Consider the following 40,911-nt stretch of genomic DNA (forward strand, 5'->3'; position numbering starts at 1 on the left):
CATTAACCCACCTAAAAATTGAGGCTGAATAATACTTTCTTCTGGGATTGAGAAGGATTGAGTCTGTAGGCTATTAATGGGTGCAGGAGCATCTTTAAAGATAACAACACTATTTCCAGGATTGCCTTCCAGAGTAATATTTACCACGCTTAAAGACTCCCGTGGAGCATATCCCATAAAATAAGTCCCACTACCCCAAATTCCCGTAAACGGTGGCGAACTTGTGCGAGCATAGCCATCACTCCCCACAATACCTTTCTCTAACTGCAACCATACAGGTTGTTCATTGCCATTCTCATCGGGAACAGTACTAGCACGGAAGAAATATACTTCTGCCCCTACTGCTAAACTAGAATCCACAGGAATTGCTAACTGAATTGGTTGATTGAGAGTCTTATTGCCTAAATTCAACTCAAAGGCTTTTAAGGCTTGGAAGGGTTCGGGAATCAAGTAGGGTAAGCTATCGACCCCAATCGCGTTAATACTTACAGTAACTCCTTCAGCAATCGTTTCCGGTCCGATACTAATCAGAGAACCATCCGCACCTTGAACGACTCCTCCCTCATTGCTAATCACAACTGGACCACTAAGAGGATTAGTTACTTTAACGGGAATTAACGCTTCAGAACCACCATTAATCACCGTAATCGTCGTTAAACCTGGATTTTTGGCTGTTACCAACCCATCAGCACTAACAGATACAACATCAGAATTACCGACATAGTAGCGCGTTCCTTGCTCTGCCTTAGTTAAATCAATCTGTCCGGCGACATCAATTTTTAACTGTCTTGTTCCTACTTGACTCGGTAAAGCTAGGGTTTCGGGATATTTACCCAACCCTAACACCAAAATTGCCTGCTCGATCGCTTCTGTCGGAATCCCCACATTAAACGCTGTTACTGCTTGAATCCCATTGCGAGAAACAGAAATAACCCCATTTCCCTCTGCTAATCCCAACACTTGACCGCTAGGATTAATCGTCGCGGCGGTGGGATTACTAGAAGCTAAAGTAAGGTAGTTACTGGGGAGAATAACATCTTTTTGGTCAGCAAAGTCACCAATAAAGATGAGTTGAGTTCTTTCCCCTTTGTCTAATAAAGGATTGCGATTCTGAATATCTAAATCAATCAAAGCTGCATCACTGACATTGACTGTCACCGTCACCGGTTGACTGCTACTAAAACCATCATCGGCGATTAACTCAAAACTCGCTGTACCTGTATAGTCTGCACTGGGAGTAAAAATTGCTCCCTTACCATTGGGGGTCATTCCTACCGTACCATTAACCGGATTGAGAACCCGATAGAAGACCTCATCTCCTTCTAAATCTTCCGCTAGATTGATTAAAGGAACAGTCACCTGTAAATCCTCATGGGTTAACAGGGAAGTTGTCTGGACAACGGGGGACTGATTGGCTTTAAATCCGAAATTGCTCCCCAAAATCTGCACATCGGTGGCGTTAATTGTCCCATCGCGGTTGACATCCAGATTGAGAGAATAGCCAGCTTCTCCCACTTTACGCCCTAATCCTACCATCAGCAACTGACCATCAACCCCATCTACTAAACCATCTTGGTTGACATCCCCAGCGACAAAGACTTGCAGGGAATAGTTACCCGTATTCCCTTGAATTTCTAGTAAATTTAGGCTTTCTTGGTCAACTGCAAATAAACTAAAGGCACTATTGCTGTTTAATTGGCTAGATAGCGGCGTTAAGCCTTGAATTAGAGGTAAATTAGGGTCAATGTTATTACCTTTCACCTCAACTCCTAATAAGACAATTCCCGTCGCGGTAGAATTGACTTCCGATTGACGCACACTGAAACTGTAACGCTGAATTTCCCCTGTCTTAAACTGTCCTTGAGTTACAGTTGGGTTAAATTGGAAAGCACTCCCTAAATTGCCAGTTAAAGTTATAACTTGCGGTTGTGGGGTATTGTAGCTAATAGTAGCACCTGGTTGATTAGCCGCAGCCACTAGGGTTAAACGATTATCCTCAGAGTAACTGTAATAATTAGATTGGGCTAGGGCTAAATTACGGACATTAACCAGATTACCTTGAGCATCGTACTTATAAGTAATAATTCTGCCGTCTGGTGCGCTAATTTGGCTTAAACGTCCCTCAGCATCCTCGATAAAGCCAACCGACTCCCCACTCGGACTGATGATTCCACTGTCACTGTAGGTCAATTTAACCCCATTGGGGGTGATTTGTGCTTGTACCTTCCCTATTGCATCTAAATGATAAATCGTTCCATCTGGTGCGGTTAGGGTAAAGCTTGGGCTTGGGTGCAAGGCTTGCGCTCTTACGGTGGTAGGATTATAGGGTTGTCCTGTTTTCAGTTCATAGAGACGTTCTCCCGCGAGGGATAATAAGGCATTTTGGGATTGTAAGGTGTAGTTAACTCCAGTATCAGCAACCCAAGCAGGAGTGTAATAGACTAACCCCGGAATTTCCTGGCGTTGAGGTTGGAAAGTAAAGCCGACTCGTTCTCCATTCGGTAAGGTTAAATAGAGTCTTGTTCCGACTCGGAAAGGATTATAAACCCCTAAGTTTTCTCGTCCACTGGAGGGGACATTAGTTTGAATTTGAGTATCTGTATTCGTTAATCGCCAACCCTGACCAAAGGTTGCTGATTGACTACTATTTAAGGAATCATAGGCGCGAATTAAGTCTAAATTGACTCCATCTAAGGTGACAGTTAAATCTGTTTCACTACGTTGGTACTGACTGGATTTTTGGGAAGTGTTAATCTCAATGATTGCTGTGGTTAAACTGGTGCGACCACTGATATCTGTTGCATTTAATTTGAGTTGATAGAAACCATTGCTGAGGGTAGTCGGCTCTAATTGGGTTAACGGTGCAGTGGCGATCGCTTGATTTCCATCTGCTAGTTTAACATAGTGGTTACTTCCCAAGGTGGCTAATTCTAGTGACCATTCATCTAGGTTTAGATCCGCTACTGTCCCAACAATGGAGGTGACATTAGTGATTTTTTCTCCTTCTAAATTATTCAAGAAAGCAACTACAGGGGGAAGATTATCCTGGGGATTACGAACTTTAATAATACTGGTTGTTTGTCCTGCAAATCCATCCACATCTGTAGCTTTGGCTGTGACTAAATACTGTCCAGGAGTATTGGGGGTAAACTCACCCCGTCCCTGACTATCTAGGGTTAAAGGTTGTCCATTGACGCTTAAATTAATCGTGGCAATATCCGCCAGACTGGTAGCGATTGCATGAATTAAGACTTTTTGTTCTGGAATAGCAGGGAAACTGGGAGTTAATTCAATAGTAACAGGTAAGGGTTCGGGAGCGATCGCCCCATGAATTAAGACTCGTTCTGTGACACTACTTTCCCCATCGGATACCCCAAAGGTAAGGGGATAATCTCCCACTTGTCCGGGGTTGGGTAGCCAACGAAATTCTCCTGTTTTGGGGTTAAAAGTTGCTCCTTCGGGAAGGTCTGTGACACTGTACGTTAGGGTTGTATTTAAGTCAGGATCACTACCAATTAAGTTGAATTTCAGTTCTTTTCCTAAAACAGCATTGTGATTCGATACTTTCAAGCTGGGTGAACGATTGACATTATCGACTTTAAGAGTAACATCGATGGTATCGCTTGCTCCTTGGGGATCGAAAACGGCAAATCTGACTTTATATTCTCCCGCTTGTTCGTAACCAGGAGTCCAACGGAATTGTTGAGTTCTAGTATCGAAGAATGCACCATCAGGAAGTTTGGTTACCGCGGAATAACTCAGAGAATCGCCATCTGCATCATTCCCAGAGAGGAAAAATTGAATCGCCGATTTTTCCCTTCCAGCTTGGATGGGAACGGGGATTAAAACGGGTTTTTGATTAACATTATTTGCCTGAATTGTCAAGAGTTGAGTGCTAGATTTATTGCCATCGGTCGCAGTAATTGCAATATCTTTGTAAGTTCCTGCATCAGCATATTTAGGAGTCCAGGTTAAGCTACCTGTGACAGGATCTAGGATTGCTCCTTGGGGTAAATTGGTCGCAGTATAAGTCAGGGAATCTCCCTCTGAATCGGTGGCGCTGACGGTTAATTGTCAGGTTTTTCCTTCATCTATAGTTTGGCTAGTAATCGGCGCTAAAACAGGATTTTGATTACTGTTTCTGACAACTAAATTAAAGGCTTTCTGGTCACTTAAAATCTTATTACTATCGCCGTTACCACTATCAGTAACTTTAATAGTAATCGGATATGAACCTAAACTAGATGCCGTTGGAGTCCAGCTAAATTCCGCTTTTCCATAAATATTACTAGAAGTTAAAGTTGCGCCAGTGGGTAATCCGATTGCGCTAAAGCTGAGACTATCTTGATTCTTGTCGTTAGCTTCGATTTCAAATTGTAAAGGAGTCCCAACGACGGCAACTTTATCACTAATCCTGCTTAATCTTGGTGAGTCATTTTGGGCTGCAACACTGACAATAAAAGTATATTCTTGAGATTGAACTGCACTCTTACCCCCATCCCCATCATCACTGACTTTTAGGGTAATCGTATAATCCCCACTGTCATCAGCTATACTAGGCGCGAATCTTAACAAACCTGTGCCATCTTTATTATCGGTGAAAGTAGCAAAGCTGGGAATACCAAATCCTGGTAAACCTTGAGCAGTAATTACGATAGGATTACCATCAGGATCAGTTACTTGAATAGGAATCTCCAAAACCTCACCCTGTTGCAGAGTTTTATTACCAATAGGAGTGATTTCTGGAATGCGATTGGTATTTTCTACCCGAATCGGAATATTAATACTAGCCGAGGCTTTATTTCCTGTTCCGTTACCGTCATCTGTTGCGGTTACAGTAATCGTATAATTGCCAACCGAGGTAAAATTGGGAGTCCATTTTAAAGTGGCTGTATCTGTATCAAAAGTTCCCCCATTGGGAAGGGTAGAAACCGTATAAGTAACTGAGGCTTCACTTCCTTCTAAGGGGGTTAAACTACCATCCGGTAAGCGGAAGGGTAAGGCAAAACTGGGGTTATCTGGGTCAAAAGCAAAGGCTTGAATATACAGTAATTGTCCTTCTTTAATTTGCCAAGTTCCCATTTCGTCAAAAACCGGAACAGCATTGGCATTAAATACGGTAATCTTGACATTTTGTTTTGTTGTCTTTTCCCCATCGCTGACGCTGAAAGGAATCTCAAATTCTCCTGCTTGGAAATAAGCCGGAGTCCATTCAAATAATCCTGTCTTGGGATCTAATTTTGCTCCTCCAGGTAAGAGATTACTGGAATATTTTAACTCTGCTTTTTCGGGATCATTGGCCGTCAGTTGCAGACGAACTTTATCCCCTTCTCTAACTATTCTGTCGCTGGGACGAATTAAAGTGGGTGCTTGGTTAATCGGTGCAATGCGAATTTGAGTACTTTGGCTGACTGTTTCTAACCCATCACTGACGAAGAAAGTCACATTCTCATAAATTCCTGCTGCTTCATAATCAGGAGTCCAAGTTAATAAACCCTTAGTCCCATCAAAAACGGCTCCACCAGGTAAATTATCAGCCCAGAAAATGAGAGGATTGTTGTCTTCATCAATCGCTGCAATTCCAATCTGTAAGCTTTCCCCTTCTTGACCTTCAATTTGAGTCGGCAAAGGCTGTAAAATCGGTTTATGGTTGCCTCCTTCTACCTTAATCTTAAAGGATTGTGTGCCATAGCCACCGCGAGAATCATACACCCGCAGGGTGACAGGAGTTTCCACCGCACTTGTAGCAGTGGGAGTCCAATTAATCACCCCGGTTGTAGCATTTAGGGTCATTCCCTGCGGTCCATCATATAATAAGTAAGCGAGGGCGACTCCATCGGGATCTTGGGCTTTTACTTGGTAACTATAGGGTTGACCAGCAGTCCCATTGATCACCGGACTAGAAGTAAAATTAGGGGCTAGATTGGGATAAGGTAAGGCATAAAGTCCAGGGGTGAAATCAACCCGTAAGTTGTCAGGATTTTTGACAGTAATTACTTTTCCCGTAATCGATTGTCCAGGTTTTAAACGGCCATTGGGTAAACTATCACTGAGATGGATTAAATACGCTCCCTCTTCATTTTTTCCAGTTGCGCCTAAAGGTTGTCCAGTAAATTGACGGGAGGGATCTAAAAGGAGAACTAGAGGTAAAAGTAAATCCGAGTCTCCCTTACTGGTAATAGTAACGTCGTAGGAAACTGTTTGATTAGCGCGATCAGAACGGGGCGTATTAAACTGGAAGTTAACAAAGGGTAAAAAGTCAGAAATTGCGGTAAATTTACTGATATAATCTTCTGGCATTGCTAAACCAGCCTTACTTCTCAGACTATTTTCTACCCGTAATTCGTATTGATCAGGAATTAATGTCTCAAAATTCAACAATGCTGACCTTGTAGCAGGATCGTAAATAACACTAAGTGGCGTTAAATTCCCCACCGTTTGACCCGCTAATTGATAATTAGCCGGATTGAGAATTGATGCTGCATCCGTCGCTGTTCCCACCAACATATCTTGGTCAAAGACAACGGTTATGGTATTTTCTGGTAGCGTTAGATTAGCATTGGGCGCAGGATTGGTATAAGCAACCCTCGGCGCAACTAAAGGACTAATCACATCAATTTGATGGGATTGACTCAATAATATTCTGCCATCTGCGGTTGTCTTGATAATATCTCCCCGACTTCCCCCTTTGGCTAGAGAAACCTGACGCAAAGTAGCCACATCTACCATGATTAACTGACTATCCGTATTCGGTTTCACCCCACTGTTGTTAGAAATAAACAGCAATCCTTCTAACTTTGTTCCCGCCTTACCAAAGGATAGAGAATCCACTGGATTGTTAAACTCTAACATTTTTTGCGCTTTACCCCGCTTATCAAAGCGGATAATATCCCCTCTGTTTGGCCAGGTTGCTCCCCATAAGTTACCCTGATTATCGAAGGCTAAATTTCCTACCCGAATGTCACTAAAATGGCTGAAGGATTCTTTAGTCGGATCGAAGATTTCTACTCCATTAGCCGCAGAAACATAAATTGTTCCCGTTGCTGCATCAATTGCCAAAGTTTGGGTAATACTTTCGCCATAATTCTTGACAATTGCGCCTGTTTCTGCATTTAGTTTCAATAAACCATTACCACCTGTGGTCGCCCAGAGATTTCCTTGTGGATCGAAAGCCAGATCAAAAATCGGATAGGGTAATACCTGTAGGGGCGCAAGGCTTGCGCCCAAATTTCCTCCTGCATTTCCGGCTAAACCTTCAGGGGGAATTAAATAGATTTCATTGCGTCCAGAACCGCCACTGATTAAGGCCGAACCGTCTGGCTTAACAGCGATCGCCATTGGACCAATATTCCCATGACTCTGACGGATTCCTGTGACAAAAGCTTGGCTAGTGAAGGGTTGTAAAATTGATTCAAATTCCGACTGACGACTGGTAGGAACAACGGAGGGAATGAGTTTTTCCGCTTCGGTGAAAAGGGGATTAGTAGAAGGTTGGGGAGTCGGAGAGGGAGGTTTTCCTAAATCTGGAGTAGAAGTGCGATCAAAGTTAGGTAAAGTTCCCAAATTCACTGATGATCCATCATCGGGAGGTTGAATCCCCAATCGGGGTTGTTCTCGATTGCCAGCGCTATCGGTAGCTAGGGCGATAAATTCGTAGTTATGTCCCGCTTCCCCTTGATAAATGGCTGAGGTTTCTGTGGTTTGACGTTGCCAAATTTCCAAGTTACCGCCATCTTTAGCTACATAGACAGTAACGTGTTTAATTCCTGAACCATTGTTATCGTCGATCGCCTTCCAAGTTACCTGATAGTCGGAACTACCTTGACTTAAAGGTTGAACCGTAACCGTTGTAGTGGGGGCTTGTGCATCAAGAAGATAGGATAGAGTTTGAGTATCAAAAGGTGCAGCCGTATTAAAGATTACCCGCGCTTGAGAGGTAATTTCAGTACGAGTATTTACATCAGTTTTCGGTTGAACTGTATAAGCAACAAAACCCTGTCCGATTCCACTAGCATTATTGGGGGAAAGTAAGCCTAAATTGGGATTTTGGACTAATTCGCCTGTGTCAGGATCGATCGCCTGTAATAACCAGGTGGCTGTATTGGAGAGGGGATCTAATCCGCCACTAACTCTTAAAATAAAGCCTTTTGAACGAATAAAATCAAAATCTCCATCAAAACTACCTCTTCCGTTAGGAATATTAACCTGAATATCTCCAATTTTTAAGTCGCCTAGTTGGAAAGTCCGGGGTTCTAAATCGCTATCTAATTGGGTGACAATCCGAATTTCCCCGACTTTTGCAGAAGCAGTGGCCGCATTTTCAAATTGGATGGTATAGGGTAAGGGTTGATTTTGGGGTAGGAAATTTTGCTTGCTGTCACTAACAGGACCTAATAAAATCGCCTGTTGGCTGACAGTTCCGGGCCTATTTAGGAAACCAGTAAAACTTGGTGGGGGAACTGCAACAAATGGAGGTAAATCTAGACGTGCTGATCCTACTTTATTACTAAAAGGAACATAGATATTAAAGGCTTCAAAATGGGTATCTTGAGTGAGTCCTAAATCGTAATCTTGGGGATTAGGAGGTAACTGTTGTCCGATTTTGGTTGAGTTATGTCCATACCACTTGCGGACTTGTTCAAAGAAACTAACTAAATCGCCATTAGTCGTAATGCGATCGCCTTCTGGTCCTGCTAAAATTCCTGTAGCAAGGGTCGCCATTAAACTAATCACTAGGGGATCTTGACGTACAGGTGGGGACTGATTTTCAGGACGTAGTAACCCAGAGGTTTCTAAAGCTGCTAAATAGGCTTTTACCCAAGTATCTGCATTGGCGGCTAAGATAACTAATCCTTGCGATGCACTAGCATCATTTAAAATAGCATTCCTGAGTTTTAAGGCTTCTGCGGTTTGCTGATCGATAAATTCTTGACGGGTTAAAGCAGTTGCACTCGCCAGGATCGAGAATTGGAAAGCTACATCGAAAGGATCTTCTTCACTGAGAGGGTTGTACTGCTTAATATCCCTATAAGTTTGATACAAACCGGGAACAGCTTTATCGAGATCCTCTGGTTTTTCAATTTGTCCTTTGAGATTAGGATACTGTTCTTCTAATGCTAGGCGTAAACCCAGGAAATCTTGGGCTAATAATGCGGAAAGTCCGGGGTAAGTTTGAGCATTAAAAGTTTGACCAATAAAGCCACCTGTCGGTAAATCTAATACATAACCAGGGGCTAAATTTTCCCCCGTGGTATTAATATCAGAAATTAACCTAGCCCAAGGGACATCTTCTAGGTTTTGATTTTCTGGTTGACCCCTGAGATTAGAGTAAAAATTTAGATAGGGGAAATTAAAGACAGTACCATTTTTACCTAACTCTGGAACACCAAATTTGAAGTGAACATAGGGAGTATCAATGTTAGTTAAACTCTTGACAGATACGCCATAAGTTCCCTTATCTCCCGGTGCTAACACGCGAGGACCACCTAACCCAATATCGATGTCAGGTTCAATCGCTCTTTCTATTAAATACCGATAGGGAACAATCGCCTGTTGTCCGTCGGGATTGATAACTTTTACATCATATAAACCATGAAATGCACTGGTCAGATCGAAAATCGCTCTGATTTCGGTACTATCTAATACTTCATAGCGCACAGGTTCATATTCAGCAAATCCGGGACGCACTAACTTAACAATCGCTTTCGGATTAAATTGTGCGCCTTTAATTGTTGTTGTCACATAACGGCTATCCCCTCCCCTGTCTGTTTCTATGTCGGTAATACTGAAGGGAATAGTATCAGCAAATAAGGTGACAGGAGTATTATTTTGTGGTTCTGATTGTCCCCGCACTAAAACATAGTAAGTTCCTGGTTTAGTCGTAGGAATTACTGCTTCTTGATTGGGAATCAATTGTCCCGAATAAGACGCATCATAAACAATTCCAGTGGGTGCATTGTCAAAGCGAACAAATAACTCATTAGCTGCTTCTGTTGCGGTTGAGGTAAGATTGACCTGTAGCGTTTGTCCGAGTCCTACATTGACTCTAAATAATCGTTCTTGTCCCGTATTGAGGGTCGTTTGTAGGGGAACACCTAATTGCAATTCAGGAACCGTTACCGTTATAGTACCTGGGGATGTGGTGCGGTTATTGGCTTCATTTGTTCCTTCATAAACTTGATTAAAAATATCAGGACGGACGATAATTCGATATTGTCCTAATGGTGCAGGTGGTAGGATAGATTGCAGTTTAGAAGTATAGGATTGATTAGAGTTTAATAATCCTTTAAAGCTGCTGCGACCAATTAAAGTGTCGTTGATATCCCAAGTTTCATCCGCAGATAAATAGACCGCATCTGTCCATTCTCCCTCTGCTTTGTATTCTCCTTTATTATTAACCGTCCATTCAATGGTAATCGGTTCGCCACTTTGCTCCAGACTAGGTAAGGTAATATTTTCTACTTGTAAATCTGAGGGGGGAGGTAACTGGAGAATTAGCGGTTGGGTGCTAGGAGTAGCGTTATTACCTTCCTGATTTCCCTCAAAAACTTTACCTCTGATATTATCTCTGGGTGAATCAGTGACAACAAAGACAGAAAAAGGTCCAGTTAGATCACTCGGTGCGCGGAAAGTTTTAGTAACACTGTAGCTATTTCCTGCTGTTAATCCTCCTGTACGATCTTCATATCCTAAATAGCGATCGCTTTGTAAATCTAGGAACGGATCGCGAGATAGATAAATTAAATCTGTCCAATTTGACTGTCTTAGTGGAGTATCCCCTTCTCCTTTATTACTGACAGTATAAGTCACATTAAAGGATTGTCCTGTAATCACTCTTTCGGGGATATTGATAGTAGTAACTTGCAAGTCGGGTGGGACTGCTAGATTAATTGGTAAGGGAACAGCAGTGATATTATTCCCTTCATCTCTAAATTCGGGGACTCTGGCTAATTCTCGATAGGGACTGTAGTCAAAGTCTATACCTGATCGCCAATCGTATTCAAAGTTGTAAGGTGCGGAACTTGAGTTATCAATATTAGAATCACTGAAGACTAAAATATAGAAATTTCCTTCAACTCCATCAGGTAAAGTAACATTTAAGCTTCCCTGATAGGAATCTCCTGCTGCTAATTTACTACCGCGCCAATATTCTCCTAAATTGCGATCGCTTCCATCAAGAGAAGGATCGGAGGAAAGATAGACGCGATCAATCCATTGTGCTTGTCGAGTATCCCGATTTCCTAAGTTAGTAACTGTCCATTTAATGGGGATAGTTTGACCTGATTTGGGTGTTTCACTGGGGACGATAACTTTGGTAACTTGTAAGTCCGGTTCGCGGTAAATTATAGGACTGAGAAGAAAACCTATATTATTCGCAGGATTTTCATATACTTGATCTCTAAAATCCTCGCGATCATTATCATTATCCCAATAAGACCAAACTTTATCGCGTCCCTGTGGATTTGTCACCACATAGAAGTAATACTTTCCACCCACTCCCGGTGGTAAAGTAACTTCTTGAGTTTGAGTGTAACTTTCTCCTGATTTTAAAGGTTGGATAGGACGATAAGCAAAACTTCCCAATTTTAGCGGAGTTACAGGATTATTATAAAAACTGAGAGGTTGATTTCCTCCTGATCTCAAAACATTCGGATTGGTGATATTGGGATCGCTGGATATATAAACATCATCCAACCAATATCTTGTCCCATCCCACACGGTCGCACCCTGATTAGTAACCGTCCATTTAATCGTTGTTTTTTCGCCAGAGAAGTTATCTCCTAAAACTTCAATCTTTGTTACTTGTAAATCTGCGGGACTAGCAGTTACATTAGTCGTCTGAGAACGATTGTTATTGCTTCCGTAAGGACCTTCCCAGATATTATCATAAACATCTGTTGTCACGATAATATGATTACCCGTCGCGGGAGGGGTTAAATCAAAAGTATATTCTCCGGTATAAATTTCCCCTTTCCCTAATTTCCCATTATGCTTAATATTACCCAATTCAAGCAATTGGGAACTCGAACTGATAGTAGGAGTATTGGATAAATAAACTCTATCAGTCCATTCATTTTTATCTGTTTCTCCTGCGCCTTCATTCTTCACTGTCCATTTAACAGTAAAGGGTTTTCCTCCCAATCCTTCAGAGGGTGCAATTACCGAAGTTACCACTAAATCAGGAGGAGGTGTCAATAAAACGGTAATAGGTCTTGCTTTGTAATTATTATTGTCTAATTCATTGGGATCATCGGGGTTAATATTAGTGTCTCTGGTGTCTTCTAAAATGACATCATAAGCGTCACTCCAAGGGGTGATATACCATTCTCCAGTCACTTGAGAAGGTAAAGTAACTCTGACAACCTGTTCGTAACGCGGAGTTAAACTAACGTTAACTGGCGCAGAAATTCGACGGTTATTATCATTGTAGATAAATTCAAAAACTCCTCCTGTATTCCTATTAACCACCAGATAATAATTTCCCTGCAATCCATTGGGAAGTGTAACATTAGCAGTTCTGGTATAATTTCCTCCTAATGCTAGTATTCCACTATGATCAAAATTGCCTAAATTTGCAATAATATTTTTACCTTCAGGATCACTTGCTAAACTAACTGTATCTGTCCAAGAACTGCTATTTGTCGGTCCGATTCCATTCCCTCCATTGGTAGAACTTAGATTAGTAACAACCCAAGATAAACTTAAAGTTTGTCCACTGCTTCCTGTAGTTTGAGGGGTTACTGAAGAGACAACTAAATCAGCATAGGGAATGGTGACAACATCAAAGAAGTTAGGTGCAGACGCAGCATTATTGGCCTTTAAATTGTTCTCAAAAATTGTATTTTTAGCATCAGTTTGGACAAATAATCGATAATGTCCTTGGAAGTTAACGGGTAAGGTAATCGTTTCACTGCGGAAATAGCTTTCTCCCACCCCTAACAATCCAGTGCGAGTGAATTCTTTTAAGATCTTGTCATCCCCATTCCCAACAACATTATCCTCAGAAGCAACAATGCGATCTACCCAATTATTAACTGTTCCTGTTCCTGTTCCAATATTATCGACTTTCCAGTCTATGGTTACTTCTACAGGATTTCCCACACTTAAGGAAGGTGCAGTGACATCAAAAACTCTTAAATCTGCATAGGGAGCGAGTTGAACTTGTAATAATGCAGTGGTAATATTATTACTTTCAGAACTAGGTTCAGTAACTTGATTCGTCCCATCTGTTACCAGGATTAAATAGCGATCGCCACTCACTTCAATAGGTAAATTTAGATTTAGTTGTCCCCTATAACTTTCATTGGTGGTGAGAGAACCGCTGTGACTGAATTCTCCGAGCAACAAATCGCCATTATCCCAGTTATTGTCTCTGGATAGATAAACCCGATCTTTCCAATTTTCTGGAGTCTTAAATAATCCTTGGTTTTTAACTGTCCATTGGAAGGGAATTGTGGTTCCTGAGATAGCGTTACTGGGAGCACCAGTAATACTTGGAATTAGATCGGGGTATCCTAGAGTGATGGGAAGTGCTTGAGCATTATTATTGTCATTGGTTTCTGATTGATTGCGACTTCCATCAGCGACAAAAAGCAAATAACGCTCCCCAGCCAAAGCAATATTATTCGGTAAGGTAATATTACGAGTAATTGTATAGCTTCCGTCTGCGGCTAAGGGAGTTTGACTGTCAATATATTCTCCAGTTATGTAGGTGTCTGATACCATTTTTCAAAAGTAATGACAGAGATGGTTATGCCTGGTGCATCTCAATTTTGTCGAAATATCCAGATGACATTTTGGGCGCACGCGGTGCGCCCCTACCATTGGCGAAATAATATTATTGTAGGGGCGAATTGCATTCGCCCTCTTTGAACAACTTCTGCTGCTCACCTTAAGTGAGAGAAAATCACCAATAGGATACCATTTTTCTTTATTCGCGTCACAACGAATGCAGGCTTGGCAAGCATTCGAGCGTGGATGTCTGTCATGGATTTAGAAATTTGGTATGAGTTATCTAAACTTGCGTCATTAGAAACATAAATATAATCGTACCAATTCCCATTGGCCGCACCGTTTCCTTGATTCTTGACTGTCCAGGAAACGTTAATATTACTCCCAACTACTGCTGTATTGGGTGCGGTGACATTGGTAATTGTTAAATCTGAGGCTGAAAAATTGATGGGGATAATCAAACGATTATTACCTTCACTCGTCTCTGGTTGATTTTGATTGCCGTCGGTTACAAAAATTAAATAGCGATCGCCAACTAAAGCTGCATTATTCGGTAAGGTGATATTGCGAGTGGCTGTATAACTTCCGTCTGCTGCTAGGGGAGTTTGACTGTCGATATATTCAGAGACGATAGAAATATCAGAACTATCAACTACTTGATCGCTAGAAACATAGACATAATCATACCAGTTTGCATTAGCAGGTGTTGTCCCTTGATTTTTAACTGTCCAAGAGAGAGTGATCGTTTCTCCTGCTGAGGCTCGTTGCGGTGCGGTAGCATTGGTAATCGTTAAATCGGGAATGCCAATACTAATGGGAACTGCTTTAACATTGTTATTATTATTAGTTTCTCCTTGCTTATCGTTTCTATCAGTAGCAAATAGTAGATAATAATTTCCTGAAGGACGATTAGGTAAGGTAATATTTTTATTGATTGTGTAACTTCCACCTGCTGCTAGAGGTGTTTGAGTAGCAATGGATTCAGAAGTAACTAAAGTATCAGAATAATCTAAGTTCTGATCGTCTGACAGATAAACGTAATCTTGCCAATCTGCGGGTGCTTCAACGTTTCCTTGATTGGTGACTTTCCAAGAAACATCCATCATTCCCCCAGATGATGCTTGCGTGGGAGCAGTTACGTCGCTGACAATTAAATCAGGAGCAGTTAAAGTAATGGGAATCGCTTTAACATTATTGTTTTCATTGGTTTCTCCTTGATTACTAGAACCATCTGTCACCAATAAAAGATAGCGATTACCAGTCGCGGTACTAGGAAGAAAAATATCTTTATTAATGGTATAACTTCCATTAGCAGCTAGGGGAGTTTGACTGTAAATTAACTCCTCTGTCACTAAGGTATCTGTCCCTCCTAATATCTGATCATCAGAAATATAAATTTTGTCGTACCAGTCTGCTTTTGCTGATACATTACCTTGATTTTTTACTGTCCAAGCAACATTAACAGTGCTGCCTAAAATTGCCGTATTAGGAGCAGTAAAACTAGCAACTGTTAAATCAGGAACTCCCAGGGTAATGGCAACAGCTTTAACATTATTATTTTCATTGGTTTCTGCTTGCTGATATTGACCATAATAATTATAATAATTGTAGCCATAGTCAGTAACAAATAATAAATATCCATCTCCAGAAAAAGAGCTAGAACTGGGTAAAGTTAAATTGCGATTGATCGTATAACTTCCATCTGCTGCTAGAGGAGTTTGAGTAGAAATATATTCTTGATTAAGATAAGTGTCATTCCCTAACTGATTGTCTTGAGAAAGAAGAACTGTATCATACCAATCTGCATTAGCTGGAACAGTTCCTTGATTTTTCACTGTCCAGGATACACTGATTGTGCTACCATTATCTGCTTGAATTGGTGCGGTTGCATCTGTTACCAACAAATCGGGTTTTTGGAGCGTTATCGGGACAACTTTCAGGTTATTATTCTCATTAGTTTCTCCTTGCTGACTTCCTCGATCAGTAGCAAAAATCAAATAACTATTTTCCAGTAGATTGTTATAATAAATACCTGTATTGGGCAAGGTAAAAGTTTTAGTGATAGAATAGCTACCGTTGGGAGCTAATGGGGTTTGAGTTGTAATTGATTCACGACCCAAAAAAATATCATCACTATAATAATAATAAGAATAATTTAACCATTGATCGCTAGAAAGATAAACATCATCGTACCAATCTGTAGGAGCATCAACAGTTCCTTGATTTGTCACCTTCCAAGTTACCTGAATTTGTCCACCTACAATTCCTGTCTGAGGTGCAGTTACCTCACTGATAATTAAATCAGGAGCATCTAAAGTAATGGGAACTACAAAGGTATTATTACTTTCATCGGTTTCACCCTGATTGTTATTCCGATCTGCATAGAAAATCAAATAACGATTTCCTGTTGCTGCATTGGTAGGAATTGTAATATTTTTGCTAATATTATAAGTTCCATCAGCAGCTAAGGGAGTCTGACTATCAATGTATTGTGAACCATCGCCAACTTGTAAATCATAAGTATCCCATTTGTCATCATTGGAAACATACACATAATCATACCAGTTAGCAGGAGCGTTAACAGTTCCGCTATTTTTCACCGTCCAGGAAACGTTAATATTCTGGTTTAAAATTGCTGTACTTGGTGCAGTTGCAGAAACAATTTTTAAATCCGGCGCACTCAGTTTAATTGGGACTGCTTTAACATTATTATTATCATCGGTTTCACCTTGAGATTTATCCCTATCAGTGACGAAAAGTAAATAGCGATCACCTATTCCTGAATTGGCGGGGAGAGTAATTGTTTGGTTTTGGCTATAGCTCAAATTAGCTGTTAAAGAATTGTTCCGGTAAAAGCTATTAACATAAATATCTGAACTATCATATAGGGGATTGCTGGAAACATAAATATGATCACTCCAACCTGCATTAGCTGAGATAGTACCCTGATTAGTAACTGTCCAGGAAACATTGATATTACTACTTAAAACTGCTGAATCAGGAGCCGTTGCTGCGGACAATATTAAATCAGGTCCCGCAATGGTGATAGGTACAGCTAGAATATTATTGGTTTCACTGGTTTCAAGTTGATAGTTATCTCTATCCGTAGCAAAAATTAAGTAAAGTTGTCCGGCGGGTAGGCTGTTAGATAAAGTAAGGCTACGATTAATTGTATAAGTTCCCTCAACTGCTAGAGGCGTTTGAGTTGAAATATATTGAGAAGTAACCTGAGAATCTGAACTATCTAAAAGTGCATCTCTCGATAGATAAACTCTATCATACCAATCCGCAGTAGCAATAGCTTTTCCTTGATTTTTGACTGTCCAAGATAAATCAATGGTACTCCCTAAACTGGTTTGACTGGGAGCCGAATAAGCAGAGACTATTAAATCCGCTCCATTAATCGTAATGGGAACCGCTAAAACATTGTTAGTTTCATCTATCTCACCTTGATAATTATTCTGATCAGCAATGAAAAGTAAATAGCGATCGCCAACTACATTAGAAGGAAGAGTAACACTGCGGTTAATCGTGTAAGTTCCATTAGCAGCTAGGGGAGTTTGACTGTCGATATACTGGTCAGTCAGATAGTAATCTGAACTATCGTAAGTCGCATCATTAGATAGATAAACATTATCGTACCAATCCGCAGTAGCAATAGCTTTTCCTTGATTTTTGACTGTCCAAGATAAATCAATGGTACTCCCTAAACTGGTTTGACTGGGAGCCGAATAAGCAGAGACTATTAAATCCGCTCCATTAATCGTAATGGGAACCGCTAAAACATTGTTAGTTTCATCTATCTCACCTTGATAATTATTCTGATCAGCAATGAAAAGTAAATAGCGATCGCCAACTACATTAGAAGGAAGAGTAACACTGCGGTTAATCGTGTAAGTTCCATTAGCAGCTAGGGGAGTTTGACTGTCGATATACTGGTCAGTCAGATAGTAATCTGAACTATCGTAAGTCGCATCATTAGATAGATAAACATTATCGTACCAATTGGCATTTGCTGCTACTGTTCCCTGATTTTTGACAGTCCAAGAAACTTGAAAACTACTTCCCGCATTAACGGTACGCGGCGTTTCGGTTGCGGAGATCGCGAGATCGGGACGATCGTTGGTAATGGATATCGGTCGGGCCAGAGTGTTATTATTTTCGTCGCTCTCTCTTTCTAGGTTATAATCGTCCGCCGATGCGATTAGAAAGTAGTTACCCGAAAGATCGTCAGGAAGATTTACCGTTGCTCCCGTGCCATACTCCAACCCCGGTGCCAGAGGCGGTTGATTACTAATGTATAGGCTTTCTAGAAGGCGATCGGAGTCATCTAAAATATGATCGCTAGAGAGATAAACATTATCCCACCAATAGTTCAGTCCATCGTAATAGTAATAGTCGGGACTACCGATCGCCGTTCCCGTTCCCTGATTTTGCACGACCCAAGAAACATCGATCGTGTCGCCAATATTAGCCTGATCGGGTGCGGTAATCGACGCGACGATTAGATCCGATCGCTCTCTAGAAATTAAGGGAATCGCTTTTGTATTATTGTTATTATTGTTTTCCGATTGGCTGTTCTCTAAATCGGTGGCAACAATTAAATAATAATCTGATAAATCTCCTAAATCGTTCGGAAGATATACCGTTTGTTGTGTTGAATAACTACCGTTAGAAGCTAGAGCGGTTTGCGAATCGATAAATGCGTCCGTGAGGTATTGATCCTGATCATCGTATACCTCGTCTCGGGAGAGGTATACGGAATCCCACCAGCCTCCCGTGGCAATTTCTGTTCCCTGATTCGTCACCGTCCAAGAAATGCCTACGAAACCACCAGAATCCGGTGGCTCCGTTATATAAATATCGGAAACGACTAAATCTGTATTTGCGGGGGGAAGAATCTCGATCGGAACCGGCGCGCTAACGTTATTCGTCTCCTCGGATTCCCCCTGAACGTTGTCGAGCTCGCCGTACCATCTATCTACGGCGAGAAATAAATAATATTTTCCCGGTGTTAGACCGTACAGATCAACTTTTAGCCCGCTCCAAGTGTAACTTTCACCCGCTCCTAGAGATTTTTGCCGGTAATAGCCGATGGGACTGGTATCGCTATCTGGGCTAAAAACGGCATCGGTGGAGAGATAGAAACCGTCGATCCACTCCCTCGAAGTTGTTGCACCGGTTCCCTGATTCGCTATCGTCCACGACACTGGGAAAATGTTCGTGTCCGCCCGACGGACGGGGGGAGCGCTCAAATCAGTCACGACGAGATCTGGTAATGGGACGGTCGCGAGAGACATTGCGCTCAATAGCGGATCTTCGTCGGACATTCCCACCGTTGGCTCTTGTCCGGTCAGGGACAAGGAAGATAATTCCGAGGAGGGAAGGGAGAGCGCCTGGATCGGATCGGTAGCATCCCTGTCGTCGATCCGATCCACGGGGGGGGGAGAGTGACGACGGGATGATCGAAACCCTACCGAAGATATCCAGCGGGGAAATGATCCCCGGTACCGTGACCGAAGATAATCCCTCTAGTTGTATTTCCTCGAAAGCGGCCATCGATTTCACCTTTTCCCTTTTAGTATCGAATAGCGGAGTACCTTCAGAATTTTCTCGGGAATTTCGTAAAATCTACGGTCATGGTAGATAGCTTGCCCAAAATTTCCGAGATGAGTACCGGCCATCCATCATAACTGGATCATCTCATTCACGCAAGCGAGTAATTATACCTGGACTTCCCCCATACAGAAATACTAAAAAACTAACAAAACCCTTATGGAGCTTCTCAGAAAACATTCACAAGCCACCACTGGGTACATTTTCCCCTTGAAAATGGCTGTACCGTTAGAGCGATTCTGTAGAGTTGGCTGTATAGTGATCGCTAATCTTATGATCACAGATGGGGTCATTAATCTCTAGAGTCAGCGATTCCCTCTGTAGCCATGCTTTTGATGGTTTTCTGCCCCGAAACAAGCTATAATGGTGTAAAGTCCAAATTTGAAAATTTTTGCCGCAAACCCTATCTGCGTAAGGACTTCAGGATTTTGTGTCCAGTAGTCCATTGGTATTATATGGCTTTAACTCAGGCTCCGCAAGACTTTTAGCCATAGCTAGTATATTTGTACAAAAAAGTTCAGTTATGAAAGCTGCGTTACGTTTACTAACCGTCTTCAGTTGCTATTTGCTCGGCCCTGGAGCTGCGGGGGCGATCGATTTAAAATTTATCCCCTCGTCCGGCTCGGTCGCGCTCGGTAACTCGATCGACGTGGCGATTGCGGTATCGGGTTTAGGGGTGAACTCTGCTCCCTCACTGGGTGCTTTCAGCTTTGACGTTGCCTTCGCTGACTCTCTCGTCAAATACAAAAATACTACCTTCGGCGGTCAACTCGCTTTAAACGGAGTCACTCCCGTGTTACGATCGGCCACCGATAACAAAACTTCGGTTTTTCTAGAGGAGAGTTCCAACAATACCATCACCGAACTCAATGCCCTGCAAGCTGCGGAATTCACTTTAGCGGTCCTAACCTTTCAAGCGATCGCCCTCGGCAACAGCCCTTTAAACTTTGAGAACGTTACTCTGGGCGACGCAAACGGAGACCCGTTGACGGCCAATCTGTTCAACGGTTCGATCGGGATAATTCCCAACCCGTCTGCTCTGATTCCCGAACCCTCGCTCGTTCCCGCGGTTCTGGTTCTGGCGGGGATAGGTGTCTTAGTAGAGTACAAACGGCGAGCGCATCGCTAGGACTCGTTCGCTCTGGAGAAATTATAGCCATTTCAATTTTCAATGATGGAAAAAGTCTCAAAAACACTTGAGAGAATCCTAACAATGCTCAACAAAATTTTCTGATGTTTGTCTCATTGTTTAGTCAAGAAAGTGGATTGGTATTACACTTAGGCGTTGCTGATTTAGGGTATGATTAAGGGAGAAGGCGAGCTACCAAAAATAACCCTTATCAAGCGCAGAAATTATGCAATGTCCTGAATGTCAATCCGATCATATCAATAAAAATGGTCATAAAAAAGGAAAACAGAACTATATTTGTGTGAACTGCGGAAGACAATTTATAGAGGTTTATGAACCCCAGAGAGGTTATTCAGAAGAAATGAAACGGGAATGTCTGAAAATGTATGTTAATGGTCTGGGTTTTCGAGCCATTGAAAGAGTAAAAAATGTCCACCATACGACGATTATTAATTGGGTTAAACAAGTCGGAGAACTCTTGCCTGATTATTATGATCCACAGACAATTCCTGATGTGGGAGAATTAGATGAATTAGAAACATTTGTCGGCTCAAAAAAAACAAAATCTGGTTATGGACAGCGGTAGACCACTTTAAAACAGGGATTTTAGGATGGGTTTTAGGCGGTCTCCCAAGGCGAGTGCCTTCGGCAACATAGTGCTAAAACTTTTGCGGACTTATGGGAAGTTGTTACCCACATTCCGCACCCTCAACTGTCACATAAGCTGTTCCCCTCCAGAGACTTGAGTAAAAATACTTAGCTGGTGAAAATATTTATAAAAATGTAGCTTAGAATACAGTTGTGGGGGGGGGAATATGTATCATTCCGCTATCTGCTATTACGGTTTTGTTGGGCTGTTGCTTGACCTGGCTGCTAGGGAGAGATCATATCAACTGGTTAGGAAAAGCGAAAATGACAGCGAAACCTAAATACTCAATTCAAGATTATATGCCAATGATTAAAGTTATTTCTACAAAATGGGCAATCAGTGCTGCCAGCACTGCTATTACGGCTAGTGTTGTTACGATTATTGGAGGCTTTTCTCTTCCAAGTTTTGCTTTTACCATTGTTGGTCCTACAGGTGATAATTATAGAGATTCTGTAAATTTAACGAAGTTAGTCCCTCCATTTCCAGCAGGAACAGTAGGAACAGTGAAGTTAAATCCTACTCAAGATCCTAAGTTACCAAAACCTTGGGATAATATTTATCTAGCCCCTCCAGCTAATAACGCCGATATTTTTGATGTTTTCGATGCTGATGCGGCAACTCAATTTGCTGGCTGGACAGCAAAACCGGGTGATGCTTTAGGGGGAACTCTAACAATCAATACTTACAAAGCCAGAGACTATGGAAATGCAGCGGAAGCTGTTCCAGGGGATGTGATTCCAGGTGGAGGGGCAAACATGATAGCAATTTATGCGAGAGGAGCAGCAGATCCTGCTATTAAAGACTTACGGTTTATTAGCTTATTTACCGATAATAGAGGAGAAAATGGAGCATTAGTTAGTCACATCGATCCATTTTACAATAATGACGATCTTCCCTGGTATTACACAGAAGAACTAACAAAAAAAAGTTGGGGACCACCAGATGCGAACCCTCCTACCGCGATGCTGTTTCAAGATTTCCCTGGCGACACAATAACAGAAATTCCATTTAGTCGGGTTGTTCGCTTTGAAACTTACTTAGCTACCTTTGATTTAGCCACTAAAGACGCTACTATCCACGATGGTTGGAAATGGGGGTATGATATAACCGCCCTATGTCCTGCACCTCAAAAAGCACCCAAGATAAAATCATTAGATATCTTAGCTACCGCTCAATCATCTGACGGTTGTGCGGACTTTGGTGACGCTCCTGATAGCTACTCTACATTGCTAAATTCAGACGGCCCATTTTATCGAGAAGGTGATTTACAAAGACTTGGAAATCTCTGGGAGACAGAGCCAGATGGTCAACCCACAGGGCAAGCAGATGGTCTTTATAGTCGCTTCCGTCTTACTTGGGACCCGTTAGATTTGGACGTGAAACCGTTTGGTGAATATTACTCTAAAGCAGACTGTAACACCACTGATGCAGCAGCAGGAAACTGTGTCTCTCACGGTGAAGTAGAAGACTACGTTCATGTTCCCGAACCCAGTTCTATCTTTGGACTTCTGGCCTTTACAGGACTCGGATTAATGGGACTTCGCAAGAAACGTTAATCCAATAGTTAGGGTTTGCCGAAAGAAGCTAGATACAATTAATTACACATATCTAATACTAAATCCGTTGAGTAACGCACAGAAAACGGGTTTCTCGGAGAAACCCGTTTTCTACTCAAAAGGCAAAAAGGGGAATAAATAATCAGTCTTTAATAACCAGATTTAGTACAACTACCTCTTGCATGAGTTCCTATCCTCAGCCAGAAATTGATTTTGTCCGATTTTACTGTCTGGAGTCTGTAGGGTTGATTCATGAATCAACCCTACCCCACCAGAAATTGATTTTGTCCGATTCTACTGTGCAGGGGGAATAACTTCTAAAGGAATACTTTCAGTTTCTCCCTCTTTAGATGGATTGACATCCGGACTTTTTTCTGCATCTGGAGTTTTTTCCACCGCTTTGGTTTCTGAGGTGGGGGGATTTTCGGGGGTTACTTCTGGACTGGGGTTATTTTCCGGGATGGGAGTGAATTCCACTGGGGTTTCGCTTTCAGGAGACGGGGAAACTTCGGGGGAAACTTCGATATTACGGGTAGTTTCTGGGGGAGTTTCTTCTATCTGGGGGGATTCTGGGGTAGTTGCGGGGGGAGATTCCGGGGTAGTTGCGGGGGTGTCTTCGCTGGTTTTTTCTTCTTCCCGGGGACAGGCTGCCGATTCTAAACCGAGATGACATCGGACTTCTTCCCGTCCCAAAGATACGGCAATTCCCGACACCGACATTAATAAAGCTAGGATGGGTAAGATATTCTTCATAAAATTAGACTTGATTCTACTCCTCGACATCACATTGTCTATTTTAGATAGGATCGAACTGATATTGAGAACCCTTTGGCCCTTCATTGCCGCGATTAGCGCGCACCAGGGGAACTTGATTAAAAATGTTAAAATCCGTGGTGCTTCCCTGCAAGGTGATTCCTTGATTTAAAGTTTCGACTACAGTAGCACGGTCAGAACTTTTAGCGATCGCTTCTCCTAATACTTTCATGGTATCGTAGGCGGTAGCAGTACGCCAACTGACGCGACCGCGCCAACTTTTCAGCGCATCTTTAGCAAAAGGATCCGTTGCTTGGAAACTCCAAGGTACTGCTAGAATTAATCCGTCAATGCTATCTGCTCCTTGAATAAGAATATCGGGTGTATAAAGTTCATTTCCGCCTAATAAGAGCATTCCTGACGATTCTTGGGCAATAGCCACGGCTTGATTTGTGCGATCGCCATCTTTACTCAGGGCCAAAAATACCACCCTAGCACCGGCTTGTTTTGCCTGATCTATGGCAGTTTTAGCGTTAAAATTGGCTTTAGTTGTGTCTATTTCCTTAACTATCTTGCCTCTAGGTTCTTTTATCGCTTTAGCAAAGGAATCCTTTAATTTTTGACTATAGGGACTATCGGAATTATAAAAAAGAACCACTGACGGAGAATTTTCTTGCTTACTAGCATAATTAGCCAAAGTTTTGGCCACTGCTTCCAGATAACTACCCAAAACTTCCTGAGATTTATCCTTAAGGGGAATAGTTTTCAGGGTTGATTTTCCCGTTTGACTAACACTGGTAGTCAGGGGAGAAAGAATCGCTAATCCTTCTTTTTCGTAACTTTCAATCGCTTTTTGACTAAAAGGATCGATTCCGTGGCCCATAACTGCCAAAACTTGACCGGATTGAATCAGGTCATCGGCTATTGCTTTTGATTGTAACCCACCGCCATCATTAGCGATGACTATTTCCAAAGGATTACCAGGATTAGAATTATTAAACTCCTCTTGATACCTGGCCACACCTCGGAGAATTTCCTTGGCGCTGTTGGGGTCGTTAGCGATGGGGACAACGACGGCTATAGTATTTTGATTACCTTTTTGTCTAGCTTTGGCGTTATTGTAATAGATTTTGCCTTCCGGATCGTTTGCTTGGGGAGTGGCTGCTAGTTGATAAGCTGCGATCGCATTTGCCCAATCTTCCTTTTTAAAGGCCGCTGCGCCTTTTTCTTTGTTAGGAGTGGAATTAAGCAGTATTTTCTCACCTTGGCTAAATAAATCGGGATTTTTAGCGGTATTACTCACAAAAGTTGCCTTGGTTTGCTTGTCTGGGGTTTCTTCCAGGACCACTTCGGGAGTATCGGGTTTGGGAATCAGCATTTGCAATAGACTCCAACCCCCTAAACCTGCGGTTAAAGCGGTAATTATCAAAGCGAAGGGAAGTAACCAGTTCGATTTTTGGCCAACTCTAGTTGTACCACCCGGGGACACCACCACCGTGGTTTTAACCGTCGTTGTGACGGGATCCATCGCTTCCCTAGGTAGGCCACAGATAGGACAATCAGGAGTAGTATTTTCGCAGGGTTCATGACCTCCCGTAATCGCTTGCGGATAGGTTTTACCATCTTTAGGGATACCGTCACATTGCCAAGTAGTCATAATCAGTTATCAGTTATCAGTGGGTAAGTTATCAGTGGGTAAGTTATCAGTTATCAGTTATCAGTTATCAGTTATCAGTGGGTAAGTTATCAGTGGGTAAGTTATCAGATTTGAGTTTTAAGTGAGCAGTATGTGTTAAGTGAGCAGTATTAAATAGCAGTTTCTTGCCATCTTTTCACTGTTTACTGATTACTGTTTACTGTTTACTGGTCACTGTTTACTGATTACTGTTTACTGGTCACTGGTCACTGTTTGAGGACGTTCTCGTAAGCTTTGGAAATAGAGGCCACCGATAAGCAGTAAAAAGAGGATATAAGCAACAATTTGACTGATATAGAGGTTTTGACGATAACCAAACAGGGATTTAAGCAGGAGTCCGGGGAAAGTGCGATCGCTCAAAATTTGGGAACCGTCCCAAACTTGAAAACCGAGAAGACAGGAGGAGGGGAGAGAAGGACAGAAATTGCGATAAAAAGGGTCAATTTCACTTAAAAGACCGATTCCTGCGTCGATATGTTTCAAAACACCGATGAGTAATCCCGCAACGATTAAGAGCAGGAAAGTCCCCATAATTTGGAAAAAGAGACGGATATTAATTTTTACTTCCCCTGCAAATAGGAGAATTCCCAACAAAGTCGCGACACTTAACCCCGCTATCGCACCGAGGGTTTGTAGCTGCCAATCTTTTTGGAATTGGGCCAGGATAAAGAGGACAGTTTCAAATCCCTCTCGCAAGACAGCGATAAAAACGAGCAGAAAAATCGCTTTTCCTGCCCCATTTTCCGATTTTAAACCCACTTTTACCGCACTTTCTACCTCAGACTTCAAGGATTTGGCCTGTTGAGTCATCCAAATTAACATCCAACTCAACATCAAAACGGCAATCAGTCCAAAAGTGGCGGCCAGTAATTCCTTGAGCATTGGTACGAATGGACTAGGAGAGGCATCCACTTGCAAAAGGATTCCCCCTAACAAAATACCGACCAAAACACTAGCGACTACTCCTGCACCAATACCACGATACACCCATGAGTTAAGTTGCGATCGACCCGATTTTTGTAAACAAGCGAGGACAATTCCCACCACTAAAGCGGCCTCGAAACCTTCCCGGAGAGTGATAATAAAAGTGGGTAAAGCGGAACTGAGATTCATAAGCTAGTCGATAAACTTCTAGCTTTGATCCTAGCTTAAGCAAAATCCCGCAGCATCTTGCGAATTTCCAGATTGTGTAATTCTTCTTGTCCGATCATACCGCGAGCGAATTCTTCTAGGTAAATACTGGCATCTTCGACGGTTTCTAGGAGTGCTTTGTACAAATCAAGGGATTTTTTCTCATGATTGAGGCTCTCACTCAAGATTGCTTTGATATTATGTTCATAGCTTTCCTCGATGGGGGCAATTTTTAAGCTAGGATGACCTTCTAAACCGGTGAGAATTTCCCCAACTTGTTGCGCGTGGGTGAGGGACTCCGTGGCCTGAGTCTGGAAAAATTGGACAATGGGGATGCGATGGGGCCCTGTCACCATCAGGGAATAGTGGGTATAACGGACAACTCCCGCTAGTTCAAATTCCATGATTTCGTTCAGTTGTTCGATGGTTTTGTCTCTGTCTAGTTCTCGCATAAGATTCTCAATAATTTGTCTCTAATTGCAATTGTAGCTAATCCAGACTGGCTAAATAAATCTTAAAACCTTGTTGGCTAATATCTTTAGGCTTTTTTGCCATCAAAAAAGTGCCAGATATTGGAGCAATCGGGGGGAAATTTTAGGCACTTTTTCCCTGAAAATGCCTAAAACCCCACACACCCCACAAAAAACCTTTTCAGCAAACCCTAGGTACTGCAAAAGGATTTTAGCCGGGGGAATAGCAACTCAAGAGGTCATTAAAGGTTTCATTTTGCCTTAAACTATCGAAAACAAAGTTATTACGCGCTAATTCGCCGCAAATATCCGGTTCTATGTCTAGAGCTTCCCGTAAACAGTCGATCGCTTTTTGTTGTTGACCGAGGGCGGCATAACAGCAGGCGGAATTATACCACGCATAGCGATCATTTTGATCGATTTTTAACGATTCTTCATAACAGGCGATCGCTTCTGTTAAACGCTGTAATTCCTGTAGGATCACACCCTGTTGATACCAGGACCAGTAATCTTGCGGTCGGATATCGAGGGCGGTACGATAATTAAATAAAGCCTCTTGGGGATTGCCCCAATCCCGGAAAGCGTCGCCGCGACGATACCAGGCCCAATAATCCCGGGGTCGCGCCGCCAGGGCCAGATCGTAGGAAGTAATAGCGCGTTCGTAGTTTTTGAGCAATCGATAGGCCTCCCCTTGCCGGTAGGCAGCCCAATAGTCCCCCGGACTATGACTTAGGGCCCGTTGAAAACAAGCGATCGCTTTTTGGTAGTCCTTTAATTCCTGTAGATAAACACAACCTTGATCATACCAAGCCCAATAGTTATCGTCCTTTACCTGTGCGGCGTTAGCATAACTTTGAGCGGCTTCTTCATACATTCCCAAGTCTTCTAGTATCATACCCCTTTTGTACCATGCCCAATAATCATCTGGATAATATTCTAAGGCTTTTTCGTAGCTGATTAAGGCTCCAAAATAGTCCATTCTTTCTTTTAAAATATTGCCTTGGTCATACCAATCCCGATAGGTATCCGGACGGCATTCGAGCGCTCGATAGACAGTGAGTAGATAGGTCATAGTCATTAATCTTTAACGGAGGCAGCAGTCAGGAGGTGGGAGTCTGGAGGCAGGAGTCTGGAGTCTGGAGAATTAAGAATGAGCATTAATTAGGGCTGGCTGAATAAATGTGAAATGTAGGCAAGGTAAGGGTTTTGTGGCTTTACGAGCGAAACAGGTGCAAGATTTTGAGAGAATCATGCTTCAAAACCTTGTGTCTTCATCGGCCCGCGTCCTGTAGGGGCGAAGCATTCGGGCAATAACCTATCGGTGAAACCGTAGATTTTCTATCCGAATGCTTCGCCCGTACTTTTTGCTGCAAACCCTAGTTAGAGCCGTCAGTCTTATCAGTTACCAGTTATCAGTGGGGGTGTTCGGTGGGCAGTGGGGGAACTGGCGATCGCAATTGATCGCCATTTGCTTTGACACTTTTAGAACAGGTCTAGATCTGTTAAAGCGCCGAGACTGCTAGAGGAGACTAACTTAGCGTATTTGCCGAGAATTCCCGTTTTATAGCGTGAGGGTCGCGGTTGCCAATGGTTACGACGACGGACTAATTCTTCCTCCGATACATTTAAACTCAAGAGACGCTGACGAGCATCAATAGTAATTTGATCCCCTTCCTCGACTAGAGCAATTGTACCACCTACTGCCGCTTCGGGAGCGACGTGACCGACCACCAGACCGTAGGTTCCCCCGGAAAAACGACCATCGGTAATTAATCCCACGGAATCCCCTAAACCGGCGCCGATAATTGCCGAAGTGGGGGCCAACATTTCCCGCATACCCGGTCCACCTACTGGTCCCTCGTAACGGACAACCACCACATCCCCGGCTTCAATTTTTCCGGCTAAAATTGCCTCTAAACAGGTTTCTTCCGACTCAAACACCCGCGCAGGCCCAGTGATTACCGGAGTTTTCACGCCGCTAATTTTGGCCACAGACCCCTCTGTGGCCAGATTTCCTTTTAAAATGGCTAAATGACCCTCTTTATAGACAGGATTGCTAAAAGGACGGATAACATCTTGGCCTGACGGCGGTTGGTCGGGAATATCGGCTAAAATCTCGGCGATAGTCTGACCGCTAATGGTGAGAGCATCCCCATGTAGTAAACCATTAACCAGCAGAATTTTCATCACTTGGGGAATACCGCCGGCTTTATGTAGATCCACGGTAACGTAACGCCCGGAGGGTTTAAGATCGCAGATAACCGGTACACGCTGCCGGATAGTTTCAAAATCATCGATCGATAATTCTACCCCCATGGTGCGGGAAATGGCTAAAAGGTGCAGGACAGCGTTAGTGGAACCTCCCACCGCCATAATTACCGAAATCGCGTTTTCAAAGGCTTTACGGGTCAAAATTTGGCTGGGTAGAATCTGTTTTCTAATCGCCTCGACTAAAACCTTGGCCGATTCTTCGGTACTATCGGCTTTTTCCTCATCTTCGGCGGCCATGGTCGAGGAATAGGGTAAACTCATGCCCATGGCTTCAAAAATGGAAGACATGGTATTAGCAGTAAACATTCCACCACAGGAACCAGCACCGGGGCAAGCGTTGCGTTCAATTCCGGTTAGGTCTTCTTCACTGATTTTACCGGCGCTGTACTGTCCCACCGCTTCAAAGGCACTGACCACGGTTAAATCGCAATCTTTGTAGCGCCCCGGTTTAATCGTGCCACCATAGACGAAAATAGCGGGAATATTCATCCGGGCCATGGCAATCATTGCCCCCGGCATATTTTTGTCACAACCCCCGATAGCGAGGACTCCATCGAGACTTTGACCATTACAGACCGTTTCAATGGAATCGGCGATTACTTCCCTAGAAACGAGAGAATATTTCATCCCTTCTGTTCCCATGGAAATTCCGTCACTAATGGTGATAGTCCCGAAAAGTTGCGGCATTCCCCCCGCTAATCTGGTGGCTGCTTCGGCGCGCATTGCTAAATCATTAATTCCCATGTTACAGGGGGTAATGGTGCTAAATCCGTTAGCGATGCCGATGATTGGTTTGCTAAAGTCCTCATCCCCAAAACCTACCGCTCTTAACATGGCCCGATTGGGACTGCGTTGGGTACCTTGGGTAACAATGCGACTTCTGTAGTTATCTGCCATAACTTTATCTTTCTCCAATGGCGGCTGACGGGTGCGATCGCTGCTCAAGTTCTCTAATCGCACCTTATATTTCTATTTTCTGACTTTTGGCCGCTCTGAGCAGGTTTTAGGACAGCCCATCTCTAAAGAAAATATAAAACTGTGGGATTATTCAGCAATAACGAAGAGGCTATGGCCTTAGAAACTTTCGGAATTTTTTGGTGAAAAGTAGGTTGTCTTGGCATTTTGTCTGTTAATTTAGCATAAAGAGTAACGAAGAGTCCGAAAAATTCGGGTAAGTAGGTTTCGACAATATCTTTCCAGGGACTGTCGAAAGATGTACTTGGTTCAGTCATGGTTTTGGGATAACCAGTGGAGCAAATCTGCCTCATTTTCAAAGTCCAGCAGAGCTTCTCCCAAGTCTTCCAATTGTTTAACAGATAATTGACGTATCTGTTTCTCGACACTGGTTGTAACTTGACCGAGACGACGGTTTAGTAAGCGTAATACCAGGGTGGCTTCACCTCGCTGCATTCCCTGTTCAATTCCCTGTTCAATTCCCAATCTTTCCACGCTAGTAATATAAGGCATCCTCGTTTCCTCCTCTAGTTGACGGATTTCCCGCCAGAATTCTTGTTCTAAGTTTTTTGGCAAACTCATCAGCCAATCAATAAACCTGAACAGGTTGATGACATCTTGCCTTTGGTAGCCTTGTTGGTATAACCTCCTTGTCAGTGACAATTTCCATTCCAGTCTTTCCTGTCTGTTATTCCGCGTCTGATGCGCTTTTAAATGCGCCATGACGACGGTAGCAAAGGGGTTGCGGTTATTGACTAAGGCTTCCCAATCTTGTCCTAAGTCTAACAATTTTACGACGGGAAAGGAAAAATTAATTTGACAGCCGAAGATTTCATAGCCAAATTCAGAGGGTCGCCAATTGCTATTCTCATCTCCTAAGACGATAAAACTAGCGACTCTGCGTCGATATTTGTCAAAGATTCTATAGTGATAAACATAGATTCTTTCGGCAAATTGTGACTCATACTGGCTCTGGATTTCTAGGTGAATAAGTATCCAAGTTTCTTCCCCATCTTTGAGATAAACTTTGACTAATTTATCGACAAAACGTTTACCTAATTCGGCATCTCTGACAACTTGTCTAAGTTCTTGGTCAAGAAAATCAAAACCTCTTTCCCAGTCAATAGCTGTGTAAGCATTGGGGAAGAAGAAGGCGAAAAATTCGGGTAGATAAGTTTCGACAATATCTTTCCAGGGACTGTCGAAAGATGTACTTGGTTCAGTCATGGTTTTGGGACAGCCAGTGGAGCAAATCTGCCTCATTTTCAAAGTCCAGGAGAGCTTCTCCCAAGTCTTCCAATTGCTCAACAGATAATTGACGGACCTGTTTCTCGACACTGGTTGTAACTTGACCGAGACGACGGTTTAGTAAGCGTAATACCAGGGTGGCTTCACCTCGCTGCATTCCCTGTTCAATCCCCAATCTTTCCACGCTAGTAATATAAGGCATCCTCGTTTCCTCCTCCCATTGACGGATTTCCCGCCAGAATTCTTGTTCTAAGTTTTTTGGCAAACTCATCAGCCAATCAATAAACCTGAACAGGTTGATGACATCTTGCCTTTGGTAGCCTTGTTGGTATAACCTCCTTGTCAGTGACAATTTCCATTCCAGTCTTTCCTGTCTGTTATTCCGCGTCTGATGCGCTTTTAAATGCGCCATGACGACGGTAGCAAAGGGGTTACGGTTATTGACTAAGGCTTCCCAATCTTGTCCTAAGTCTAACAATTTTACGACGGGAAAGGAGAAATTAACTTGACAGCCGAAGATTTCATAGCCAAATTCAGAGGGTCGCCAATTGCTATTCTCATCTCCTAAGACGATAAAACTAGCGACTCTGCGTCGATATTTGTCAAAGATTCTATAGTGATAAACATAGATTCTTTCGGCAAATTGTGACTCATACTGGCTCTGGATTTCTAGGTGAATAAGTATCCAAGTTTCTTCCCCATCTTTGAGATAAACTTTGACTAATTTATCGACAAAACGTTTACCTAATTCGGCATCTCTGACAACTTGTCTAAGTTCTTGGTCAAGAAAATCAAAACCTCTTTCCCAGTCAATAGCTGTATAAGCATCGGGGAAGAAGAAGGCGAAAAATTCGGGTAGATAAGTTTCGACAATATCTTTCCAGGGACTGTCGAAAGATGTACTTGGTTCAGTCATGGTTTTGGGACAGCCAGTGGAGCAAATCTGCCTCATTTTCAAAGTCCAGGAGAGCTTCTCCCAAGTCTTCCAATTGCTCAACAGATAATTGACGGACCTGTTTCTCGACACTGGTTGTAACTTGACCGAAACGGCGGTTTAGTAAGCGTAATACCAAGTTAGCTCCCTCTCGCTGCATTCCCTGTTCAATTCCCTGTTCAATTCCCAATCTTTCCACGCTAGTAATATAAGGCATCCTCGTTTCCTCCTCCCATTGACGGATTTCCCGCCAGAATTCTTGTTCTAAGTTTTTTGGCAAACTCATCAGCCAATCAATAAACCTGAACAGGTTGATGACATCTTGCCTTTGGTAGCCTTGTTGGTATAACCTCCTTGTCAGTGACAATTTCCATTCCAGTCTTTCCTGTCTGTTATTCCGCGTCTGATGCGCTTTTAAATGCGCCATGACGACGGTAGCAAAGGGGTTACGGTTATTGACTAAGGCTTCCCAATCTTGTCCTAAGTCTAACAATTTTACGACGGGAAAGGAAAAATTAACTTGACAGCCGAAGATTTCATAGCCAAATTCAGAGGGTCGCCAATTGCTATTCTCATCTCCTAAGACGATAAAACTAGCGACTCTGCGTCGATATTTGTCAAAGATTCTATAGTGATAAACATAGATTCTTTCGGCAAATTGTGACTCATACTGGCTCTGGATTTCTAGGTGAATAAGTATCCAAGTTTCTTCCCCATCTTTGAGATAAACTTTGACTAATTTATCGACAAAACGTTTACCTAATTCGGCATCCCTGACAACTTGTCTAAGTTCTTGGTCAAGAAAATCAAAACCTCTTTCCCAGTCAATAGCTGTGTAAGCATTGGGGAAGAAGAAGGCGAAAAATTCGGGTAGATAAGTTTCGACAATATCTTTCCAGGGACTGTCGAAAGATGTGTTGGTTTCAGTATTCATAGTTTTTATTCTCACACAATTTCGCTATTTTGTTAAATTTGTATGAGCATAAATAACTCAGCATTTAACTAACAAAAATATCTTCATAGGTGAGAGCTAATCCTGTATTGAGAGTAGCAATTTGTTGAGCGGACTGGATACCGTTACCATCCACATCAAAGAGTAAAGCGCCGCTGGTGGAATTGTAAATAAACCGTTGACTGGCGTTAGTCGCACTACTACCTATTAGGAATTGAACCTGTGTGATTGTATCTCCTGCAATTAAACCACCGCCAAAGCCTTGTCTTGATACTTGAATAAAATCTTGACCAGGAGTAAAATCGGTAATGGCATCATTCCCTAAGTTGGAAGAAGCGAAGTAGAAAATATCGCCACCTGTACCACCCGTAAGAATATCGTCTCCGGCTCCACCAATTAAGTAATCGTTAGCATTTGTTCCTAATAGTACGTCTTTCCCATTTGTCCCTACATGACGACGGGTACTATCATCGTTAATAATGGTGGCAATTTGAGCAGCGGTAGTACCAATACTATAGCCTGTGCCTGCGGCTAGTTGAAGACTAATAGTTTCATTGGGTTCAACAACAGTATCTGCGGTAGGAGCTATGGTAATACTGGTGGTGGTTGAACCTGGATTAAAGGTAATAGTTTTTCCGTTTCCAGGAGTTGCGCCTGTATAATCAGTAGCACTAGCAGTACCAGCGATATTGTAGTTGACGGTTAAGGCGTTTGTTGTTACTCCTGTGCGAGTAAATGTGTAAACAAAGTTACTCGGACTACTCTCGCTAATACCGCTATAGTTCAAGCTGAGAGTAATACTAGGAAGGGTGACATCATCATTGGTAATTGTTCCCGTAGCTGTATTAGGAGTACCTACTGTATAACCTGTCCCAGTCGCAAGAGTTAAAGCAACAGTTTCATCACTTTCTACTGTAGTATCAGCAGTGGGGTCAACTGTTACAGTCGCAGTGGATGAATTAGCTGCGAAGGTGACAGTATTGGTAGTCCCTGTACGAGTGTAGTCGGTATTGAGAGTAGCTGTCCCTCCGAGGGTGTAATTGACGGTTAAAGCATTTGTTGTTACACCAGAACGGGTGAAGGTATAGACTAAGTTAGCTGTCCCATCTTCAGTCACACTACTGGGAGAAACCGCAAGAGTAACACTGGTATCATCATTGGTAATTGTTCCCGTAGCTGTATTAGGAGTACCTACTGTATAACCTGTCCCAGTCGCAAGAGTTAAAGCAACAGTTTCATCACTTTCTACTGTAGTATCAGCAGTGGGGTCAACTGTTACAGTCGCAGTGGATGAATTAGCTGCGAAGGTGACAGTATTGGTAGTCCCTGTACGAGTGTAGTCGGTATTGAGAGTAGCTGTCCCTCCGAGGGTGTAGTTAACGGTTAAAGCATTTGTTGTTACACCAGAACGGGTGAAGGTATAGACTAAGTTAGCTGTCCCATCTTCAGTCACACTACTGGGAGAGACAGCAAGAGTAATACTAGGGAAATCTTCCTCGACAGGAGCAATTGTTACAATTTGATCGAAAAATTGTAGTTTTTGAATGCCGTATAAAGTGTCTATGCCATCCCGATTAGCTACTGAATCTGTTATCGTAAAGACTCCTTGATTGCTAGTCCATGAATACTGAGAGCGATTGCCAGAATAGACGGCAGTATCATCTCCTGTGCCACCGTAGAGAGTATCACTTCCAGAACCCCCATCTAAACGGTCATCTCCCTGTTCTCCAAACAAAGTATCATTACCCTTAAATCCTCTCAGGGTATCATTGCCTAAACCACCAAATAGTTGATCATTATAAGTATAAACGTCATGACCATCAATAGACTGATTGAGGTTAATGGTATTAAAGATAAAATCACTTGTCTGTAAGAGAGTCGGATTAATGCCATTGAGTTTTAGCTGAGATTGATCACCGTCAAAAAAAGTAGTGATTAACGCATTATTTTTGCCATCATTACTAATTAGTAATTGTAGGGTAGCCCAATCACTCAGGTTCAAGCTACTCACATCAATTTTGTCCTGTCCCTGGACAAAATCCATCGCTACATCACTGTTTTGATAGTAGGCAAAGTTAAAGACATCATTACCTGTCCCACCGTAGAGAGTATCACTTCCAGAACCCCCATCTAAACGGTCATTTCCCTGTTCTCCAAACAAAGTATCATTACCCTTAAATCCTCTCAGGGTATCATTGCCTAAACCACCAAATAGTTGATCATTATAAGTATAAACGTCATGACCATCAATAGACTGATTGAGGTTAATGGTATTAAAGATAAAATCACTTGTCTGTAAGAGAGTCGGATTAATGCCATTGAGTTTTAGCTGAGATTGATCACCGTCAAAAAAAGTAGTGATTAACGCATTATTTTTGCCATCATTACTAATTAGTAATTGTAGGGTAGCCCAATCACTCAGGTTCAAGCTACTCACATCAATTTTGTCCTGTCCCTGGACAAAATCCATCGCTACATCACTGTTTTGATAGTAGGCAAAGTTAAAGACATCATTACCTGTCCCACCGTAGAGAGTATCACTTCCAGAACCCCCATCTAAACGGTCATCTCCCTGTTCTCCAAACAAAGTATCATTACCCTTAAATCCTCTCAGGGTATCATTGCCTAAACCACCAAATAGTTGATCATTATAAGTATAAACGTCATGACCATCAATAGACTGATTGAGGTTAATGGTATTAAAGATAAAATCACTTGTCTGTAAGAGAGTCGGATTAATGCCATTGAGTTTTAGCTGAGATTGATCACCGTCAAAAAAAGTAGTGATTAACGCATTATTTTTGCCATCATTACTAATTAGTAATTGTAGGGTAGCCCAATCACTCAGGTTCAAGCTACTCACATCAATTTTGTCCTGTCCCTGGACAAAATCCATCGCTACATCACTGTTTTGATAGTAGGCAAAGTTAAAGACATCATTACCTGTCCCACCGTAGAGAGTATCACTTCCAGAACCCCCATCTAAACGGTCATCTCCCTGTTCTCCAAACAAAGTATCATTACCCTTAAATCCTCTCAGGGTATCATTGCCTAAACCACCAAATAGTTGATCATTATAAGTATAAAAGTCATCACCATCAATAGACTGATTGAGGTTAATGGTATTAAAGATAAAATCACTTGTCTGTAAGAGAGTCGGATTAATGCCATTGAGTTTTAGCTGAGATTGACTACCGTCAAAAAAAGTAGTGATTAACGCATTATTTTTGCCATCATTACTAATTAGTAATTGTAGGGTAGCCCAATCACTCAGGTTCAAGCTACTCACATCAATTTTGTCCTGTCCCTGGACAAAATCCATCGCTACATCACTGTTTTGATAGTAGGCAAAGTTAAAGACATCATTACCTGTCCCACCGTAGAGAGTATCACTTCCAGAACCCCCATCTAAACGGTCATTTCCGGCTAGACCAGAAAGTGTATCATTACCTCCCAACCCATAAATGTTATCATCCCCAGAAGTTCCCGTAATATTATCATTCCCGTTTGTTCCCGTAAAATTCGCCTGCTCAATCTGAATCTGTTGACCATTCAAAGTAATATAAGCAGTATCATCTTCAGCTTTAAGCGCCTGTAACTGCTGAGTCGATAAACTCTCTCCTGACACCAACTCCGCAAAAATCGCCCCCTCATCTCCGGCACTATCCATCGGATTAATTTGAGCATCCACATAATGCCCAATTTCTTCTAAAATTACCTTAACTAGCGATTCTGAGGAAGCAACATTCAAAAAAGACTCTGATAGATAAATCTTATTCGTACTACTGGAATATGCACCCTTCGCTGTCCCTAAAACTTCACCACTGAGTACCTCAATTGGGGGAAGTTGACTGAAATTTCGACTTTGCCACTGATTTCGTAATTCTGTTGCCTTAACCACATCATAACTTGTGCCAAAAGCCATTTGCAAATTCGCCCAAAAGCCATCAGATTGAGCGAAATTAAACAAAATATCGTCAACAGCAGGAATAATCGGCAACAGGGAAGGATTCATGATATTCACCAGAAGGATTTACTGCGACTATTTTGTGCAAACAATCGCCAATTTTTCAAGGGTACTATAACATAAATTAACATTGATTACCAGAAAACGGGTTTCTCAAAGAAACCCGTTTTCTAAATAGTTTCTCGAAGAAACCCGTTTTCTCAGTTTCTAGTAGTGGTAATTCTGTCGCCTTAACCACATCATAACTTGTGCCAAAAGCAGTTGACCAATTGGCCCACAAACCATCAGATTGAGCGAAATTAAACAAAATATCGTCAACAGCAGGAATAATCGGCAAAAGAGAAGAAGTCATGACATTAACTGCAAAGGTTTATTGCTAACAGTTTTAGCCCAACAATCGCCAATTTTTCAAGGCTTCCACAACATAAATTAACATTATACAGAAAACGGGTTTCTCAAAGAAACCCGTTTTCTCAGTTCTCAATTACTCCCTGACAATGACAATTTTAGTGGGTTGTTGCCAAGTATGCGATCTGAACGACGTTCATAAATTGTATTTTTATTAGTTTATGGGACACAAACAATTCCTAATCCTGCCATTTGACGAATATGATCATCAAAAGCGAATACCTTAAATATTTGTAAGCGATGAGCCATAACTAAAATAGAACAATCTGTGTAACTCCATGTTTTATCATTGTACTTACAGAAAGCGGGAGCATCTCATTTATGCAAGTGAGTAACTATACTTGTCCCTAAAACTGGTTTCTAGCAAGGCTTTCAAAATAGCTTGACATAAAACCTGATTTAGGGGTTACAAAGGTGAGATGCTCCCCAGAAAGCTTCCCATATTGCCAGATCATCGCTATCTGAAACATTAATATAACGATGCTCTTCTCTTAGTATTTGACCCACTTGAATTGAGGCTCGACTAGATACCTTGCTCCGAATCCAAGTAACAGTTTCATCGAATACCTATTCGAGAATAATCCAATTATTATGAGGATTTTCTAGGCAATATTTTTGAGCGGTTTCGTGATGAGTTTCAGATTTGACAAAAAAGGCAATTAAAGCAGAAGTATCAACAATAATTTCTTTATCCACAATTTTTAATAAATAATTTCATCAATGTTTTCAGCGTAGTTAGTTACAACTTGACCTCGATTATCTTGTCCGATAATATATTTAGAATCGGGTTGGACAATTTCTAAACTTCCACAAAGTTCCCAAGTACGAGTCTTAGTAATATCTGGTAATTCAGCTTGAACATAATTTTCCAAAGCTTTGATAACAATCTCTTGAACTGAGAATTTTTGTTCTTGCAAACGAGATATTAATTCGTCGGGAATTTCGATCAATATTTGAGTCATTGATAAACCTAAGAGATTAACGTTGTTTTACTAACATTATAGCCTGTTTTTGAATTATAACCAAGAGACGCAATCGCTTGAATCAGTTACCGAAAGGCTAACAACTGTTCACTGATTCAGGTGATTCGCCATAAGTCCAGAAAACGGGTTTCTGAAGATTGTCCCTCAATTCCCCCCTCACAATGACAATTTTAGCGGGTTGTTGCGAGAAGGCGATCGCTAACGGAAGAGCTAATCTGTTAAAGTATTTAACCAATTGATTAAATCTTCAACCGTAGAGAAATCGAATAAAGCTTCTCCTAATACTTCGACATCATCAATACTTAACTGCATAATTTTAGTTTCCAATGAAAGATTAATCTCCCCTAACTTTCGTTTAATTTGACGAAGAATAAACGTCTTTTCACGTTCGATACCGCGTTCGATACCTTGTTCGATACCGCGTTCAATACCTTGTTCGATACCTTGACGCATCCAACTGGTGGTAATTTGCATAACTCCCTCCTGTACAGGTTGACTAAATGTGCTAATCTCTTCTTGAAATTGTATCTCTTCCACTGGATTTAGATTGAGATATGTATCAATAAATCCAGAAATTAATTGCATTCTCGCCGCATCTAACCTTAAAGTAATTAACAAGCGCAGACATTCCGCTTTTACCTTGGCTCGCTCTTTCTCGGCAATGTTCATCTTCGCCATCAAAGCTGAAGCAACCGGATTCGACTGATTGAGAAAATCTCGCCAATTTAATCGATTTAACTGCACTACTTGATAGTTAAATTCTAATACCTTAAAATCGGGAAAATCGACCACATACTGACTAATTGCTTCTCTTTTTGGCTTTGAATAAGAAAAAATTACAATCGGATAAATCGGTAAGACAAATTTCTCATGAAAGCGAGCAAAATAAGTAAACATTCGCCGATTAAACCACTTTCGGGAACTTTCCTGCGCCTCTACATGAATCAGAAAGAAAGATTCTTTTCCGCGAAACCTAACTTGTGCGACTAAATCGCTTTCATGTCTTTCTCCTTCCGTGACATCGGTAAATACTTCTTTGTCTAAAAAAGTAATCGATTCCCTATCTAAATAATCCATCAATTGAGGAAAAAACAACTCGATAAATTCAATAAAAAAGGTGGAGATTAACTCCTTAAATAAGCGATCATGATCAATATTATTAGTCATGTAATATAATTTTAACGAATCTGAGCGGTGAATGACTACCAGAAAATAACAACTTTTTGATTCTAACAAGTTTAAGGTTACTTTACAAGACTTACAGTAAAAGTGGACATTAAATCAATAAAAGTGGACAAAAGTGGAGCGGGTTAGCTCACTCTTAGGGTGTGTTAGCGTTAGCGTAACGCACCGTATAAGTCTGTATAATACGCTACAAATGTTTCCTAACAGGCGATTGGCCAGAAATCAAGAAAACGGGTTTCTTGAAGAAACCCGTTTTCTTGGGCGACAAACCAGAATTATTCAGGTTTGATTAACTGATTTAAATAGTCCTGAAAATCTGAGATTGAGTCAAGAGTAATCGCTTGTCTGTGGAGATTTTTCAGAAGAGAAGTGTCTTGAATTTGGCTAATCTCATCAACCAGTTCAGAAGGCACATTCTCAAACCGAATCTCAAGGGCATCAATGACAGATTCTCTCATCCCCTTTTCCATTCCCATTCTTTCAACACTGGTAATATAAGGCATTCTTTTTTCCTCCTCGTACTGATTTAATTCCTGTTGAAACTCTTGTTCTAATTCAGAGGGTAAGCTCATCAGCCAATCGATAAACTTAAAGAGGTTGATAATATCCTCTCGTTGATAACCCTGTTCGTACAACCGTTTAGTTAATGCTAATTTCGCTTCTTTGCGCTTTTTTCGGTTTTGCCGAGTTTCTAAAGCTTGGAGATGCGCCATCACGACTGTAGCAAAAGGATTGCGGCTGGCTTCTAAAGCTGACCACTGCTGCTTGAATTCTAGCAACTTGACGACCGGAAAGCGAAAACTCACTTGACAATCAAATAACTCACGCTCAAATTGATTGGGTCGCCAAGAAGCATTATCATCACCTAAAACTGCCAAACTCGCTACTGAACGCCTGTAACGAATAAATGCGGTAGTAATAGACAAACATCCGTTCAGCAAAGTCAATTTCTCGCTGACCCTGGATTTCTATGTGGATTAAAACCCAGGTCTCTTCTCCCGCCATACGATAAATTTTCACCAACTTATCGACGAGACGTTTGCCTAACTCAGCATCGCGCACCACTTGTTGAAGTTCTTTGTCGAGAAATTCAAAGCCTTGATTCCAATCAATACCCGCATGAGCTTGAGGAAAAAAGAAGGAAACAAAGTCTTCAAAGTAGATTTCTAAGACATCTTTCCAAGGAGTATCAAAATCAGTATTTGGGTTAGTCATTTCGGTTATCACTTCTCTTGAACCCCCGAAGCAATTTTTGTGATGTACTGTAGTTACAATCGC

21 protein-coding genes and 3 pseudogenes (1 of these 24 running past the window's edge) are annotated in these 40,911 nt (G+C 41.9%); 4 read left to right on the plus strand and 20 right to left on the minus strand.

Going from position 1 to position 40,911, the window contains the following annotated elements:
* The 4 genes and pseudogenes from GQR42_RS26870 to GQR42_RS26885 all read right to left on the minus strand — a co-directional run.
* Positions 1 to 3,885 carry the 5' portion of a putative Ig domain-containing protein gene (locus tag GQR42_RS26870; protein ID WP_158202306.1) on the minus strand. The gene continues 1,524 nt to the left of window position 1, outside the view, so the window shows 3,885 of its 5,409 coding nt (coding positions 1-3,885); the start codon lies at positions 3,883 to 3,885; its stop codon lies beyond the left edge, outside the window.
* A pseudogene (locus tag GQR42_RS30250) lies at positions 3,886 to 4,050 on the minus strand (putative Ig domain-containing protein); the annotation flags it as partial.
* A gap of 24 nt (positions 4,051 to 4,074) precedes the next feature.
* Positions 4,075 to 13,725: a CARDB domain-containing protein gene (locus GQR42_RS26880; RefSeq protein WP_158202307.1), complete on the minus strand. Its 9,651-nt coding sequence runs from the start codon at positions 13,723 to 13,725 to the stop codon at positions 4,075 to 4,077.
* A 161-nt stretch (positions 13,726 to 13,886) separates the two neighbouring features.
* A complete protein-coding gene (locus GQR42_RS26885; RefSeq protein ID WP_158202308.1) occupies positions 13,887 to 19,169 on the minus strand; it encodes a CARDB domain-containing protein in 5,283 nt (1,760 codons plus the stop codon).
* 59 nt (positions 19,170 to 19,228) lie between these two features.
* Here GQR42_RS26885 and GQR42_RS26890 point away from each other — a divergent pair, with 59 nt between their 5' ends.
* From GQR42_RS26890 to GQR42_RS26905, 4 genes and pseudogenes are all read left to right on the plus strand, one after another.
* The gene (locus GQR42_RS26890; protein WP_158202309.1) at positions 19,229 to 19,381 is read left to right on the plus strand and encodes a hypothetical protein; all 153 of its coding nucleotides are present in this window, start codon (positions 19,229 to 19,231) and stop codon (positions 19,379 to 19,381) included.
* Between the two features lie 531 nt (positions 19,382 to 19,912).
* The gene (locus GQR42_RS26895) at positions 19,913 to 20,476 is read left to right on the plus strand and encodes a hypothetical protein (protein ID WP_158202310.1); all 564 of its coding nucleotides are present in this window, start codon (positions 19,913 to 19,915) and stop codon (positions 20,474 to 20,476) included.
* 226 nt (positions 20,477 to 20,702) lie between these two features.
* Positions 20,703 to 21,167 (plus strand): annotated as a pseudogene (locus tag GQR42_RS26900) (IS1 family transposase); the annotation flags it as partial.
* Positions 21,168 to 21,388: 221 nt separating this feature from the next.
* Positions 21,389 to 22,681 (plus strand): PEP-CTERM sorting domain-containing protein, encoded by a 1,293-nt coding sequence (locus GQR42_RS26905; protein ID WP_158202311.1) that lies wholly within the window; start codon positions 21,389 to 21,391, stop codon positions 22,679 to 22,681.
* Positions 22,682 to 22,975: 294 nt separating this feature from the next.
* Here GQR42_RS26905 and GQR42_RS26910 read toward each other — a convergent pair whose 3' ends face one another.
* The 16 genes and pseudogenes from GQR42_RS26910 to GQR42_RS26990 form a co-directional block, all read right to left on the minus strand.
* Entirely contained in the window at positions 22,976 to 23,434 is a 459-nt protein-coding gene (locus GQR42_RS26910) for a hypothetical protein (protein WP_158202312.1), read from the minus strand.
* Between the two features lie 43 nt (positions 23,435 to 23,477).
* Positions 23,478 to 25,091 (minus strand): ABC transporter substrate-binding protein, encoded by a 1,614-nt coding sequence (locus tag GQR42_RS26915; protein ID WP_158202313.1) that lies wholly within the window; start codon positions 25,089 to 25,091, stop codon positions 23,478 to 23,480.
* A 231-nt stretch (positions 25,092 to 25,322) separates the two neighbouring features.
* Complete coding sequence (locus tag GQR42_RS26920) at positions 25,323 to 26,243, minus strand: FTR1 family iron permease (RefSeq protein WP_158202314.1); 921 nt, start codon at positions 26,241 to 26,243, stop codon at positions 25,323 to 25,325.
* A gap of 35 nt (positions 26,244 to 26,278) precedes the next feature.
* Entirely contained in the window at positions 26,279 to 26,713 is a 435-nt protein-coding gene (locus tag GQR42_RS26925) for a ferritin-like domain-containing protein (protein ID WP_002731529.1), read from the minus strand.
* 229 nt (positions 26,714 to 26,942) lie between these two features.
* On the minus strand, positions 26,943 to 27,803 hold the full coding sequence (locus tag GQR42_RS26930) for a tetratricopeptide repeat protein (RefSeq protein ID WP_158202315.1): 861 nt from the start codon (positions 27,801 to 27,803) through the stop codon (positions 26,943 to 26,945).
* 410 nt (positions 27,804 to 28,213) lie between these two features.
* Complete coding sequence (gene ilvD, locus GQR42_RS26935; protein WP_158202593.1) at positions 28,214 to 29,899, minus strand: dihydroxy-acid dehydratase; 1,686 nt, start codon at positions 29,897 to 29,899, stop codon at positions 28,214 to 28,216.
* Positions 29,900 to 30,021: 122 nt separating this feature from the next.
* Entirely contained in the window at positions 30,022 to 30,234 is a 213-nt protein-coding gene (locus GQR42_RS26940) for a hypothetical protein (RefSeq protein ID WP_158202316.1), read from the minus strand.
* Positions 30,227 to 31,183 (minus strand): DUF4351 domain-containing protein, encoded by a 957-nt coding sequence (locus GQR42_RS26945; protein WP_158202317.1) that lies wholly within the window; start codon positions 31,181 to 31,183, stop codon positions 30,227 to 30,229. Before GQR42_RS26945 ends, GQR42_RS26940 begins: the two co-directional genes overlap by 8 nt.
* Positions 31,176 to 32,120, minus strand: coding sequence for a DUF4351 domain-containing protein (locus tag GQR42_RS26950; protein WP_158202318.1), 945 nt, complete (start codon positions 32,118 to 32,120; stop codon positions 31,176 to 31,178). The genes GQR42_RS26945 and GQR42_RS26950 overlap by 8 nt, the downstream gene beginning before the upstream one ends.
* Positions 32,113 to 33,072, minus strand: a complete 960-nt coding sequence (locus GQR42_RS26955) for a DUF4351 domain-containing protein (RefSeq protein ID WP_158202319.1) — start codon at positions 33,070 to 33,072, stop codon at positions 32,113 to 32,115. Before GQR42_RS26955 ends, GQR42_RS26950 begins: the two co-directional genes overlap by 8 nt.
* A 64-nt stretch (positions 33,073 to 33,136) precedes the next feature.
* Entirely contained in the window at positions 33,137 to 37,105 is a 3,969-nt protein-coding gene (locus GQR42_RS29760; protein WP_158202320.1) for a M10 family metallopeptidase C-terminal domain-containing protein, read from the minus strand.
* Positions 37,106 to 37,181: 76 nt separating this feature from the next.
* Positions 37,182 to 37,409, minus strand: a complete 228-nt coding sequence (locus tag GQR42_RS26965; RefSeq protein ID WP_158202321.1) for a hypothetical protein — start codon at positions 37,407 to 37,409, stop codon at positions 37,182 to 37,184.
* A gap of 623 nt (positions 37,410 to 38,032) precedes the next feature.
* Positions 38,033 to 38,161 (minus strand): hypothetical protein, encoded by a 129-nt coding sequence (locus tag GQR42_RS29710; RefSeq protein WP_257792611.1) that lies wholly within the window; start codon positions 38,159 to 38,161, stop codon positions 38,033 to 38,035.
* Between the two features lie 5 nt (positions 38,162 to 38,166).
* Entirely contained in the window at positions 38,167 to 38,427 is a 261-nt protein-coding gene (locus tag GQR42_RS26980; RefSeq protein WP_158202322.1) for a hypothetical protein, read from the minus strand.
* A gap of 231 nt (positions 38,428 to 38,658) precedes the next feature.
* Complete coding sequence (locus tag GQR42_RS26985) at positions 38,659 to 39,615, minus strand: DUF4351 domain-containing protein (RefSeq protein ID WP_158202323.1); 957 nt, start codon at positions 39,613 to 39,615, stop codon at positions 38,659 to 38,661.
* Positions 39,616 to 39,908: 293 nt separating this feature from the next.
* Positions 39,909 to 40,848, minus strand: a pseudogene (locus GQR42_RS26990) (cytosolic protein).
* Between the last annotated feature and the right edge of the window lie 63 nt (positions 40,849 to 40,911).

It is taken from the genome of Microcystis aeruginosa FD4 (assembly GCF_009792235.1).
Taxonomy (GTDB): Bacteria; Cyanobacteriota; Cyanobacteriia; order Cyanobacteriales; family Microcystaceae; genus Microcystis; species Microcystis viridis.

Excerpts from the sequence above, each read along its gene's own strand:
- GQR42_RS26985 (WP_158202323.1), bottom strand. The coding sequence starts at position 39,615 with ATGACTAATAATATTGATCATGATCGCTTATTTAAGGAGTTAATCTCC.
- GQR42_RS26920 (WP_158202314.1), bottom strand. The coding sequence starts at position 26,243 with ATGAATCTCAGTTCCGCTTTACCCACTTTTATTATCACTCTCCGGGAA.
- ilvD (WP_158202593.1), bottom strand. The coding sequence starts at position 29,899 with ATGGCAGATAACTACAGAAGTCGCATTGTTACCCAAGGTACCCAACGC.
- GQR42_RS26940 (WP_158202316.1), bottom strand. The coding sequence starts at position 30,234 with ATGACTGAACCAAGTACATCTTTCGACAGTCCCTGGAAAGATATTGTC.
- GQR42_RS26905 (WP_158202311.1), top strand. The coding sequence starts at position 21,389 with ATGACAGCGAAACCTAAATACTCAATTCAAGATTATATGCCAATGATT.
- GQR42_RS26945 (WP_158202317.1), bottom strand. The coding sequence starts at position 31,183 with ATGACTGAACCAAGTACATCTTTCGACAGTCCCTGGAAAGATATTGTC.
- GQR42_RS26890 (WP_158202309.1), top strand. The coding sequence starts at position 19,229 with ATGATCCCCGGTACCGTGACCGAAGATAATCCCTCTAGTTGTATTTCC.
- GQR42_RS26950 (WP_158202318.1), bottom strand. The coding sequence starts at position 32,120 with ATGACTGAACCAAGTACATCTTTCGACAGTCCCTGGAAAGATATTGTC.
- GQR42_RS29760 (WP_158202320.1), bottom strand. The coding sequence starts at position 37,105 with ATGAATCCTTCCCTGTTGCCGATTATTCCTGCTGTTGACGATATTTTG.
- GQR42_RS26930 (WP_158202315.1), bottom strand. The coding sequence starts at position 27,803 with ATGACCTATCTACTCACTGTCTATCGAGCGCTCGAATGCCGTCCGGAT.
- GQR42_RS26925 (WP_002731529.1), bottom strand. The coding sequence starts at position 26,713 with ATGCGAGAACTAGACAGAGACAAAACCATCGAACAACTGAACGAAATC.
- GQR42_RS26915 (WP_158202313.1), bottom strand. The coding sequence starts at position 25,091 with ATGACTACTTGGCAATGTGACGGTATCCCTAAAGATGGTAAAACCTAT.
- GQR42_RS26965 (WP_158202321.1), bottom strand. The coding sequence starts at position 37,409 with ATGACTTCTTCTCTTTTGCCGATTATTCCTGCTGTTGACGATATTTTG.
- GQR42_RS26880 (WP_158202307.1), bottom strand. The coding sequence starts at position 13,725 with ATGGTATCAGACACCTACATAACTGGAGAATATATTGACAGTCAAACT.
- GQR42_RS26980 (WP_158202322.1), bottom strand. The coding sequence starts at position 38,427 with ATGACTCAAATATTGATCGAAATTCCCGACGAATTAATATCTCGTTTG.
- GQR42_RS26910 (WP_158202312.1), bottom strand. The coding sequence starts at position 23,434 with ATGAAGAATATCTTACCCATCCTAGCTTTATTAATGTCGGTGTCGGGA.
- GQR42_RS26955 (WP_158202319.1), bottom strand. The coding sequence starts at position 33,072 with ATGAATACTGAAACCAACACATCTTTCGACAGTCCCTGGAAAGATATT.